This is a genomic window from Streptomyces sp. CNZ287 (assembly GCF_007827615.1).
Genome location: NZ_VISV01000023.1, coordinates 1 through 56,683, shown reverse-complemented (window position 1 = coordinate 56,683; position 56,683 = coordinate 1). Strand labels below are relative to the sequence as shown.

At 74.7% G+C, this 56,683-nt stretch carries 49 protein-coding genes and 1 pseudogene (1 of these 50 cut by a window edge); 14 read left to right on the top strand and 36 right to left on the bottom strand.

From position 1 onward, the window contains the following. From FB457_RS30870 to FB457_RS30845, 6 genes and pseudogenes are all read right to left on the bottom strand, one after another. Positions 1-189, bottom strand: partial view of an AAA family ATPase gene (locus tag FB457_RS30870; protein ID WP_047019242.1) — the start only. 822 nt of this gene lie to the left of the window's left edge; 189 of the gene's 1,011 nt are visible here — the first part of the coding sequence; its start codon is at positions 187-189; its stop codon lies beyond the left edge, outside the window. A 45-nt stretch (positions 190-234) separates the two neighbouring features. After that, positions 235-1,101: an FAD binding domain-containing protein gene (locus FB457_RS30865; protein WP_047019241.1), complete on the bottom strand. Its 867-nt coding sequence runs from the start codon at positions 1,099-1,101 to the stop codon at positions 235-237. Further along, a complete protein-coding gene (locus FB457_RS30860) occupies positions 1,098-3,476 on the bottom strand; it encodes a xanthine dehydrogenase family protein molybdopterin-binding subunit (protein ID WP_145784012.1) in 2,379 nt (792 codons plus the stop codon). The genes FB457_RS30865 and FB457_RS30860 overlap by 4 nt, the downstream gene beginning before the upstream one ends. After that, positions 3,473-3,985, bottom strand: a complete 513-nt coding sequence (locus FB457_RS30855; protein WP_125938335.1) for a (2Fe-2S)-binding protein — start codon at positions 3,983-3,985, stop codon at positions 3,473-3,475. The genes FB457_RS30860 and FB457_RS30855 overlap by 4 nt, the downstream gene beginning before the upstream one ends. Before the next feature lie 75 nt (positions 3,986-4,060). Then, entirely contained in the window at positions 4,061-5,278 is a 1,218-nt protein-coding gene (locus FB457_RS30850; RefSeq protein WP_145784011.1) for a cysteine desulfurase-like protein, read from the bottom strand. Positions 5,279-5,355: 77 nt separating this feature from the next. Further along, positions 5,356-5,565: pseudogene (locus FB457_RS30845) on the bottom strand (sulfite oxidase); the annotation flags it as partial. A gap of 376 nt (positions 5,566-5,941) precedes the next feature. On the opposite strand from FB457_RS30845, the gene FB457_RS30840 reads away from it, so the two are divergent. The 3 genes from FB457_RS30840 to FB457_RS30830 all read left to right on the top strand — a co-directional run bounded on the left by FB457_RS30840 (position 5,942) and on the right by FB457_RS30830 (position 8,368). Then, positions 5,942-6,607 (top strand): hypothetical protein, encoded by a 666-nt coding sequence (locus FB457_RS30840; RefSeq protein ID WP_145784007.1) that lies wholly within the window; start codon positions 5,942-5,944, stop codon positions 6,605-6,607. Between the two features lie 31 nt (positions 6,608-6,638). Then, complete coding sequence (locus FB457_RS30835; RefSeq protein ID WP_047019236.1) at positions 6,639-7,403, top strand: bestrophin-like domain; 765 nt, start codon at positions 6,639-6,641, stop codon at positions 7,401-7,403. 62 nt (positions 7,404-7,465) lie between these two features. Continuing rightward, positions 7,466-8,368 carry an aldo/keto reductase gene (locus FB457_RS30830; protein WP_047019235.1) on the top strand — a complete coding sequence of 301 codons (903 nt, stop codon included), beginning with the start codon at positions 7,466-7,468 and terminating at the stop codon, positions 8,366-8,368. A 22-nt stretch (positions 8,369-8,390) separates the two neighbouring features. Here the strand turns inward: FB457_RS30830 and FB457_RS30825 are convergent, their stop codons facing one another. Then, complete coding sequence (locus FB457_RS30825) at positions 8,391-9,341, bottom strand: beta-ketoacyl-ACP synthase III (protein ID WP_145784004.1); 951 nt, start codon at positions 9,339-9,341, stop codon at positions 8,391-8,393. Positions 9,342-9,492: 151 nt separating this feature from the next. After that, positions 9,493-10,344: a glycerophosphodiester phosphodiesterase gene (locus tag FB457_RS30820; RefSeq protein ID WP_047019233.1), complete on the bottom strand. Its 852-nt coding sequence runs from the start codon at positions 10,342-10,344 to the stop codon at positions 9,493-9,495. A gap of 191 nt (positions 10,345-10,535) precedes the next feature. On the opposite strand from FB457_RS30820, the gene FB457_RS30815 reads away from it, so the two are divergent. Continuing rightward, entirely contained in the window at positions 10,536-11,714 is a 1,179-nt protein-coding gene (locus FB457_RS30815) for an endonuclease/exonuclease/phosphatase family protein (RefSeq protein ID WP_486589199.1), read from the top strand. Between the two features lie 21 nt (positions 11,715-11,735). On the opposite strand, the gene FB457_RS30810 is transcribed toward FB457_RS30815, so the two are convergent. The 8 genes from FB457_RS30810 to FB457_RS30775 all read right to left on the bottom strand — a co-directional run bounded on the left by FB457_RS30810 (position 11,736) and on the right by FB457_RS30775 (position 21,084). After that, positions 11,736-13,259: an acetate and sugar kinases/Hsc70/actin family protein gene (locus tag FB457_RS30810; RefSeq protein WP_486589198.1), complete on the bottom strand. Its 1,524-nt coding sequence runs from the start codon at positions 13,257-13,259 to the stop codon at positions 11,736-11,738. Positions 13,260-13,281: 22 nt separating this feature from the next. After that, positions 13,282-13,884 carry a GTP-binding protein gene (locus FB457_RS30805; protein ID WP_047019232.1) on the bottom strand — a complete coding sequence of 201 codons (603 nt, stop codon included), beginning with the start codon at positions 13,882-13,884 and terminating at the stop codon, positions 13,282-13,284. Then, entirely contained in the window at positions 13,871-14,227 is a 357-nt protein-coding gene (locus tag FB457_RS30800; RefSeq protein WP_047019231.1) for a DUF742 domain-containing protein, read from the bottom strand. Before FB457_RS30800 ends, FB457_RS30805 begins: the two co-directional genes overlap by 14 nt. Next, entirely contained in the window at positions 14,227-14,667 is a 441-nt protein-coding gene (locus tag FB457_RS30795; RefSeq protein ID WP_047019230.1) for a roadblock/LC7 domain-containing protein, read from the bottom strand. The genes FB457_RS30800 and FB457_RS30795 overlap by 1 nt, the downstream gene beginning before the upstream one ends. Further along, positions 14,664-17,255, bottom strand: a complete 2,592-nt coding sequence (locus tag FB457_RS30790) for a sensor histidine kinase (RefSeq protein WP_486589197.1) — start codon at positions 17,253-17,255, stop codon at positions 14,664-14,666. The genes FB457_RS30795 and FB457_RS30790 overlap by 4 nt, the downstream gene beginning before the upstream one ends. Before the next feature lie 85 nt (positions 17,256-17,340). Beyond that, a complete protein-coding gene (locus tag FB457_RS30785) occupies positions 17,341-18,864 on the bottom strand; it encodes an amino acid permease (RefSeq protein WP_047019229.1) in 1,524 nt (507 codons plus the stop codon). Between the two features lie 58 nt (positions 18,865-18,922). Then, a complete protein-coding gene (locus tag FB457_RS30780; RefSeq protein ID WP_047019228.1) occupies positions 18,923-19,924 on the bottom strand; it encodes a hypothetical protein in 1,002 nt (333 codons plus the stop codon). 644 nt (positions 19,925-20,568) lie between these two features. Then, on the bottom strand, positions 20,569-21,084 hold the full coding sequence (locus tag FB457_RS30775) for a GNAT family N-acetyltransferase (RefSeq protein WP_047019227.1): 516 nt from the start codon (positions 21,082-21,084) through the stop codon (positions 20,569-20,571). A 104-nt stretch (positions 21,085-21,188) separates the two neighbouring features. On the opposite strand from FB457_RS30775, the gene FB457_RS30770 reads away from it, so the two are divergent. Further along, positions 21,189-21,800 carry a YdeI/OmpD-associated family protein gene (locus tag FB457_RS30770; RefSeq protein ID WP_047019226.1) on the top strand — a complete coding sequence of 204 codons (612 nt, stop codon included), beginning with the start codon at positions 21,189-21,191 and terminating at the stop codon, positions 21,798-21,800. 81 nt (positions 21,801-21,881) lie between these two features. On the opposite strand, the gene FB457_RS30765 is transcribed toward FB457_RS30770, so the two are convergent. The 3 genes from FB457_RS30765 to FB457_RS30755 all read right to left on the bottom strand — a co-directional run bounded on the left by FB457_RS30765 (position 21,882) and on the right by FB457_RS30755 (position 23,953). Next, entirely contained in the window at positions 21,882-22,691 is an 810-nt protein-coding gene (locus FB457_RS30765) for an SAM-dependent methyltransferase (protein WP_145784001.1), read from the bottom strand. Between the two features lie 189 nt (positions 22,692-22,880). Further along, positions 22,881-23,129, bottom strand: coding sequence for a DUF397 domain-containing protein (locus tag FB457_RS30760; protein WP_047019224.1), 249 nt, complete (start codon positions 23,127-23,129; stop codon positions 22,881-22,883). Positions 23,130-23,131: 2 nt separating this feature from the next. Beyond that, the gene (locus FB457_RS30755) at positions 23,132-23,953 is read right to left on the bottom strand and encodes a helix-turn-helix domain-containing protein (protein ID WP_047020603.1); all 822 of its coding nucleotides are present in this window, start codon (positions 23,951-23,953) and stop codon (positions 23,132-23,134) included. A gap of 322 nt (positions 23,954-24,275) precedes the next feature. Between FB457_RS30755 and FB457_RS30750 the strand changes: the two genes are divergently transcribed. Next, on the top strand, positions 24,276-24,524 hold the full coding sequence (locus FB457_RS30750; RefSeq protein ID WP_047019223.1) for a hypothetical protein: 249 nt from the start codon (positions 24,276-24,278) through the stop codon (positions 24,522-24,524). Positions 24,525-24,608: 84 nt separating this feature from the next. Here FB457_RS30750 and FB457_RS30745 read toward each other — a convergent pair whose 3' ends face one another. The 3 genes from FB457_RS30745 to FB457_RS36575 all read right to left on the bottom strand — a co-directional run bounded on the left by FB457_RS30745 (position 24,609) and on the right by FB457_RS36575 (position 26,188). Beyond that, a complete protein-coding gene (locus tag FB457_RS30745; RefSeq protein ID WP_047019222.1) occupies positions 24,609-24,920 on the bottom strand; it encodes an L-rhamnose mutarotase in 312 nt (103 codons plus the stop codon). Continuing rightward, positions 24,917-25,678 carry an SDR family oxidoreductase gene (locus FB457_RS30740; RefSeq protein WP_145783999.1) on the bottom strand — a complete coding sequence of 254 codons (762 nt, stop codon included), beginning with the start codon at positions 25,676-25,678 and terminating at the stop codon, positions 24,917-24,919. Before FB457_RS30740 ends, FB457_RS30745 begins: the two co-directional genes overlap by 4 nt. A 177-nt stretch (positions 25,679-25,855) precedes the next feature. Then, positions 25,856-26,188, bottom strand: a complete 333-nt coding sequence (locus FB457_RS36575) for a hypothetical protein (protein WP_486589205.1) — start codon at positions 26,186-26,188, stop codon at positions 25,856-25,858. On the opposite strand from FB457_RS36575, the gene FB457_RS30730 reads away from it, so the two are divergent. Beyond that, positions 26,093-26,464, top strand: coding sequence for a hypothetical protein (locus tag FB457_RS30730; protein WP_486589202.1), 372 nt, complete (start codon positions 26,093-26,095; stop codon positions 26,462-26,464). The two genes, FB457_RS36575 and FB457_RS30730, sit on opposite strands and share 96 nt — an antisense overlap. Here FB457_RS30730 and FB457_RS30725 read toward each other — a convergent pair. After that, positions 26,449-29,772: a S8 family serine peptidase gene (locus FB457_RS30725; RefSeq protein WP_145783997.1), complete on the bottom strand. Its 3,324-nt coding sequence runs from the start codon at positions 29,770-29,772 to the stop codon at positions 26,449-26,451. The two genes, FB457_RS30730 and FB457_RS30725, sit on opposite strands and share 16 nt — an antisense overlap. A gap of 240 nt (positions 29,773-30,012) precedes the next feature. Between FB457_RS30725 and FB457_RS30720 the strand changes: the two genes are divergently transcribed. Beyond that, complete coding sequence (locus FB457_RS30720; protein WP_047019218.1) at positions 30,013-31,029, top strand: helix-turn-helix transcriptional regulator; 1,017 nt, start codon at positions 30,013-30,015, stop codon at positions 31,027-31,029. A gap of 197 nt (positions 31,030-31,226) precedes the next feature. Here the strand turns inward: FB457_RS30720 and FB457_RS30715 are convergent, their stop codons facing one another. From FB457_RS30715 to FB457_RS30705, 3 genes are all read right to left on the bottom strand, one after another. Further along, positions 31,227-35,042 (bottom strand): S8 family serine peptidase, encoded by a 3,816-nt coding sequence (locus tag FB457_RS30715; RefSeq protein WP_145783995.1) that lies wholly within the window; start codon positions 35,040-35,042, stop codon positions 31,227-31,229. A 116-nt stretch (positions 35,043-35,158) separates the two neighbouring features. After that, positions 35,159-35,506: a hypothetical protein gene (locus FB457_RS30710; protein WP_047019216.1), complete on the bottom strand. Its 348-nt coding sequence runs from the start codon at positions 35,504-35,506 to the stop codon at positions 35,159-35,161. A gap of 125 nt (positions 35,507-35,631) precedes the next feature. Further along, entirely contained in the window at positions 35,632-36,528 is an 897-nt protein-coding gene (locus FB457_RS30705) for a LysR family transcriptional regulator (protein WP_047019215.1), read from the bottom strand. Positions 36,529-36,585: 57 nt separating this feature from the next. On the opposite strand from FB457_RS30705, the gene FB457_RS30700 reads away from it, so the two are divergent. Together FB457_RS30700 and FB457_RS30695 are read left to right on the top strand one after the other, a co-directional pair. Further along, positions 36,586-37,491 carry an EamA family transporter gene (locus FB457_RS30700; protein ID WP_047019214.1) on the top strand — a complete coding sequence of 302 codons (906 nt, stop codon included), beginning with the start codon at positions 36,586-36,588 and terminating at the stop codon, positions 37,489-37,491. Positions 37,492-37,620: 129 nt separating this feature from the next. Next, positions 37,621-38,736 (top strand): isoaspartyl peptidase/L-asparaginase family protein, encoded by a 1,116-nt coding sequence (locus FB457_RS30695; RefSeq protein ID WP_047019213.1) that lies wholly within the window; start codon positions 37,621-37,623, stop codon positions 38,734-38,736. 103 nt (positions 38,737-38,839) lie between these two features. Here FB457_RS30695 and FB457_RS30690 read toward each other — a convergent pair whose 3' ends face one another. From FB457_RS30690 to FB457_RS30650, 9 genes are all read right to left on the bottom strand, one after another. Next, entirely contained in the window at positions 38,840-39,421 is a 582-nt protein-coding gene (locus tag FB457_RS30690) for a hypothetical protein (protein ID WP_047019212.1), read from the bottom strand. 272 nt (positions 39,422-39,693) lie between these two features. Continuing rightward, the gene (locus FB457_RS30685; RefSeq protein ID WP_047019211.1) at positions 39,694-40,470 is read right to left on the bottom strand and encodes an FHA domain-containing protein; all 777 of its coding nucleotides are present in this window, start codon (positions 40,468-40,470) and stop codon (positions 39,694-39,696) included. A 144-nt stretch (positions 40,471-40,614) separates the two neighbouring features. Beyond that, positions 40,615-42,477, bottom strand: coding sequence for a protein kinase domain-containing protein (locus FB457_RS30680; protein WP_486589196.1), 1,863 nt, complete (start codon positions 42,475-42,477; stop codon positions 40,615-40,617). A gap of 118 nt (positions 42,478-42,595) precedes the next feature. After that, positions 42,596-43,366 carry an FHA domain-containing protein gene (locus FB457_RS30675; protein WP_047019209.1) on the bottom strand — a complete coding sequence of 257 codons (771 nt, stop codon included), beginning with the start codon at positions 43,364-43,366 and terminating at the stop codon, positions 42,596-42,598. Positions 43,367-43,468: 102 nt separating this feature from the next. Next, complete coding sequence (locus FB457_RS30670) at positions 43,469-44,359, bottom strand: Gfo/Idh/MocA family oxidoreductase (protein ID WP_047019208.1); 891 nt, start codon at positions 44,357-44,359, stop codon at positions 43,469-43,471. After that, on the bottom strand, positions 44,356-45,555 hold the full coding sequence (locus FB457_RS30665) for an ROK family transcriptional regulator (protein WP_047019207.1): 1,200 nt from the start codon (positions 45,553-45,555) through the stop codon (positions 44,356-44,358). Before FB457_RS30665 ends, FB457_RS30670 begins: the two co-directional genes overlap by 4 nt. A gap of 14 nt (positions 45,556-45,569) precedes the next feature. Continuing rightward, complete coding sequence (locus FB457_RS30660) at positions 45,570-46,436, bottom strand: carbohydrate ABC transporter permease (protein WP_047019206.1); 867 nt, start codon at positions 46,434-46,436, stop codon at positions 45,570-45,572. Then, entirely contained in the window at positions 46,436-47,452 is a 1,017-nt protein-coding gene (locus FB457_RS30655; protein ID WP_047019205.1) for a carbohydrate ABC transporter permease, read from the bottom strand. Before FB457_RS30655 ends, FB457_RS30660 begins: the two co-directional genes overlap by 1 nt. A gap of 48 nt (positions 47,453-47,500) precedes the next feature. Further along, positions 47,501-48,904 (bottom strand): ABC transporter substrate-binding protein, encoded by a 1,404-nt coding sequence (locus tag FB457_RS30650; protein ID WP_047019204.1) that lies wholly within the window; start codon positions 48,902-48,904, stop codon positions 47,501-47,503. Positions 48,905-49,059: 155 nt separating this feature from the next. Between FB457_RS30650 and FB457_RS30645 the strand changes: the two genes are divergently transcribed. From FB457_RS30645 to FB457_RS30630, 4 genes are all read left to right on the top strand, one after another. Continuing rightward, positions 49,060-50,106, top strand: coding sequence for a zinc-binding dehydrogenase (locus tag FB457_RS30645; protein WP_145783990.1), 1,047 nt, complete (start codon positions 49,060-49,062; stop codon positions 50,104-50,106). Between the two features lie 76 nt (positions 50,107-50,182). Further along, positions 50,183-50,983 carry a sugar phosphate isomerase/epimerase family protein gene (locus FB457_RS30640; protein WP_125938300.1) on the top strand — a complete coding sequence of 267 codons (801 nt, stop codon included), beginning with the start codon at positions 50,183-50,185 and terminating at the stop codon, positions 50,981-50,983. Then, complete coding sequence (locus FB457_RS30635; protein WP_047019201.1) at positions 50,980-52,434, top strand: MGH1-like glycoside hydrolase domain-containing protein; 1,455 nt, start codon at positions 50,980-50,982, stop codon at positions 52,432-52,434. Before FB457_RS30640 ends, FB457_RS30635 begins: the two co-directional genes overlap by 4 nt. Further along, positions 52,431-54,419, top strand: coding sequence for a glycogen debranching N-terminal domain-containing protein (locus tag FB457_RS30630; protein WP_145783988.1), 1,989 nt, complete (start codon positions 52,431-52,433; stop codon positions 54,417-54,419). Before FB457_RS30635 ends, FB457_RS30630 begins: the two co-directional genes overlap by 4 nt. A 113-nt stretch (positions 54,420-54,532) precedes the next feature. On the opposite strand, the gene nhaA is transcribed toward FB457_RS30630, so the two are convergent. After that, complete coding sequence (nhaA, locus tag FB457_RS30625) at positions 54,533-56,437, bottom strand: Na+/H+ antiporter NhaA (RefSeq protein WP_145783986.1); 1,905 nt, start codon at positions 56,435-56,437, stop codon at positions 54,533-54,535. Between the last annotated feature and the right edge of the window lie 246 nt (positions 56,438-56,683).

The following is a 56,683-nucleotide window of genomic DNA, read 5'->3' as shown; positions in this document are numbered from 1 at the left end:
GTCCGCGAGGTAGCCCGTGGCCTCCAGCCGGGCCCGCAGCTCCCCGACGGCCGCGGGCCGCACGCCCGTTGCCGGTACGGGCCGTGCGGCCCCCGACGCGGGCCGCACGGCCTCCGGTGCCCGCGCGTCGCGGGCGCGGTCGTGCGGCCCGCGCCTCTCCGGCTCCCCCGCCGGCTCCTCACGCGCCACCGCGCTCGCCTCCTCCGGCACCGGCCGACCCGTCCCGGCCGCCCGTCACGCCGGCCCGGCCGCCGCGAGCACCGCCCTGCGGGTGAGCACGCGGGCGAGGTGCGCGCGGTATTCGGCGGAACCGGACAGGTCCGCCGCCGGACGCGTGCCCTCCGCCGCGGCCGCCGCCGCCTCCGCGACCGGCTCCTCCGTCGCCTGCGCCCCGGCGAGCGCCGCCTCGGCGGCCGCCGCCCGCACGGGCGTCGGGCCCATACTCGTCAGCCCGATCCGGGCCTCGGCGATCCGCCCGCCCTCGTGCCGCACCGCGGCGGCCACGCCGACGAGGGCCCACGCCTGCGCCGCCCGGCTGAACTTCTCGTAGCGGAAGCCCCAGCCGTCGTACTTGGGCACCCGGATCGCGGCCAGCAGTTCGTCCGGCGCCAGCGCCGTGGTCAGGTAGTCGGTGAAGAACTCCCGCGCCGGCACGGTCCGCGATCCGCCGGGTCCCACCGCGGTCAGCTCGGCGTCCAGCGCGAGCACCACCGCCGGCAGGTCGGCCGCGGGGTCGGCGTGGGCCAGCGAGCCGCCGAGGGTGCCGCGGTGCCGCACCGCCGGGTCGGCGACGGTGGCGGTGGCGGCGGCGAGCAGCCCGGCGTGGCGGCGTACCAGCGGGTCGGCGAGCACCTCGTGGTGGGTCGTCAGGGCGCCGATCACCAGCGCGTCGCCGTCGTCGCGCACGCCGCGCAGCTCCGGGATCCGGCCGGCGTCCACGACCAGGTCGGGGAAGGCGAGCCGCATCCGCAGCAGCGGCAGCAGGCTCTGCCCGCCGGCGAGCACCTTCGCCTCGCGCCCGGCGGCCCCCGCGTCGGCGAGGGCGCTCACGGCGGCGCCGACGGACTCGGGGCGTACGTAGTCGAATGCCGCGGGGATCATGCCGGGCCTCCCTTCCGGGCGTCCTGGATCGCCCGCCACACGCGCTCCGGCGAGCAGGGCATCCGCACGTCGGTGACGCCCAGCGGGCGCAGCGCGTCGACGATCGCGCCGACGACCGCGGGGGTGGAGGCGATCGTGCCGGCTTCGCCGACGCCCTTGACGCCCAGCGGGTTGGACGTGGCGGGGGTCTCGGTGCGGTCGGTGACGAAGTCGGGCAGGTCGGGGGCGGCGGGCACGTGGTAGTCGGCGAGGGTGCCGGAGACGAGGTTGCCGTCGTCGTCGTAGACGGCCTCCTCGTAGAGCGCCTGCGCGATGCCCTGCGCCAGACCGCCGTGCACCTGGCCCTCCACGATCAGCGGGTTGACGACCTTGCCGACGTCGTCCACGGCGACGTACGAGCGGATGCGGACCGCCCCGGTCTCCGTGTCCACCTCGACCGCGCAGAGGTGGGTGCCGTGCGGATACGAGAAGTTGTCCGGCTCCACGACGTGTCCCGCGTTGATCGTCGGCTCCATGCCGTCGGGAAGGTCGTGTCCTGTGAAGGTCGCGAAGGCGACCTCCTGGATCGTCTTCGTCGCCTCCGGCGAGCCGCGGACGGCGAACGTGCCCGCCGTGAACTCCAGGTCCTCCTCGCTCGCCTCCATCAGATGGGCCGCGACCCGGCGCGCCTTTCCGACGACCTTCACCGCCGCCTCGTGCACGGCGACGCCGCCGACGACGAGCGAGCGCGAGCCGTACGTGTCCATGCCCTGCGGCGCGATGCGCGTGTCGCCGTGGAGCACGTCGACGTCCTCGACGGGCACGCCGAGCACGTCGGCGGCGATCTGGCTCCAGGTGGTGGCGTGGCCCTGGCCGTGCGGGCTGGTGCCGGTGATCACCTCGACCTTGCCGGTGGGCAGCATGCGGATGCTCGCCGCCTCCCAGCCGCCGGCCGCGTACCGCAGGTCGCGCAGCACGCGGCTGGGCGCCAGGCCGCACATCTCGGTGTACGTGGAGACGCCGATGCCGAGCCGCACGGTGTCGCCGCGTTCGTGCCGCTCGCGCTGCTCGGCGCGGAGCGCGGCGTAGCCGAAGTGGGCGAGCGCCTTGTCGGTGGCGGCCTCGTAGTTGCCGCTGTCGTAGGTGAGGCCCGCCACCGAGGTGTACGGGAACTCGCCGTGCCCGATCCAGTTGCGGCGGCGCAGTTCGACGGGGTCGAGGCCGAGTTCGGCGGCGAGTTCGTCCATGACGCGCTCGACGGCGTACGTGGCCTCGGGGCGGCCGGCGCCGCGGTAGGCGTCGGTGGGGGTCTTGGTGGTGAAGACGCCGGTGCAGTGGAAGGCGTAGGCGTCCATCTTGTAGATCCCCGGGTACATGAAGGCGCCGAGGATGGGGATGCCCGGGGTGACGAGCATGAGGTACGCGCCCATGTCGGCCAGCAGGTCGACCTTCATGCCCAGCAGCCGGCCGTCGCGGGTCGCGGCGACCTCGACGTCCTGGATCTGGTCGCGGCCGTGGTGGGTGGCGAGGTAGCCCTCGGAGCGGGACTCGGTCCACTTCACGGGGCGGCCGAGCCGCTTGGCGACGACGAGCGCCAGGGCCTCCTCCGCGTACACCTGGAGCTTGGAACCGAACCCGCCGCCGACGTCCGGGGCGATGACGCGGATCTTCTGCTCGGGGATGCCGGTGACGACGGCGAGCATGACGCGCAGGATGTGCGGGATCTGGGTGGCGGAGTACAGGGTGTACTCGTCGGCGCCGGTGGCCGCGGGGGCGGCGACGACGGCGCGGGGCTCCATGGCGTTGGGGATGAGGCGCTGCTGCACGTAGCGGCGGGTGACGACGACGTCGGCGCGGGCCCTGGCGGCGGCGTAGTCCCCGCTCGCCAGGGGCCAGTCGAAGCAGCGGTTGGTGCCCTTGTCCGCGTGCACGAGCGGGGCGCCGCCGGCGAGCGCGGCCTCCATGTCGAGCACGGGCGGCAGCGGCGTGTAGTCGACCTCGACGGCCTCCAGCGCGTCCGCGGCGGTGTAGCGGTCGCGGGCGACGACGACGGCGACGGGGTCCCCGGCGTGGCGCACCTCGCCGACGGCCAGCGGCGGGTGGTCGGGGTGCACGATGTCCTCGGTGACCGGCCAGGCGCAGGGCAGGGAGCCCAGCTCGCCGTCGAGGTCGGCGGCGGAGAACGCGGCGACGACGCCGGGGCGTTCGCGCACCGCGGTGAGGTCGAGGCGGTCGATGCGGGCGTGCGCCATCGGGCTGCGCAGCACCGTCATGTGGAGCATGCCGGGCAGGGTGATGTTGTCGGTCCAGCTCGTCCGGCCGGTGACCAGCCGGGCGTCCTCCTTGCGCGGATGGGAGCGGCCGATGGCGGGTGCCGCCTGCTCTGCGGTGGTCATATCGCAGCCTCCCCGCCGTCGCCGGCTCCGGCGTCCGTCCCCGTCCCCGCTCCGGCTTCGGCGGCGGCGAGGACCGCGCGCACGATGTTCTGGTAGCCGGTGCAGCGGCAGAGGTTGCCCTCCAGGCCGTGTCTGACCTCCTCGGCGGTCGGGTGCGGATTGGCGCGCAGCAGGTCGCGGGCGGCGAGGATCATCCCGGGGGTGCAGTAGCCGCACTGCAGCCCGTGCTCCTCGTGGAAGGCGCGCTGGAGCGGGTGCCACCGGCCGTCCCCGGCCAGCCCCTGGATCGTCGTCACCTCCGTCCCGTCCGCCTGAACGGCCAGCATGGAGCAGGATTTGACGCTGGCGCCCGCCACGTCGACCGTGCAGGCGCCGCAGTTGCCGGTGTCGCAGCCGACTGGTGTGCCGGTCAGGCCCAGGCGGTCGCGCAGGTAGTGCACGAGGAGCAGGCGCGGCTCCACGTCGTCCTCGTAGGTCGTGCCGTCGACTGTGACCGAGATGCGGCTCATGTGCCCTCCCCGGAACGGACGGGTCCGTGGCGCTGTGGTGTGCGCCACTGTAGGACCGCATCCGGGGCGGGGGAACTAGGCAGTCGTACGGAGGAATTCCCCGAGGCCCGCGACCAGCCGGTCGACGTCGCCGGCCGAACTGTACGGCGCGAGGCCCGCCCGCAGCCCGCCGCTGTCGCCGAGGCCGAGGCGGCGGGACGCCTCCAGGGCGTAGAAGGAGCCGGAGGGGGCGTTGACGCCGCGCTCGGCCAGGAAGCGGTACGCGTCCTCGGTGGTGCGGCCTTCGAGGGTGAGCAGCAGCGTCGGGGTGCGGTGGCCGGCGCGGGAGCGCAGGGTGACGCCGGGCAGTGCGGCGAGGCCGTCCTCCGCACGCAACCGCAGCGCGTCCTCGTGGGCTTCGATCGCCGCGTACGCCCGGATCAGCCGCGCCCTGCGGTCGCCGCCCGCGGCGGGCTCGGGGTCGAGGCCGGCGAGGAAGTCGACGGCGGCGCGAGCCCCGGCCAGCAGCTCGTACGGCAGCGTGCCCTGCTCGAAGCGCTGCGGCACCGCGTCGGTGGCGGGCAGCAGCTTGTCGGGCGCGAGGCTGCGCAGCAGTTCGGGACGGGCGCCGAGCACGCCCAGGTGCGGGCCGAGGAACTTGTACGGGGAGCAGACCACGAAGTCCGCGCCGAGCGCCGCGGCGTCGACGGCTGCGTGCGCGGCGTAGTGCACCGCGTCGACGTGGACCAGGGCCCCCGCGTCGTGCGCCATCCTGGCCAGCTCCGGCACCGGCGGCCGGGTGCCGAGGAGATTGGCGGCGGCGGTGACCGCGACCAGCCGGGTCCGCTCGGTGAGCACGGCGGCGAGGTGCCCCGGGGTCAGCTCGCCGGTGTCCGGGTCGAAGTCGCACCAGCGCACCGCCGCGCCCGCGCGCTCGGCGGCCTGCACCCAGGGGCGGATGTTCGCGTCGTGGTCGAGGCGGGTGACGACGACCTCGTCGCCCGGCCCCCACGCGCGGGCCAGGGTGCGGGCGACGTCGTAGGTGAGCTGCGTGGCGCTGCGCCCGAAGACGACGCCGTCGGCCGGCACCCCGAGCAGGTCGGCGAGGGCGGCCCGGGCGCCGGCCACGATCGCCTCGGCGTTGCGCTCGGCGGCGGTGACGTGGCCCTGGTTGGAGAGCGGGGCGGCCAGCGCCGCGGCCATCGCCTCGATGACGGGGGCCGGGGTCTGGGTGCCGCCGGGGCCGTCGAAGTAGGCGGTCCCGTCCTTGAGCGCCGGGATGCGGGCGCGTAGCGCGGCCAGGTCGTACGTCACGGGCGGCCTCCTGCCTGGTGCCGGGGGGATCACCAGTGTGCGCGCTCACCCCCGGCGCGCGGGAGACCGCCCGCGGCTCAGACGACGGTGACCGGGTGCCGGACGACCGCGTCGAAGAGGTAGCCCTGGTCGTTGGGGACGGTCCGCTCGGGCTGGGTCCTGCCGCTCACGTCGGTGGCGCGGGCGCGTACGTCGGCGGGGCCCGGCTTCTCCGGGCGCCAGTCGGCCGACCAGCGCACCCAGCCGTCGGCGCGGGGGGCGCCGGCGAGCTTCGCGCGGCGCCGAGGGCGCCCAGCGCGCCGGCCCCGCCGGCGGCGGCGAAGAGCCGCAGCATGCCGCGCCGGGCGACGCCCGGGGTGCGGGCGTCGCCCGTCGAGCCACTGGCGCAGGCGGCGGCGGTCGTACGAGGTCTCGTCGGACGGCTGCGATGTCGGCATGACGTCGATCATCCGGGCGGCCGTCCGCAGCACGCCATCGCCCGTTTGTGAAGAACTCGTGAAACCACCCGCAGGGCGGACGGGCCGCGGCCCGGGCGTGCGCCGAGGCGAACCGGGGCGCGAGTGACGAGCGTTCGTGCGAGATACGGGCGCGGCGGAACGCGCCTGCGGGTGGATTGCGGGCGCCGGGGGCGTAGCCGGGCGCGGCGCGGAGCAACTTCGGGCCGTGACCCGGGAGAACACACCGCGCGCGGCGCGGCCCGCCGTACGCGCCGCCGTGCTCCTGGCGGCGCTCGCCGCCGGCCCGGCCGCGGCCGCCGGCGCCGTCCTTGCCGCGGGCCCCGCCGCCGCCGACGCCCCGCGGACCGCCGCCGTACGCGGGTGGGCACTGCCCGCCGACGGGTGCGCGCGCGTCGGCGCGGACCTGCCGCTGGAGGAGCTGGGGCGGATCGCGCGCGAGCGGGGCGCCGGGGAGGCGGTGCGGCAGGGGTGCGGCAAGAAGCCCTCGCCGACGCCCACCCCCACGCCGCCGTCGCCGGCTCCCACACCGTCGCCGACCCCCACGCCGAGGCCCACCCCGACGCCCACGCCGTCGCCGGAGCCGCCCGCGCCCGCACCGCCGGAGCCGGCCGCGCCCGAGCCCGCCGCGCAGCCGCCCACCGCGCCCGTACCGGCGACGCCGACGCCCACCTCCACGCCCAGCCGCACGCCGAGCCCCGCCCCCTCCCCCACCCCTTCGCCCTCGCTGCGGCCCCTCTACCACGAGCCGCCGCCCCGGGAAGTCGACGAGGGTACCTCGCCCGTGACCAGAACGCTCCTCTTCGTCGCCCCCGCGATCCTCGCCGCCGCCGCGCTCAGCGGCTCCGGCGCGGCGGCCCGCAACCGCTCCTGACCGCCCGCAGCCCGACCGCCGGAGGCAGCCCGTGTCCGAATGGCTCATGCTCACCCTCGCGATGGCCGCGGCCATCGCGGTCGTCGTGCTCATCACCGTCCTCCGGCACCGCCGCCCCGACGAGGAGTTCGACCCCACCGAGACCCCCGACGTCATCGAGTACATGACGATGATGATCGGCGTGGTGTACGCGATCGTGCTGGGCCTGGCGATCGCCGGCGTCTGGGAGGCGAAGGGCAGCGCGGAGGACTCGGTGCAGCGGGAGGCGTTCGCGCTGCACGAGACGAGCGAGCGGCTCGCCGAGTACCCGGCCCCGGTGCGCGAGGAGATCCGGGCGGACATCGCGGCGTACGTCGGCTACGCGGTGCACGAGGAGTGGCCGGCGATGCAGGACGGCGAAGGGCTGAGCGAGCGCGGTGACGAGCTGCTGGACGAGGTGCGCCGCGGGCTCTTCGCGTACGCGCCGGAGACCGACGCCGAGAACCGCGCCGCCTACGCGCTGGGCGACCAGATCGCCGCGGCCGAGGAGGCCCGCAACGAGCGGGCGCTGAACTCGGGTCCCACGATGCCGTCGCTGGTGTGGTTCGGGCTGATCGCCGGCGGTCTGGTGGCCATGGGCATGGTCTTCGCGCTGCAGATCCAGCGCTCGGTGCGCGAGTTGATCCTCGCAGGGCTGCACAGCGGGCTGCTCGCGTTCCTGCTCTTCCTGGTCTGGGAGTTCGACCAGCCCTACGTCCGTGACTCGGCGGGGATGCTGGAGCCGTTCACCACGCTCTTCCCGAAGGCAGCCGGCTGACACCGCGGCGCTCCCCGCGTCGGTGTGGGCCGGGGCGCCGCCTCGGGTTGTAGCGTCGCCGCATGACGCACTCACCGACCGCACCGGTACCGGGCGCCGCCGGCCCGACGTTCGACATCGGCGGCGACATGCCGGTCGGCCGCATCGGCTACGGCACGATGCGGCTCACCGACCACCCCGGCATCCCCCCGTCGGAGGCGGTCATCTGGGAGCCGCCGCGGGACCGGGCCGGCGCCGTCGCCGTGCTGCGCCGCGCGGTCGAGCTGGGCGTGGGGCTCGTCGACACCGCCGACTCCTACGGCCTCGGCGCCGTCGAGGAGGTCGTCGCCGAGGCGCTGCACCCGTACCCGGCGGGGGTCGTGGTCGCCACGAAGGCCGGTCTCGCCCGGCCGGGCCCGGGGCAGTGGGTGCCGCTGGGGCGGCCGGCGTATCTGCGGCAGCAGGCGGAGCTGAGCCTGCGCCGGCTGCGTACGGACCGGATCGACCTGTTCCAACTGCACCGCGTCGACGCGGACGTGCCGCTCGCCGACCAGGTCGGGACGTTGAAGGAGCTCCAGGACGAGGGCAAGGTGCGGCACATCGGGCTCTCCGAGGTCGACGTCCCCCAACTGCGCGCCGCGCGCGAGATCGCCGCCATCACCTCCGTGCAGAACCTCTACAACCTCGCGATGCGCCAGCACGAGGCCGTCGTCGACTACACCGCCGCCGAGGGCATCGCCTTCGTGCCCTACTTCCCGATGGCCGTCGGCACGCTTGCCGCACCCGGTGGCCCGGTCGCCCAGGTGGCGGCCGAGCTGGGTGCCACACCGGCGCAGACGGCGCTGGCCTGGCTGCTGCGGCGGGCGCCGAACGTGCTGCCGATCCCGGGCACGACGTCGCTCGACCACCTGGCGGAGAACGTGGCGGCGCGTCATCTGGTGCTGTCGGACGAGCAGTTCGCCCGGCTGTCGGCGCTCGGCGGCTGACCGGAGCGCGGCGGGCGGGCGGCTACGGGCAGCGCACGACCTGGCCCGCGTACGACAGGTTGCCGCCGAAGGCGAAGAGAAGCACCGGCGCGCCGGACTCCACCTCGCCGCGCGCCACCAGCTTGGAGAAGGCCAGCGGCACGCTCGCGCCCGAGGTGTTGCCCGACTCGGTGACGTCGGTGGCGACGACCGCCTGCGGGGCGCCGAGGCTGCGCGCGAGCGGCTCGATGATCCGCAGGTTCGCCTGGTGCAGCACGATCGCGGCGAGGTCGGCAGGCGCGACGCCGCCCCGCTCGCAGACCCGGCGGACGATCGGCGGCAGCTCCTTGACGGCCCAGCGGTAGACCGCCTGGCCCTCCTGGGCGAAGAGGGGCGGCGAGCCCTCGATACGTACCGCGGACCCCATGCCGGGCGCGGAGCCCCACACGACGGGGCCGATGGCGCCCGCCTCGCCGGGCCCCGCCGCTGGGGCTACCACCGCGGCGCCGGCGCCGTCGCCGGTGAGGACGGCGGTGGAGCGGTCGTTCCAGTCGGTGACGCCCGTCAGCTTCTCCGCGGCGATGACCAGCGCGCGGCTCGCGGCGCCGGCGCGGAGGGTGTGGTCGGCCTGGGCGAGGGCGTGGGTGAAGCCGGAGCAGGAGACGTTGACGTCGATGGCGGCGGGGGCGGGGATGCCGAGCCGTTCCGCGACCCGCGCGGCCATGCTCGGCACCCGGTGCTCGGCGGTGCAGGTGGCGACCATGACGAGGTCGACGTCCTCGGTCTTGGTGCCGGCCCCGGCGAGCGCCTTGGCGGCGGCGTGCGCGGCCATCATGTCCACGGTCTCGTCGGCTGCCGCGACATGCCGGGCGCGGATGCCGACCCGGCTGCGGATCCACTCGTCGTTCGTGTCGAGGAACTTCGCCAGGTCGTCGTTCGTCAGCACCTTCCCGGGCTGGTAGTGGCCGAGGGCGAGGATCCGCGATCCGGTCATGGGCCGCCTCCGCTGGGGTGACTGGTCGTCCGCTGCCCTTCGAGTCTGCCCGGTGTGTCCCGGGTCGGGCAGTGGAGATCCATCAAAGCGGCGGCGCGGGTCTTTGGCGGGGTGTGCCATTGCCGCGCCGCCGCCTCGTCTCCCGTACGCCCTACGTGAGGGACTGCGGGTAGTCGGTGATGATGCCGTCGACGCCGAGACCGGCCATCCTGCGCATCGCGCCGGGCTCGTCGACGGTCCAGACGTTGATGTCCATGCCCAGCTCGTGGACGCGGTCGACCAGGGCCTGGTCGGTGACGGTGTACTGCGGGTTGACCTGGTCCGCCCACTCGCTCAGGGCGGCCAGCTCGGCCTCGGTGGGGCGGTCGGCGTCGAGGAAGCCGATGGGCACCTCGGGCATGAGGTCCTTGAAGCCCTGCGCGTCGTCCAGCTCGAAGGACTGGACGGCCAGTCGGCCGTTCGCCAGCGCGCGCTCCACGTAGGCCGGCCTGGCCTGGAGCAGCCCGGCCAGGTCGGCGGGCAGGCTCGCGTCGTAGTGCCCGCACGGGCTGATCTCGGCGAGCAGGCCGGACCTCCGGTCGATGAGGTCGATGACGCGGTCGACGGTGATGATCGGCTCGCCGGCGTACCTGGCCGAGAACCAGGAGCCGGCGTCCAGGCGGCTCAGTTCGGCCCACGTGAAGTCGGAGACGCGGTAACTCGGCCGGCCCGGGTAGACCTCCTCGATGTCGGTGGTCCGCTCCATGGTGCAGTCGTGGAAGTTGACGAGCTTGCCGTCCCTGGTGCGCTGCACGTCGATCTCGACGAAGTCGGCGTCCTGGCGGACCGCCAGCCGGGTCGCCGCCGCGGTGTTCTCGGGCGCCACGCCGGAGGAGCCGCGGTGGGCGATGACGTCGGGCCCGGCGGGCGCGGCCTGGGCGGCGGACGCGCCGGCGAGGATGCCCGCGGCCGTCAGGGCCGCGACGACGGGCGCCGCCCGCAGCAGGGATCTCACGAGCTTCACAATTGACCTTCGCTCTCGTGGTGTTGGTGGTGCTGCCGAGGCTGAAGACGTGACGTTAAACAAGACGGACGATCACGTAAAGGGGCCGTGGTCGGGACATGACCATGCTTGCCCGGGGCTGTCACGGATGCTGGGATGCGGTGTGCGCGTACGGTCCCCGGTGGCCGGCGGTGCGAGGGAGAGGCGGAGCGATGCGGTGCGTACGGCGCGGTGGGAAGCCGGCCGGTCTGGTGGTGCTGGCGGCGCTGGTCATGGCGCTGGGGGCCGGGTGCGGTGCGCCGGTCCGGCAGGCGTCCGAGCCGGACGGCGGACGGCGGGAGCACGAGGCGCCGGGGACGGAGCCGCGGGAGGGCGGACAGGCGCGCGAGAACGGCGACAGGCGCGGGGCGCGCGCCGTGGGCGTGGCGACGTACAACGTCTACCTCGGCGCCGGCTTGAAGCCGCTGTTCGACGCGGGAAGCCGGGGGGAGCTGGTCACGCGCGCCGGCGAGTTGTACGCGGCGATGGAGGCGACGGACTTCCGTGAGCGCGCGGCGGCCCTCGCCGACCTGCTGGCGGCGCGCGCACCCGAGGTCGTGGGGCTCCAGGAGGTGGCCCGCTGGGAGAGGGGGCCCGCGGGCGGCGACCTGACGGTCCGCTACGACTTCCTGCGGCTGCTGCTCGACGAGCTGGCCGCCCGCGGCACCCCGTACCGGACCGTCGCCGCGAACGACAACTTCACCGGCCGGATGGCCGTCTCGGCCACCGAGGAGGCGCGCTTCACCGACCGGGACGTGATCGTCGTACGCGACGGGCCGCCCGCCTCCTCCCGGCCGCGTACGTCGCGCGCCACCTCCGCGGCGTACGGTGCGCAGGCCACCCTGCCCTCCCGGATCCCCGGCCTCTCCTTCGAGGTGCCGCGCGGCTGGTCGTCCGTGGACGTCACGGTGCGCGGCGGGACGTTCCGCTTCGCCACCACCCACCTGGAGGCGTTCGGCACCCCCGACGTGCGCGCCGCCCAGGCCCGCGAGCTGGCCGCCGCGCTCGCCGGCTCGCCGCACCCCGTCGTCCTCACCGGCGACTTCAACTCCCGCCCCACCGACGCCTCCGGCGCCTACGGGATCCTCGCCGGGGCCGGCTACACGGACGCCTGGACCGCGGCGGGCGGCGACCCGGACGGCGGCTGGACGGCGGGGCAGAGCGGGTCGCTGCTGGCCGGGAACGAACTCTCCCACCGCATCGACCACGTGCTGTACCGGCCGGACGGCGTGCGGGCGGTCACGGCGGAGGTGGTCGGCGACCGGGAGGCGGACCGCTCGGCGCCGACGGGGTTCTGGCCGTCGGACCACGCGGGAGTGCTCGCCGGACTGCGGTTCGGCGGCGGGCGGTAGACGCCGCCGGCGGCGGGCGGCTCAGCCGCGGCCTTCCTCCGGCGGCGCGCCGTCCCCCGGCCCCGCGTCCGTCGGTGCGGGGTACGTCCGTGCGGAGTCCGGCGCGTCCTGCCGCGGCAGCGCCGCGCCCGCGGCCGTACGCCAGCGGTCGAGGAACTCCTCCGCGCGCGCCCGCGGCCAGCGCGGCTCGTACGTCCTGCCCGGCGTCCACCGCGGCACCGCGTCCGCGGCCGGCAGCTCCGGCTCCAGCGCCATCCGGGCCAGCGCCGCCGCGCCGAGCGCGGTGGCGTGCGGCGAGGGGTAGACGTCGACGGGCACCTGCGCCAGGTCGGCCTGCGCCTGCATCAGCGTGCGGCTGCGGGTCAGCCCGCCGTCCACCCGCAGCCGGGTGAGCGGGCCGCCGAGGTCGGCGGCGACCAGCCCGGTGACCTCCGCGACCTGGGCGGCGACGCCCTGGAGCACGGCGAGCACCAGGTGCTCCCGGCGGCTGGCCAGCGTCAGCCCGGCGAACGACGCGGTGGCCTCCGAGCGCCACCAGGGCGCGGCGAGCCCCGCGAACGACGGCACGCACACCACCCCCTCGGCGTCCTCGGCCGCGACCTCGTCCAGCTCCGCCGCCGAGCCGACCAGGCCCAGCTCGGTGAGCCAGCGCACCGCCGAGGCCGCCGTGTACACCTGGCCGTCCACGCAGTACGGGGTGACGCCGCGGGCCCGCCAGGCGACCGAGGTGGTCAGCCCCGAGCCGGAGCGCACCGCGGCCCCGCCGGTGTTGGCGAGCAGGAACGCCCCGGTCCCGTACGTGCACTTGGCGGTGCCCGCGGTGAGACAGCCTTCGCCGAAGAGCGCCGCCTGCTGGTCCACCACGAGCCCGGCGACCGGCACCTCGGCGCCGAAGGCGGCGGTGGTGCCAGCCACCTCGTCGCAGGCCGTGATCCGCGGCAGTCCGGCGGGGTCGAGACCGAAGAGGGCGACCAGTTCGGGGTCCCAGTCGACCGTGTCGAGGTCGAGCAGCAGCGAGCGGCTGGCGGTGGCCGCGTCGGTGACGTACGCGCCGGTGAGGTGGTGCAGCAGCCAGGTGTCGGTCGTGGTGACGACGCCGCCGCGGACGCCGTTCTCCCGCAGCCAGGCCATCTTCGGGGCGGAGAAGTACGGGTTGAGCACCAGCCCGGTGCGCCGGGCGACCCACTCGGCGGCGTCCGCGCGCGCGTCGCACTGCCGCTGCGACCTGGAGTCCTGCCAGCTTACCGCCGGCGACAGCGGCTTGCCCGTGGCCCGGTCCCAGGCCAGCACGGTCTCGCCCTGGTTGGCGAGCGCCACCGCGTCCACCGGCCGGCCCGCCGCCGCCACGGCCTGCCGCCCGGCGGCCAGCACCGAGGCCAGCAACTGCGCCGGGTCCTGCTCCACCCCGCCGCCCGGCAGGTAGTCGGGCGTCACCGGCACCTCGGCGACGGCGACCACGCCGCTGCCGCCGTCCGGCGCCTCCGGGTCGACGACGAGGGCCTTGGTGCCGGAGGTGCCCTGGTCGATGGCGAGCACGGTCGTCATGGCGGGGCGGGCCTCCTTGTGGTCACCGGGCGCGGGCGGGTTCCGCGGCCGCGATCAGATGGTCCATCAGAGCAAGCAGCACGCCGCGGACCGACTCGCGCTCGCGGGCATCGAACAGGACGATCGGGGTGGTGGGCTCCTTCAGGGTGAGCGCGTCGCGGATCTCCTCCGGATCGTAGTCCTGCTCGCCGTGGAAGCAGTTGGCGGCCACGACGAACGGCAGGTCGCGGCTCTCGAAGAAGTCCACGGCGGCGAACGAGCGGTCCAGCCGCCGGGTGTCGACGAGCACCACCGCGCCGAGCGCGCCACGCAGCAGGTCGTCCCACATGAACCAGAACCGCTCCTGGCCCGGGGTGCCGAACAGCATCAGCACCGCCACGTCCAGGGTGATCCGGCCGAAGTCCATGGCCACGGTGGTGGCCGACTTCTGCTCGATGCCGGACAGGTCGTCCACGCCCACACCGGCCGCGCTCAGCCGCTCCTCCGTGCGCAGCGGCGTGATCTCGCTGACGGCGCCGACCGCCGTGGTCTTGCCCACCCCGAAGCCGCCGGCCACGAGGATCTTCACGGGCGGGAGGTAGGCGTCCCAGACGGCGTCCGGGGCCTCGGTGTCAGGCTCGCTCAAGGCCGCTCCTGATTCGTCGGAGGAAGTCGATGTTCATGGCGTCCGGATCGCTCATCGGCGGTCTGTGCTCGATGAGCCCCTGTTCCAGCAGTTGGGCCAGGAGGACGGCGGCGGGCGTCAGCCGCATCTCGATCCGGGCCGCCAGCTCGGCCACGGCGATGCCGGGCCCCGCGCACAGCCGCAGGATCGTCTGCCACTCCTCCGGGATGCTGCGCGCGTCGTCGGGCGGCACGGCGGCGCGGACCGTGGAGTGCATGGTGAACTGCTCACCGGGCGCCCGGTCGGTGCGCGATCCGGTGAGCGCGAACGTCCGTGTCCTGCGCGTTCCCCGTGGCGCGCTCATTACCGGATGCGAGTCCTGCGGGACCCGACGCCGAGCTGGTGCTTGAACGCCCGGGCGACGCGGACGGTCTCGCGCATGGCGAGGCCGATGGACTCGGGACCCGAGGTGTAGACGACCAGGGTGCTGCCGTTGCCGCAGGCGGTGAGGATGAGGTGGCTGTGCTCCATGGTGATGTTCAGATGCAGGACGGACCCGCCGTCGACCGGCATCGACAGCCCGTCGGCGAGGCTGGCGAGGCCGGAACAGGCGGCGGCGATGGTCTGGACGTCCTCGCGGGTCCAGTCCAGGCCGTAACCGCAGAGGGCGAGGCCGTCGTCGGCGAGCAGCACGAAGCCGGTGAGGTCCGGCACGAGTTGCAGGTTGTCGCGGAGGTTGTCGAAGACGGCCGCGTCCTCCGGGCTCGCGGGGATGACGTTCTTCACGTGCCTGAGGCTGCTCATCGGTCGCTGTCTTCCTCCGGGTCGGTCAGGGCTTCCTGAAGCTGGGTGAACGCCGACTCGATGCTGTCGAGCGGGCGCCGGTCCATGGCGGTGGCGGGCCGGCGCCTGCCGTCGCGCAGTTGGCCGGCCATGCTGGTGCCGGGCACGCGCTGGGGCAGCCCGCCGGCGCGGGCGGCGGGGCGCGCGGGCGCCGGTGCCGGCTCGGCCTCGGGGGTCGGCTCGGTGGCGATCTGGGGGGTGGCGGTGACAGGCAGCTCCTCGGTCGGATCGGGCAGGGATCGCGGTGCAAGCCGGGGGGCCGGCCCGGCGGCCGGTTCCGGGTGGGGCTTCTTGACGCGCACGGGCAGGGGTTCCTCGGGGCGTACGTGCTCGGGGGCGGCGGGCGCCGCCGGGACGGCCGCGGTCGCGGGCTGGGGCTCGGCCGCGGGCCCGGCGGGCGTCGCCGGGGCCGGCGGGCGGCGCCGCTCCGGGTCCGGGACGCCGTCGTCCGCCGGACGGGCGGGTGCCAGCCCGGGCGCCGGGTCGATGGGGCGTACCGGACCGGTGGGCCCGCCGCCGCGCGCCGGCTCGCGGCGTACCAGACCGGCCGCCGTCGGCTCGCGCCGCTTCGCGGGCCGCGGCCCGGAGCGCCCCGGCAGCGGCTTGCGTACCGGGGTGCGGTCCGCCAACTGCTCCGGTGCGCCGGTCAGCAGCGCGGACGGCACCAGCACGACCGCCAGCACGCCGCCGAAGCGGCCCTGCTGGAGCGTGACCCGTACCCCGTGGCGCTGCGCCAGTTGCCCGACCACGAAGAGGCCGAGCTGGTCGGAGGACTTGGCGAGCACCGCGTACGGCGGCACGTCCAGCAGCCGCCCGTTGAGCGCCTCGAAGTACCAGTTCTCCGGCGCCCGCCCCTTGTCCTCGACCTCGATGGCGACGCCGGTGGCGGTGTGGGTGGCGCGGACGAAGACCTCGTAGCCGCTGGGCGAGTAGGTGGTGGCGTTCTCGATCAGCTCGGCGATCAGGTGGGTCAGCTCCCCCGCCACCTCCGGCACCACCCACGCCTCGGCCTGGAACTCCTTGGTGACCTGGGCGAAGCCGCGGGACTCGCCGGCGGCGTCGACGATCAGGTTGGCGATGTGCACGGGCTCGGTGTGCGGGTTGGTGACCGCGCCGCCGGAGAGCACCAGCAGGTTCTCCAACTGGCGGCGCACCCGCACGGTGAGGTGGTCGAGCTCGTACAGCTCGGACAGCAGCGCGGGGTCGGTGTCGGCGTAGCGGTGCTGCAGTTCGTCCAGCGTGCGCAGCACGGCGAAGATGAGGGTGACGGAGCGCATGGTGACGCCCTCGGCGAACTTCTCGAAGCCGTACCGCTCCTCGTGCACCACCCGCGCCGCCTCGACCACCTCCTCCGCCAGCCGGGCGACGACGTTGGAGATCTCGCCGAACTCGTCGGCGGCGGCGACCTGCGCGGGCAGCGCCGACAGGTCGACGTCCTCGCCGCGCTGCAGTCTGACGATCATCTGCGGCAACTGCCGCCGGGCGACGGCCAGGGCGCTGGAGCGCACCTCCTCGGCCCGGCGCACGATGGCGCGGCTGATCCACAGCACGGTGCCGAGCACGATCGCGACCAGCAGGACGCCGCCGGCGGCGATGGCGTACGCCGTCATGCGCAACTCGCCTGCCCGGTCCTCCGCGTCGTCGGCCAGCGCCTGGATCCGGGCGGTGGCCAGCCCGGTGAGGCCCGGGCCGAGGTGCTCGTACGTCTCCTGCCACCCGGCGGTCGCCGCGGGCAGCGTGACGGGGCTGCCGGATGCGCGGCTCACGCCGAGCACCGCGTCCTCGATCCGGGTCTTCTCCGCCCACTCCTTCGAGTCGGTGACGGCGTCGTAGCGGTCCTTCTCGCCGTCCGGCAGCAGCGGGCCGGCCAGCGTCCCGTACGCGAACCGCTGCACGCCGACGGCCTGGACGAAGCGGGCGTGGTCCGCCGCGGTCAGCCGGCCGTCCTTCGCACCCGCCAGCAGGGTGTCCTGGAGCGCCAGTGACTCGCCGGCCTGGAGCAGCGCGGTGAGCGGGCGGGAGCCCTGGGCGAGGCTGCCGTTGTGGGCGCGCACCCGGATGTGCACGGCGATGGTCTGCTCGATGGCGCGGGTGTACGCCTCCAGCGCCTCGTCCCGGTCCCCGGAGCGCTCGGCGGCGCGTTCGCGTACCCCGGTGAGGCCGGAGACGCCCCGCAGGGCGGCTTCGAGCGGCGGGCGGACGGCGCTGTCGGGGGCCTCGTCGGCCAGCTCGCGCAGCGCGAAGGCGGCCTCGTCGGTGAGGGCCTGCTGGTTGCCGAGCTGGGCGGCGTTGACCGGGCCGCGGGCCCAGTGCAGCGCGGTCATCCGGCGCTCGGCCTGCAACTCGGTGACGAGCGCGAACGACGGCTGCTGGAGCCGTTCGAGGGTGTCGGCGTAGTCCTGCACGGCTCCGGCCCGGTTCAGCTCCCGAACGGCGCCGACCGCGGCGAGGGCCGCGAGCGCCGCCGTGACGACCGCGGCCAGGATGCGAAGGTGCGTACGCAGGCGCATGGGGCGCCCGGCGTGGGCGGTGTGAGTGGTTGCGGACATCGGACCTCACGGAGCGCTGGTCGTTTGCGGTCGGGACGGTGCGCCGGGCCGCCGCCGGTCGCTCGCGCGGCGGCCCGGCGCGGCGTCACACCAGGTCCTTGCCGAGCTCTGCCATCTCGGGGTCGGCGGCGTAGACGGGTGTCTTGTACGAGCGCCGGCCGGCCGCCCACCACGAGACGGTGGCCAGCAGCAGGACGGCGGCCAGGGCCACCGAGGCGTAGTTGAACGTGTCCACGGTGACGGGCGACGCCTGCGGCAGACAGAAGATCACCGTGATCACGGCCACCCAGCACACCGCGATCCAGCCGATCAGCGAACTCCACTTGCCCAGGTTCCACGGTCCCGGCACGAAGCGGTTCTTCGCGCGCAGCCGCAGATAGATGGGGATGGCGTAGGCGGGGGTGATGCCGATGACGTTGATGGCGGTGACCGCGCCGTACGCGGTCGCCGAGTACAGCGACGGCAGCGCCAGGCAGAACGCGACGGCCACCGACAGCATGACCGCCCGGGTGGGCACGCCGGTGCGCGGCGAGACGCGGCGCCACATCTTCGAACCGGGCAGCGCGCCGTCGCGGGAGAAGGCGAAGACCATCCGCGCGGTGGCGGCGGTCTCGGCGTTGCCGCAGAAGAGCTGGGCGCAGATGACGATGAGCAGCAGGGCTTTGGCGCCGCCTTCGCCGATGGCGTCGATGAAGATCTGCGCGGGCGGCACGCCGGTGCTCGACTCCTGGGTGCCGACGTAGTCCTGGATGGCGAAGGTCAGCCCGGCCAGCAGCACGAAGCCGGCGACCCAGGAGACCCAGATCGCCCTCACGATGCCCTTGGCGGAGCTGACCTGCGCCTGGGTGGTCTCCTCCGAGAGGTGTGCGGAGGCGTCGTAGCCGGAGAAGGTGTACTGGGCGAGCAGCAGGCCGATGGCGGTGACGTAGAACGGGTTGTTCCAGCCGGTGTCGTTGTTGAACTCGCCGAAGACGAAGCCGGCCGACTGGTGGTGGTCGGGGACGACGACCAGGACGCCGACGATGACGGCGACGCCGGCCAGGTGCCACCAGACGCTGATGGAGTTGAGGATGCTGACGACGCGCACCCGCAGCAGGTTCAGCGTCATGTGCAGCACCAGGATGACCGCGAAGATCAGCAGGGTCTTCTCGGCGGTGGGCTCGAAGCCCCACTGGAGGTTGAGGAACGCGCCGATGAAGAGGGCGCAGCCGTAGTCGATGCCGGCGATGGCGCCGAGCAGGCCGAGCAGGTTGAGCCAGCCGGTGTACCAGCCCCAGCGGGGGCCGCCGAGCTGGTGGGCCATGTAGTAGAGCGCGCCGGAGGTGGGGTACGCGCTGGTCACCTCCGCCAGGCCCATGCCGACGCAGAGCACGAAGAGGCCGACGGCCACCCAGCCCCACATCATGACGGCCGGGCCGCCGGCGTTCAGCCCGAAGCCGTACAGCGTCATACAGCCGGAGAGGATCGAGATGACCGAGAAGGAGATGGCGAAGTTGCCGAACGGGCCCATCCGCCGCGCGAGTTCCGGCTCGTAGCCGAGGTCGCGGAGATGGGCGTCGTCGTCCTTGCGCCGGGACGTGCCGGCGGCGCTGACCGGCGCTCGTGACATGGAGGGACCTCCGATGGCGAATGGCAGGGGCATGACATGACAAAGGGGACGAGCGGGGTCACCCGCTGCCGAGGGCCGTCGAGCGGGCGCGTAAGAACTCGGCCTCCGCCAGGTCCTGCCGCTCGGGGTCCTCGGTCACGTACGCCCAGGGCAGGAGGGTGGCGTACGGGCCGAGGGCGGTGAAGACCCGGGCCGCCTCGGTGAACTCGCGGGCGGCGGTGAGCGCGTGGGCCAGGTGGTTGAGGTCCAGCACCGAGCGCACGTCGGCGTTGGTCACGTCGAACCAGCCGTCGAGGGCGCGCCGCGTGTCGCGCAGGATGTCCTCACGGGACCACTGCCGGTGGACGAGCGCGTCACCGCGGCCGCGGCGGCGCTCGAAGTGGTAGTGCTCGGCGTGGGCGAAGAGCGGCAGCACGAGGAGGGGGGAGGCGAGCGGGGCCCAGGAGCCGACCCAGCGGGCGAAGTCCATCGCGTACGCCTGGGAGCCGCCGGCGGCCGAACAGAGCTGCAGCACGCGGTGGTACGCCTCGCGGTTGTACCGGTCCCGCTTGACCACCTCGTCGAGCAGCCCCCACGGCCCGTACGGCAGCAGGTTCTCCGGCGGCGCCACCCGGTGCTCGGGCCGCTGCTGCCGCACGTCGACCGCGGCCAGCGCCAGCAGGCACACCCACGGCACGGGATCCCCGGGATGCAGCAGCGCCGCCTCCCGGCACGCCTGCCGCGCGTCCTCCTCCAACTGCCCGGCGCTGGGATGCCGCTGCCGGTGCGCCTGCACGGCCCGCCCGACGGCGACCCGGGCCAGCATCATCCGCGCGTCGGCGCTCTCCGGCTCCTCGTCCAGCCAGATCTGCACCACCGCCGACTTGGCGGCCACCACACCGAGCACCTGCGACCGCGCGGTCCGCGCCGCCCAGTCGGCACCGGTCCTGCCGAGGAGCGCGCGCATGGACATCCACCGGCCGACGCGCAGGTCGTCGACGACGGCCCGCAAGTCGTCGTCGAGCCCGGCGAGATGGTAGACGGGCCGGAACTCCCCGCCCCGCCCGGAACCGCGGGCCATCACCACCCCCCGCGCTGGACGCGGCGGGGGACGCTACGGCCGGGGCCGGGCGACAGGGAGCGGGACGGACCGGCTAAGCGGACGCACCGCGGCGGCTGCCATGCGATGTTCATCGAAACCTCGGGCACGCGCACGCGAGAGGTTGCGTGGTACTGGTGCGCGGCTTTCCTGCTGACGTTCGTGATGGGGTCGAAGGGATCGTAGCGACAGGAGGGCCGTCTATGTAATCAACCGACGAATGTTGCCGACTAGCAACGCAAGGTCTGGACCACCTGCCACCGGCCGGCCCGGCCGCCGAATGCCGCGTTCCTCTACGAAGGGCACCTGCGCCGCAGTAGGGTGCAATTGCACATGGGGAGTCCCGCCATCCCCGCGGACGTCGAACACATCGTGGTGGCGGCGAGCCGCTACGGCGGCGCGCACTTCGGGGAGCTCGACGACATCCGGATGCCCCCTGGGCGACGGCTCCGGCGCGGAGTTGCCCGGGTTCAGCGTCCACGACGCGGGCGCGGTCGGCGCGTTCCTCTTCGGGGAGTTGTACCGGCGCGACGGGGGGACTGGAAGTTCCGGGCGATCAGGCAGGGATACGCCCCGCCGCGAGCAGCGCGGCACGGACGGCCCACGGCCCGTGCGCTCCCCGGCCGTTACGGCCCGCCTGTGCCCCCGGCCATCACCGGCTTCACGTACCGGTGGCAGGGCACCGTCACCGGGCCGTCCTCGCCCTCCGCCTGGTAGTCGAACGGGCCCTCGTCCGTCCAGCCCTGCCGGGCGTAGAACCGGCGCGCCCGCGCGTTGCCCGTCACGACCGCCAGCCATGCCCGGTCGTATCCCCGCGCGGCCACCCGCCGCTCCCCCTCGGCGAGGAGCAGCGCGGCGACGCCCGAGCCGCGGTGCTCCGCCGCGACGAAGAGCTGCTCCACCTCGTCCCCCGCGGCGGTGACGAATCCGGCGATCTCGCCGCCGACTTCCGCGACCGCCGTCTCCGGCACCCGCGCCGCCGCCCGGGCGGCGAACGACTCCGGCGTGCGCATGGCCACCAGTGCCTCCGAGACATGCCCCAGGTGGGCGTCGCGCCACGCGCTCTCCCAGAGGCGCGCCACCGCCGCCGCGTCCCCGGGGCGGGCGGGCCGCAGCGCCGGCTTCTCGTCGTGCGTCGTCATGCCCCCACGCTAACCGCGGCCTGTGACATCCGCCTCCGCGGCCCGCCCGGAGATCACCGGCGCGACGTACGGTGGCCCTACCGGCGGCGAAAGGACGAAACGACATGGCATCCCCCGGCAGCGAGACCCCCGCGTCCGGCGCGGACTCCCCCGACGGCGCCCCCGTCCGCGCCTTCGACGGCCCCGCCGGGCTGGAGTCCTGGCTCGACGAGCACCACGGTCTGCAGTCCGGGATGTGGCTGAAGGTCGCCAAGAAGGGGTCGGGAATCGCGTCCGTCACCATGGCCGAGGTCGACGACGTCGTGCTCTGCTACGGCTGGATCACCGGCCTGCGCCGACGGTACGACGACCATTATTTCCTGCAGAAGATCACGCCGCGCCGGCCCCGCAGCCAGTGGTCGCAGGTGAACGTGGACCGGGTCGAGGCCCTGACCGCGGCCGGGCGGATGCGCGAGCCGGGGCTCGCGGCGGTGCGTGCCGCGCAGGCGGACGGGCGGTGGGAGGCCGCGTACGAGTCGCAGAAGAACGCCGAGGTGCCGCCCGACCTCGCGGAGGCGCTGGCGGCCAGCCCGCGGGCGGCCGCGTTCTTCGACGGTCTCGGCAAGACGGACCGCTACCTGGTGATCCTGCGGCTGCTGCGGGCGCGGACGGAGGAGAACCGGGCGGTCCAACTGGCGCGGGCCGTCGAGATGCTGGCCGCCGGGCAGCGCCCGTAGCGCGGCGGCCGGCGGCGCGACGGGCACGGCACGGCGGACGGCACAGCGGGGGTGGGCCCGGCACGGACGGCCGGGCCCGGGTCAGGGCTTGTGTGCGACGCCGCCGTAGACGTCGGTCGGCTCCGGGTCGGTGCCGGGCTCGGGGCGCCACAGCGGACAGGAGACTATCCCCGGCTCGATCAGCTCCAGGCCGTCGTAGTACGCGCTGATCTCGTCCGGGGTGCGCAGCACGTACGGGATGGCGCCGGTGTCGTCGTACCCCTGCTGGGCTTCCTGGAGCGCCTTGTCGGTCGCCGTGCTGTCGTAGTGCACGAAGTAGCTGCCGGAGGGCAGCGCGGCCTGCAGCCGGCGGACGATGGACTTGGCCTCTTCGTAGTCCTGGACGTGGCCGAGGACCCCCATGAGCATCAGGGCCATCGGCTGGGAGAAGTCGAGGGTCTTCCCCGCCTCTTCCAGTATCGCCTCGGGCTTGTGCAGGTCGGCGTCGACGTACGTGGTCACACCCTCGCGGGTGCTGGTCAGCAGGGCCTGGGCGTGCCGCAGCACTAACGGGTCGTTGTCGACGTAGACGATGCGCGACCCGGGCGCCAGCCGCTGGGCGACCTGGTGGGTGTTGTCGTAGGTCGGCAGGCCGGTGCCGATGTCGAGGAACTGGCGGATGCCGGCCTCGCCCGCCACATGGGTCACGGTACGGATCAGGTAGTCGCGCGACGCCCGGGCCATCGTCTCGATGTTCGGGGCGATCTGGCGGTACTCGTCGCCCGCCTGGCGGTCGACCGCGTAGTTGTCTTTGCCGCCCATCCAGTAGTTCCAGATCCGTGCCGAATGCGGCACGGTGGTGTCGATCTTGGCGAGCGCCCCCTCGGCGGGGGTGGACTGGCCTTCTGCCATCGGGTATCTCCTGCCCTGCGGCGCGCTTCGCTGCCGGCTGACGTGCTGTCACTTCGCGGTCGTGCGGGGGGGGTCCGCCGGTTTCCGCGGGGCGGATCGGGGCGGATCAGGCCGGTGGGACGGTGCCCACCGCGTTCGCCCGTGATCCGCGCCCGCGGGCGGCGAGTTGGCCGGGTGACGGCCGGTCCTTCAGTCGACGAGGTAGTCGGCCTGGCCGTCCTTGGCGCCCTGGAGGAAGGCGACCATCTCTTCCCTGGTGTAGACGAGGGCCGGCCCCGTCGGGTCGGTGGACTGGCGGAGCGCGACGCTGCCGTCGGGCAGGCGCTTGGCCTCGACGCAGCTCCCGCCGTTGGTGCCGCTCCAGGGCTTCTGCCAGCCCTCGGTGCCGAGTTCGGTAGCCGGGATGCCGCTCTGGAAGGTGGGGGGGTCGGCTCGCATGGTCAGTACTCCTTACGCATCTCCACCAGGCGTGACCTGGTCCGGTCCACCGGATCGGCCTGGACGGCCATCCGGTCGAGTGTTTCCAGATACCCGACGACGTCCTCGGGCTGGTCGACGTAGACCGCGCCGGTCAGGTTCTCCGTGTAGACGATGTCGGGCAGTTCGGTGAAGCCGAAGCGGAAGTAGTGGAACGGTCCGAACGCGCCCGGGTGCGGCCCGGCCGAGAACGGCATGATCTGCATCTTCACGTTCGGCAGCTCGATGGCTTCGATCAGCCGGTCTATCTGGGCCCGCATCACCTCGGGACCGCCGACGGGCCGGCGCAGCACCGACTCCTCCAGCACGGCCCACATCGCGGGCGCCCTGGGGGCGGTCAGCAGGTGGGCGCGGGTCGTCCGCAGGGTCACCCGCCGTTCGACGTCCGCGTCCGGGGAGTTGGGAAAGCCGACGCGGAAGAGGGTCCTGGCGTAGTCCGCCGTCTGCAGCAGCCCGGGGACGTAGTGCGGCTCGTAGATGCGGATGACGGTGGCGTCGGTCTCCAGGCTCACGTACGCCCGGAACCAGTCGGGAAGGACGTTGCGGTACTTGTACCACCACCCTGGCTGGTTGGCCTCCTTGGCCATCCGGAGGAAGTCGTCCGTCTCGGCGCCGCTGACGCCGTAGAGGCGCAGCAGCTCGCGCACGTACGGGATGCGCAGGCCGACTTCCGCCTTCTCCATCCGCCGCACGGTCAGCGGCGTGACGTCGATGGCCTCCGCGGCCCGGTCGAAGCTGACCTTCGCCTGCTCCCGCAGGTGCCGCAGCCGTTTGCCCAGGACCATGCGGAGCACGGTCGGGGCGCTGCCGCCACCCGAGCGTGTTTCGCTCACGTCCTGACCTCCCGGCACGGCTACCCCGGGAGTGTGTCACGGACGGCATGACGGTGACAGGGGTTCCGCATACATTCTGAAATTATCAGGGCGATGCTTGCGGACTGCCGTTGTCGACGGCCATAGTGAGGAGACCTGCCGGCCACGCCGACCGCGCTCACGCCCCCACCGCGGTCCGGCCGCACGGCAGTTGGCGACTCCAGGGACCCGGTGGCCGACCACCGCCGGGAGGGGGCACATCCTCGACCACGTACGAACCTCCGAGGAGCGCATCGTGAGCAGCAGACTGGGCCTCGGCCTGGGGCACGAACGCCATCCGTTGCTGGGCAAGCTGGTGCTGGACCGTGCCTCCGGCCGTACCGGCGTGCTCCGCGCCATCTGCCCCGAACCCGAGACCCACACGGTGTGGTCGGCGCCCGTCCTGCGTCAGGTCGCCGGCCCCCGGATGGCCTGGCTGGTCCCGGTGGGGGGCGGCGTGGAGTGGACGACGACGCCGGACGCCATCGAGGAGGCGACGGCCTGAGTGCGAGCCCGGGGGAGGAGCGCCGGACGGACCCGGCCGCGTGGTGCGGCGCGGCCGGGTCCGCCGTGCGTCGGTGCGAGGGGCTCAGAGCTCCCAGACGACGGGCAGGCCCGCGCCGGTGCCCTCGTCGGTGTAGTCGTGGACCACGTCCAGGAGTTCGGCCATGCGGGCCTGCCAGGCGACGTTCACCGGAAGGTGTTCCAGCTCGGCGAGGAGGCGGGCGTAGTCCTCGCACTCGATGACGTGGAAGAGGTCGGTGCCGCTGCGCCAGATGGTCCAGGAGGTGGCGCCGGCGCCGCGGATGGCCGCAGTCAGCTCCCCGGGGACCTCGCGGTGTGCGGCCTCGTACTCCTCGATGCGGTCGGCGCGGACCTGCGTGCGCAGCGCGATCCTCATGTGCCGGACTCCGGGGCGCGCAACCGCAGGCCCTGCATGCCGCCGTCGACGGCCAGGGCGGTGCCGGTGACGGAGGCCGCGGCGGGGCTCGCCAGGTAGGCGATGGCGGCGGCGACTTCGCCGGCGGTGACCAGGCGGCCCATGGGCTGGCGGGCCTGGAGCGCGGCGCGTTCGGCGGCGGGGTCGGGGGCCTGGTCCAGGAGCCGGCTCACCCACGGGGTGTCCGCCGTGCCGGGGTTCACGCAGTTGACCCGGATGCCCTCGCGTACGTGGTCGGCGGCCATCGCCAGCGTCAGGGACTGCACGGCGCCCTTGGTGGCGGAGTACAGCGCGCGCTGCGGGAGGCCGGCGGTCGCGGCGACGGAGCAGGTGTTGACGATCGCGGGGTGCGCGGAGCGGCGCAGGTGGCGCAGGGCGGCGCGGGTGGTGCGTACGACGCCCAGCAGGTTGACGTCCAGCACGCGGTGCCACTCGGCGTCGTCGTTGTCCTCGACGGTGCCGACGGCTCCGATGCCGGCGTTGTTCACCAGGACGTCGATGCCGCGCAGCGCGCCGGCCGCGTCGCCGATCGCGGCGGCGACGGAGGCGTCGTCGGAGACGTCCGCGCGGTAGCCGCGCAGGGGCTGGGGTACGCCGTCGGGGTGGAGGTCGAGGACGGCGACCTGGGCGCCGCGCTCGGCGAACAGCCGCGCGGTGGCCAGCCCGATCCCCGAAGCCCCGCCGGTCACCACGGCCTTGAGCCCGTCGAAGTCCTTCATCCTGGAATGGCCTCCTGTCATCCGACGACTGCCCCGGCGGGCGCCGACCCGTCCGGCGCGGCGCACCTGTGCACGCAGCACGATCTGCATATTTACCAGATCGATCGTCGCCTGCGACACCCCCGCGGAGCGAAGATCCACCCACCTGGCGTGAATTGATCGGATCTCTGGCGGGGGCTAGGACGGCACGCCGACGGACTTCCGCAGCGTGTGGAGGCACAGGCTGAGCGCGTTGTGCTTGGTGTCGCCGCCGCGCTTGCGCTGCCACGCGACGTAGAGCAGCGACCAGAGGAGCTGGACGATCCAGTCGGTGTCCAGCCGGCCGTCCAGCGTGCCTTCCTCCCGGCCGCGGTCGACGAGCCTGGCCAGCGCCCGGTCCGCCTCGGTGCCGTCTCCGGCGGCGAGCGCCAGCGCATCGCGCTGGCCCGCGCGCTGCTGCGCGACCCCGACGTGCTGCTGCTGGACGAGGCCACCGCCCAGCTCGACGCGCTCACCGAGGCCGCGGTCCACGCGTGCATACGCACCCGGGCGCGGGCCGGCGCCGTCGTCACGATCGCCCACCGGCTGTCGACCGTGTTCGACGCGGCCACCATCGTGGTGATGGAGTCCGGCCGGATCCGCGCCCGCGGCACGCACGACGAACTGCTCGCCGCCGACGCGCTCTACCGCGACCTGGTGGAGGCGCTGCGGATCGCCTCGGCGGGGTCGGGGGCCGCTGCGCCCGCCGGTCACGCAGCGGCCCCCGTCACCGTCGTCGCCCCGGGTGCGCCTCAGCGCACCGGGTAGGCGTCGACGATGGTCTGGTCGACGGTCCGGCCTTCCGCGGCCGAGCCCTCGACGCGTACGGAGACAAAGTCACCCGCGCGCGGCCGCACCCCGGGCGCCGTGGCCAGCACGGAGCCGTCCGGCGTGGGCGCGACCAGCATGCGGTGCCAGCGGCCGCCGGAGTCCGTGGACACCCACATCCGCAGCGTGCCCTTCTCCTCGCGCAAGTCGCTCCGGCTCTCGGAGGAGACCAGCCGGGCCCCCATCATCAGCGGGACACCGGCGCGCAGCGTGCCGTCGTCGCGGGTCGGCGGCCGGTGGTCGACGGTGAGCAGCCGCGGCTTGACGGCCGAGCCGCCGGGCGCGGGCCCGCGGGACGGGAAGGTCCACCTGGTCTCCGTCCGGCTGCCGAGCGGCAGCCGCACGGTGTCCGGCCGCGACGTGTGCTCCAGACGGTACGTCGCGGGCCCGGACGGCACGTCGAAGTACGCGCTGCCCGGCTGACGCGGCCGGACCTCGGTGCCGTCGCGGTAGAGCCGCAGGCTCTGCTCGCCGAACACGCCGGTCGGCTCCTGCCCGTTGTGCTCGCCGTCGCTGAGGTCGACGGACACGTTGAGGCTGCCGTCGTAGTGGTTGCCGGCGACCACGGCCGGTGCCAGCCCGCGGAACCACACGGGTGCGCCCTGCTCCCCGCGCTCGTACGGCGCCGTCGGCCCGCACATCGAGAGGCCGCCCGCGGACGGCGCGCGCAGGCAGTGCTGCCAGCGCACTTCCGGTCCCGCGGTGACCAGTTCCGTCCGGCGCCGCGGCACGTCCAGCGGCTCGCTCAGGCCGTACGCGGCGTGGATCCGGTCGGTGTAGGCGAAGCGCGTCTCGGCGTATGTGTCGGCACCGCCGCGCAGCGAGCGGTAGTCGGACGTCATCCTGGCGAGGTCGCGGGCTTCGGCGCGGGAGACGTCGTAGACCGGCGGGTCGGCGATCTTCTCGCCGCCGAGCACCAGCTCGTACGCGTCCGCCTGCCGGCCGTGCGCCGGGCCCGTCGCCTTCAGCCGCCAGCGGGTCTCGAACGCCACGGTGCCGCTCTCGACCCCGCCGGTGGGCTGGAGGAACACCCGGCCCTCGGCGACCTCTTCGCCGCCGGCGTAGATGCCGTCGCCGATGCCGCTGCCCCGCTTGGCGTCACCGCGCTGGTAGTGGATGGAGACGTGCTCGACCTCGGTCTGCGCCCCCGCGACCCGCGCGGGCCGCAGTTGCTTCGCCTTGCGGGCGTCGATGGTGTACTCCATGTCCCGGTCGAGCATGACCTCGGGCGAGCCGGCGAAGGCGACCGTGGCCGGGGAGCCGTCGCGCGCCGGGGTCTCGACCTTCGCCATCACGCTGAGCGACCCGGGCAGCAGCCGGGCGGTGCCCTGGCCGTTCTCGTCCAGGTGCACGGACTGGGAGCCGCCGCCGCTGACGGGACGGTAGTCGTCCATGTTGGCGAGCCACACGGTGCCGCCCGCCCAGGGGTCGCCGTTGCGGTCGAGCACGGTCAGCCGGATGTCGTGCCGGGGCGCTTCGAGGTAGGCGTTGAACGGCAGGGTGACGGTGTCGCGGCCGTCGCGCTCCACCACGACCCCGCCGGCGTAGACGCGCGGCGGCGCCGCGCCGGGGTCGAGCCTGGCCGTGATCGTCTCCGTCTCCCCCGGCGCCACGGTGACCCGGGCGGGGCTGACGGTCAGCAGGTCGTCGGGGGCGTCGTCGCCGTAGACGTCGCGGGAGTTGTCGGAGAGGTCCAGGCGCTCGGGCTCGGTGCCGTTGTTGGTGACGGAGAACTCGACGGTGCGCGGCTCGCTGCCGCCGGGGTAGCGGAGGTAGCCGAAGTCGACGTTGCCGCGGTCGAATGCGAGGGTGTCGGAGACGGCGCCGGGCACGTCGAGCATGCCCGCGCCCGCGTACTGCGACTGCGTTCTCTCCGCCTCCCCGTCCGCGGTGGTCATGAGGGCGGTCTTCACCCGCTCCCGGCTCCAGTCGGGGTGCTTCTCCAGCAGCAGCGCGGCGGCGCCCGCGACATGCGGCGCGGCCTGGGAGGTGCCGTTCATCATCGTGTACGGATCCGCCGTGCCGCCGCCGGAGCGGGCGGCGGTGATGCCGGAGCCGGGTGCGATCAGGTCGGGCTTGGCGCGGAACGTGGCGCGCGTCGGCCCGACGCTGGAGTAGAACGCCGTCCTGCCGCTCTCCACCGCGGCGCCGACCGTCAGCGCGCTGCGCGCGATGCCCGGGGACTGGATGGAGCCGCCGAACGGCCCCAGGTTGCCCGCCGCCGCGACGAAGAGGGTGCCGGTGTCGGCGGTGAGCGCCTCCAGCGCGAGCGCGACCGGGTCGTCGCCCTCCCCCGGCTGCGCGCCGAGGCTGAGGTTCGCCACCTCGGCGCCCTGCTCGGTGGCCCACTCCATACCCGCGATGACCCAGGACGACTGCCCCCGGCCCTCGTCGTCCAGCACCCGGGCGTTGAGCAGCCGGGCGCCGTGGGCGACGCCTCGCCGGGCGCCGTCCGCCGCCGCACCGGTGCCGGCGACGATCGAGGCCACGTGGGTGCCGTGGCCGTCCGGGTCGCCGGTGGAGCCGCTGCCGGTGAAGTCCCGGGCGGCGGCGATCTGTCCGCGCAGGTCGGGGTGGTCGGCGTCGATGCCGGTGTCGAGCACGGCGACGTCCACGCCGGCGCCGCTCAGGCCGCTCTCCCACGCTCCGGGGGCGCCGATCATGCCGAGGTTCCAGTCGAGTTCCGCGGCCCGGACCTCGCGGTCGAGCCACACCTTCGTGACCCCGGCCGCGGCCCGCGGCCCGGCGGGAGCGGTGAGCCGGCCGGCGAAGCCGGCGGCGGCGTCCTTGGGCACGTCGACGGCGGTGGCGTCGATGCTCGGCAGCCTGCGGCTGTCCGCCGCCTCGTCGAGCGCGGCCAGCGGGCGCGGGCCGCGGACGATCAGCGGGAGGGTGTCGGTGACGGCGTCGTCGTAGTCCATCGCGGCCAGCGCGGTGACGTTGAACAGTTCGATGTCGAGGACGCCGGGCACCAGCCGGGCCACGGCGTCGGGGATGACGTACACGTCGGCGCCCTCGTGCAGGGTCGTGAACGACGTGCTCCCCCCGGCGCCTTCCGCGGGGGTCACGGAGACGGTGGGCCGGCCGTCGGCGACGGGGCCGAGGGTGACGGTGTCGCCCGTCACGAGGGTGATTTCGGTGCCCGGTCCGGCCGCCGCCGCGCCCCGCGCGTCCGGACCGGACGGCGTGGCGGTGGAGGTCCCCGGGGCGGCGGTGGTTGCGGTGGCGAATGCCGCGGGGTGTGACACTGACGATTCCGGCAGCGCTGTGGCTAGAGAAGGCACGGAGGCCAGCAACGAGGCGAGGCAGCCGAGCACGGCGGCGCGGACAGGCAGGTAACGCCGGGGCGAACGATGCATGACTTGGGTTGTAACCCGCTCGTCCGGCGCCAAGGAAGCGGTTTCCGTTGGCGACTTGTCGCCATGTCGGCCATTGGTCAGACAGGGCGTACGGCGGCGGGGGCCCGTGCGGAAGGAGCGTGAGAGACGATGCTGGAGCCGGCAGGCGTCGAACCGACGGAGGAACGGGTGTACCGGCTGCTGGTCGGGCTGCACGGCGCGGACGCGGAGTCCGTGGCCGCGGAGCTGGGCCTCGACCGGCGGCGCGCCGAGTCGCTGCTGACCTCGCTGCAGGAGAAGGGACTGGTCAGCGGCCCGGAGCAACGCCCGGGCGGCGGGGGGCACTTCGTGGCCGTGGCGCCGGACGTGGCGCTCGGGCCGCGGCTGCTGCGCGGGCAGGAGGCGCTGGAGCGGGCCAGGCGCGGGGTGACCGAGCTGGCCGAGGAGTTCCGGGCCGGCGGGCGGCGCCGCGATGCGCGGCAGCTCGTCGAGGTCGTCACGGGCGTGGCGGCGATCCGGCAGCAGATACGGGACCTCGCGTACGGCGCGCGCACGGAGGTGCTGGCGCTGTGCAAGGCGGGGCACGTGGCGATGCCGTCGGAGGAGAACGACGAGGAGTTCGAGATGCTCGCCAAGGGGGTGCGCTACCGCGTCATCTACGAGCGTGCCCTGCTGGAGGAGCCCGGGATGCTGGGCAACGTCGCCCTGGGCGTCCGGGCGGGCGAGGCGGCGCGGGCGGCGAGCGCGCTGCCGGTGCGGCTGATGATCGCGGACGGGGCGCTGGCGCTCTGCCCGCTGGTGCCGAACGCGGACAGCAGGTTCGGCGAGCCGACGGTGGCGGTGGTACGCAGCAGCGCGCTGCTGGACGCGCTGATCGCGCTCTTCGAGAGCCAGTGGGCGGCGGCGTCGCCGCTGCACGTCACCGGGGCGGGCGAGTTGGCCGGACTCGGCGAGGGCACGGGGGCGGCCGGGCCCGCGCTCGCGGAGGACGAGCGCTATCTGCTGTCGCTGGTGGTGGCCGGGCTGGCGGACAAGGCGATCGCGACCCAGCTCGGCATCAGCCAGCGGACGGTGCAGCGCCGGCTGCGGGACATGATGGGCCGCGTGGGCGCCGACACCCGGGCGCAGCTGGTGTGGCAGGCGGCCCGCCGCGACTGGCTGCCGTGACGGCGGGGGCGAGGACGGCCGTGCCCGGCTGAGCACGGGCCCGGGACCCGTATCCGTGCGGGGGACGCACGACGGGGTGCGCCCGCGGAGCACGTGTGCCCGGACGCGGCGGACGCCCCGGCGGGGGACGTCCCGGCACGGCGCGCACCCGCACCGGTGCGGCCGGATCGCTCCGGCCGCACCGGTGACGGAGGGTGTCACTTCAGCGCGTAGGCCCGCTTCACCGTCTGCTCGACGCTGTTGCCCGCGTCGTCCCACGCCTTCACGCGCAGCGAGACGAAGCCGCCGTCGTCACCCACCGCGGGGTGCCGCAGCAAGACCTGGTAGCTGCCGTCCCACCAGGGAATCGCCACGGCGTCCTTCCAGGTGGCGCCGTCGTCGAAGGAGGTGGAGACCTCCATCCCCTTGATGCGCCGCCCGTCGAGCCCGTCCTGGTGCCGCGCCGTGATGCCGAGCGGCACCAGCCGCCCGCCGGGCGCCGCGCCCCGCGCGTCGGTCGCCACGTCGTAGTCCAGCTGCAGCAGCGGCAGCAGGTCCTGCTCACCCGCCGCGGGGCGGTCGGCCGCGAACGACCAGCTGGTGCGCGTGCTCACGCCCGTGCGCCACTCCGGGGTGGTCCTGTCCACCGCGAGGTCGAGGCGGTACGTGCCCTTCCCGCCGGTGCCGCCCGCGGGGAACGCGCCCCAGGCCGTGCGGCCCTCGGCCAGCTTCTCGCCGTCGCGGTAGAGCGCCGCCGACGACTTGTCCGCCGGGGTACCGTCCCAGTCGCCGCCGTCCAGGCGGCTGTAGTGGCCCTTCTGCGAGTCGGCGAACTCCGGGATGCGGATGGTGAGCTGGTCGCCCTCGCGGTACGAGGTCAGCCCCTCCACGCCGCGCGGGATCGCGGGCCGTACCACCGGCGCGAACCAGCTCTCCTCGACCCGCTCGCCCGCCCGGTAGCTGCGGGCCTCCTGGATCATGCCGCCGGCCAGCGGGTTGAAGGTGTCGAAGGTGTAGCGGTGGTGGACGTTGTGGCGCCAGAGGGTGTCGCCGGCGCTCACGTACTCGGTGCGCTCGTGCGGGGTGGGCACGTGCCGCTGGTACTGGTTGATGGCCGTCCCCATCCACGGCCGCCAGCCGAAGCGCTGCTCCTTGGTCCACGGGTTGCCGCCGGAGTCGCCGTAACTGGTCTCAACGGTGGCGGTGTTCGAGCTGTTCACCCGGTGCACCACCTGCTCGGGCACCTGCTGCTTCGCCACCTGCATCACGTCGTACATGTACGGGCTGGCGGGCGTGCCGCGCAGCTCGACGGTCGCCGGGCCACCGGCCGACGCCGCGCGCAGCCGCTCGCCGACGTCGTACCTGACCATCGCACCGACCGCGGGCAGCCGTTCGCCGCCGGGCCGCCACACGCTCCAGCCGGGCGAGTCCTCCGGGCAGACGACGATGACGTACTTCGCCCCGGCGGCCGCGGCGCGGCGGACCGCGTTCTCGTCCTGCGGGCTCTCGCCGTCGACCAGGACGGCCGAGCGGGCGAGGTCGGCGCCGTCGTCGGCGAGGGCGGCGAAGTCCGCCTCCGTGCCCGCGCCGGCGTCGACCAGGGGAAGCCGCCGGGTGCCGTCCAGGGCCGGGGAGCGGCCCATCAGGCGTACGGCCTCGATGCCGGCGCGGCCCTGCGTCCCGGGCCCGCGGACGGTGCCCGTGAGCATCGGGGCCTCCAACTGCCAGCGGGAGGAGACCTCGAAGACCCCTTCGCGGGCCCTGGCGGTCGGCGTCACGTACAGCTTGCGGCCGTCGACGCTGAACTCCATGTGCCCGTGGGAGATGCTGCGGTTGCCGAACTCGCGGTGGCTGTAGAAGCTCATGACGGCTTCCTGCACCGCCGGCTTCGGCGTCTCGATCTTCACCTCGTTGGCCTTGCGGGCGTCGAGCACGACGTCCAGGTCGCCGTCGACCTTGAGCTGCGGGTCGACGATGAGGCTGTCGACGCCGCCACCCGGGATCTTGTCGGAGACCACCGCGTGCAGGAAGTACTCACCCTCCGGCACCTCGACGGTGAGCGTCCTGCCGTTCGCGATATACGTGACGACGTCGTAGCGGTCGTCCTCGCCGAAGAGCGTGACGGGGTTGACGAAGGCGGGCTGCCCGGAGCGGTCGATGCCGCGCAGCGTGACGGTGCGCGTGGGTGCCTCGCGGACGGCGCCGATCGTGGTGTGCACGACGGTGTCGCCGGCGATGGCGGTGACGTACCCGCCGTAGCGGCCGGGGCGCAGCCCCGCCGGGTCGAGGGTGACCGGGACGGTCGCGGTGCCGCCCGCGGCGATCTCGACGGTGTCGCCGTCCGGCAGCCCCACGGCGTCGGCCGGGACCGGCTCGCCGTTCGCGGCCCGCAGCGAAGCGGCGAGTCCGAGCGTCACGGGCGCGTCGGAGGCGTTGGTGTACGTGACCTCGCGCCGCACCGGCTCGCCGCCCTCGTCGACACCGCCGAAGCCGAGGGTGCCGGTGGCGTACACCTGCTGCGCGTCGGCGCGGGCGGCGTCCACGCGCCCGCCGCCCTGTTCGTAGACCGTCAGGTCGTCGTGCCGCTGCGCGGTGCTGACCAGCGCGTCCTTGAGCTGCTGCGCGGTCCAGTCGGGGTGGCGCTGCGCGATCAGCGCCGCGGCGCCGGCGACGTGCGGCGCGGCCATGGAGGTGCCGGAGGCGGCCGTGTAGAGGTCGTCCACGGGCGTGCCCATGGCGGTGCCGGCCGCGCGGGCGGCGACGATGTCCACGCCGGGCGCGGTGATGTCGGGCTTCACGGCGAGGTCGCCGACGCGCGGGCCGCGGCTGGAGAAGCCGGCCAGCGACTCGTCGCGGTCGACGGCGCCCACGGTGAGCGCGGCGTCGGCGGCGCCGGGCGAGCCGACGGTGGCCGAGCTCGGGCCGTTGTTGCCGGCCGAGGCGACGAAGAGGGTGCCGGTCTGGGCGGTCAGCCGGTTGAGGCCGAGGCTCAGCGCGTCGGTGCCGTCGGTGGCCCCGTCGGTGCCGAGGCTCATGTTGACCACGTCGGCCCCGGCGCCCGCGGCCCACTCCATGCCGGCGAGCACCTGGGACTCGGAGCCGAAGCCGTCGTCGCCGAGCACCTTGCCGACCAGCAGCCGGGCGCCGGGCGCGACGCCCTTGCGGGAGCCGCCGGAGCCGGCGCCGCTGCCGGCGACGGTGGCCGCGACGTGCGTGCCGTGGCCGAAGGCGTCGCCGGTGGTGGGGCTGTCGGAGAAGTTGCGGGCTTCGTCGATCTTGCCGGCCAGGTCCGGGTGTTCCGCGTCGACGCCGGTGTCCAGCACGGCGACCTTGACGCCCTTGCCGTCGTGGCCGCCCTGCCACACCCCGGGCGCGCCGATCTGCGCCACGCTGCGGTCGAGCGAGGCGCTGACCTTGCGGTCCAGCCAGATGCGCTCGATGCCGCCGGCGAGCTTCGGCCCGGCTGCCGTCCGGGCGTTCCCGCGGTCGTCGTCGACGGCCTCCCAGAGGCGGTCGGCCCTGTCCTTCCCGGCCTCGACGGCGCGGGCGTTCAGGCTGGGCAGCGCGGGGCCGGTCCTCACCCCCGGCAGCTCCGCGGCGTCGGCGCTGCGGGCGCCCTTCGCGTACGACACGATGAGCGGGATCCGCTTGCTGCGCCCGTCGCCGTAGCCCTGCTCGACCAGTTCCGTGATGTTGAACAGGTCGCGGTCCACGGCCCCCGAGCCGACGTAGGGGACCGCGTCGGTGGGGATGACGTGCAGGTCGCCGTCGATTTCGAGCTGCTCGAAGCCGCCGCCTCCTTCGGCGCCGTCGCGTGGCGTCACGGTGGCGGCCTGCCGGCCGTCGGGGAAGCGCTCGAGCCGCACGCGGTCGCCGGTGACGAGCGTGACGGAGCTGAGCGAGGGGCCGGCCGCCCGGTCCGCGACCGTCACGCCGCCGGGTGAGGCGGCTGCGTGGGTCGCGGATGGCGCCAGCGTGACCAGGAGCGCGCCCGCGGTGGCGAGCGCCGGCAGCTTTACTCGTCGTAGATGCACGGGGAAAGCTTTCGGTCATGACGGGCCGGCTGTCACGATCTCTGCCGTGCCGGGCTTGCGACATGTCGCCTGTACGACAGCGGTCGCGGCCGGGGACGGGTGGCCCGGCGCCGGGTTCAGCCGGGGCCGTACCAGTTGCCCTGGTCGTACGCGGCGGGCGCGAAGTGGGCGAGCAGGGCGGCCAGTACGGGCTCGGGACGCTCGACGGGCGCGAGGCGGCCGGTGCGGGGCAGCTCGCCGAGGGCGTCCACCAGGTCGGGGACGAGGCGGGCGAGGTGCGCCACGGTGCCGCCGGCCGCGAGCAGCCCGGCCGGGGACCGGCCGTGCCCCGGCAGGTCCCAGCGCACCACGCGGAACACCTGGGCGAGCGCGGGCACCTGGGCGTCCCGGACGGCGGTGGCGCGCTGGGCGGCGGAGATCTCGCCGGATGTCCGGCGCTGCGCCAGGGGTGGTCCGGCGGCCACGGCTGCTGCACCTCCCGGGGGCGGGCGGCTCCGGCGTGGTTCCCGGCACGAGGTGCCGCGTGCGCCTGGCGCACGAGTGTTCACATCGGCCCACCCGCCGCGTCTCCGCGCTCACCCCACCGGTGTCAACGCCCCCGCGCCCGGCGGGCCTTGCTGCCCCGGCGCGCCTCGTGCTCGCGGTAGAGGTCCTGAAGGAGCGCGACCGCGGCGTGCGTGGCCGGGTGCGGGTCGTGGCGGCGCCAGACGAACCGGACGGCGACCGGCGGCGCGTCGCGTACGGGCCGGTAGACGATGCCGTCGCGGCGGTACTGCGCCACGGTGCTCTCCGGGGTGAGGCCGACGCGGCGGCCGGTGGCGATGTCCGCGAGCCAGTCGTCGACGTCCCGGGTGTGCTCCACCGCCGGCCGGTCCGCCTCCGGCCACATCTCGGCGGTGGTGGTGCCGGTGCGGCGGTCCACCAGGACGGTGCGGTCGCGGATGTCGGCGAGCAGCAGGCTGCGGCGGCGGGCGAAGGGGTCGTCGGCGGCCATCGCGCAGTAGCGGCGCTCGTGGCCGACGACGGCGTGGGCGTAGCGCCGCTCGTCGACACCGGTCCGCACGATGGCCAGGTCGCAGAGCCCTTCCGCGAGACCGCCGGTGGCCGAGTTGGTACGGATCAGGTGCAGCTCCACGTCCGGGTGCCGGCCGGCCCAGCGGCGCTGGAACTCCGCGGTGTGCCGCCCCGCCGCCGACCAGGCGTGCCCGATGCGCAGCCGGGTGTGGCCGGTGGTGGCCTCGCCGACGAGGTCGTCCGCCTCGGCGAGCAGGTGTCGCGCGCGGGCGAGCACCTGGACGCCCGCGGTGGTCGGGGTGACGCTCCGGCTGGTGCGGTGGAGCAGCCGGACGCCGAGGATCCGCTCCAGCGCCAGCAGGGTGCGGGAGACCGCGGCCTGGGAAACACCGAGATCGATGGCGGCGTCGGTGAAGCTGCCGGTGTCCACGATGGCGACAAGGCAGCGCAGGTGGCGTAGCTCCAGATCCATGACTTCAGCGTATAGAACGCGCCGCGCATGCATTTTGCGCATACGAACCGGGCGCGCATGCTCCGTGCCATGACCACCGCAGAACCGCAGCCCGCCGCCGTCCTCCCGCACACCGGCCCGCGGGAGGACGCCAGGACCGCGGGACGTGCGGCGGGCGTCGCGATGATGCTCGGCAGCGGGCTGTCGAACCAGACCGGCGCCGCCGTCGCCGCGCTGGCGTTCCCCGTCGTCGGCCCGGCCGGGGTGGTCGCCGTCCGGCAGTGGGTGGCCGGTGCCGTGCTCCTGGCGGTGGGCCGGCCCCGGATGCGTACGTTCACGCGCGCGCAGTGGTGGCCGGTGCTGGGTCTCGCCGCCGTGTTCGCGGTCATGAACCTCTCGCTGTACACCGCGATCGGCCGGATCGGGCTCGGCCTCGCGGTGACGCTGGAGTTCCTCGGCCCGCTGGCCGTGGCGCTCGCCGCCACCCGCCGCCGCACCGACCTGGCGTGCGCGCTGGCCGCGGGCGCGGCCGTCGCCGTCCTCACCCGCCCGCGCCCCGCCGCCGACTACGCGGGCATCGCGCTCGCCCTGCTCGCCGCCGTCTGCTGGGCCTGCTACATCCTGCTGGGCCGCACCGTCGGCCGCCGGCTGCCCGGCGTCCAGGGGCCGGCGGCGGCAGCGGCCGTCTCCGGCCTCGCGTACGTCCCCGTGGGCGCGATCGTCCTGGCCCACCGCCCGCCGACCCCCGCGGCCCTCGGCTACGCCGTCACCGCAGGCGTGCTCTCCTCCGCCGTCCCGTTCCTCTCGGACCTGCTCACGCTGCGCCGCGTCCCGGCCCGGCTGTTCGGCACGTTCATGAGTGTCAACCCGGTGCTGGCGGCGCTCGTCGGCACGGCCGTGCTCGGGCAGCGGCTGGGCCCGTACGAGTGGGCGGCCATCGCCGTGATCGTCACCGCGAACGCCGTCGTCGTCACCCGCCGCTGACAGGTCCGCCCCGCCCGATCGGTGGTGTACGACGCCTTGGCAGCCGGCCCGTACGGCGCCATGATCGCCCCCGGCGGCCGGGCGGTGTGCCCGGCCGCCAGGAGTGTGCACCAGCGAGAGGAGCGGCTCATGTTTCGCAGGACATCGACGCTCGCGCGCACCGCGCTGCTTGCCGCGGCGGTCGTGATCACCCCGGTCACCGCCCTCGGGGCGGCCGCCGCGCCACAGCAGGGCGCGGCGGCCGACCGGGCACCGGCCGCCGCGGCCGGTACCCGCACCGCCCAGGACCAGAAGGAGCCGGGCGACCCCAACACCAGCGAGACGGCGCGCGACGTCGTCTTCGCCATCCACGGCGGCGCCGGCACGCTCAGGCGCGAGGACATGACCCCCGAGCTGGAGCGGGAGTACCGCGCCAAGCTCTCCGAGGCCGTCCGCACCGGGCAACGGGCGCTGGCGGACGGCGAGTCCAGCGTCGCGGCCGTCGAGGCTGCGATCAACGTGCTGGAGGACTCGCCGCTGTTCAACGCCGGAAAGGGCGCGGTGTTCACCACCGACGCGGAGAACGAGCTGGACGCCGCGATCATGGACGGCGCCACCCTCGACACCGGCGCGGTCACCGGGGTGACCCACATCAAGAACCCGATCTCGCTGGCGCGGGAGATGATGGAGAACTCCCGGCACGTGCTGATGAGCGGCGAGGGCGCGGAACGCTTCGCGCAGCACCGCGGCATGGACCTGGTGACCCAGGACTACTTCTTCACCGAGCGGCGCTGGGAGTCCCTGATGGCCGCCAAGAAGGGCGAGTCGGACTTCGACTTCGGCGAGACCGGCACGGTCGGCGCCGTCGGCATCGACGGCAATGGCGACCTGGCCGCCGGCACGTCGACGGGCGGGCTCACGAACAAGCCCGTCGGCCGCGTCGGCGACTCGCCGATCGTCGGCGCGGGCACGTACGCGAAGAACGGCAACATCGCGGCGTCCGCGACCGGCACCGGCGAGCTGTTCATCCGCGAGGCCGTGACGCACACCATCTCGGCGCAGGTCGAGTACCTGGGCCGGTCGGTGTCCAGGGCGGCCGGGGCGGCGATCGACAGGACGGAGGCGCTGGGCGGCGACGACACCGGCGGGGTGATCGCGCTGGACTCCCGCAAGAACCTCGCGTTCACCTTCAACACCTCGGGCATGTACCGGGGTTACGCCACCGCGGACGGCGAGATCGTGGTCAGGATCTTCGCCGACGAGTGACGGGCCGGGCGGCGGGGGCCGGTCTCCCGCCGCCCGCTGCCACGGACCGGCGGACCGGAGGGGGCGGCGCGTCGCGCCGGGCGGCCCGTACGGTCCCGGGGCGTCAGCGGCCCGTGCAGCACGGCGTCGGCGCCGGTGCCTCGAACGGGATCAGCGTCTCCGCCGCCGCCGGGATCACCGCGAGCACCAGCCGCCCGTCGAGCCACTGCGGGCGCACGTGCCCGCGGGTGACCATCCGGGCCTCCCACGGCGGCCCGTGCGGCGCGCCGAGGAGCACGACCTGCTCGATCGCCGAGGCGCCCAGCAGTTCCCCGACCGTCATGGTCCCGGTCAGCGCGTCCGCCCCCGGGTACAGCACCGCGCGCCCGACGCTGCGCGAGGCGTGCTCGGCGGCGGCGCGGGCCGCCGCCGCGGCGGCCTCGCCGGGGCCGTGGCGGGTGCCGCCGGGCAGCCCTGCGACGGCGTGGCCGCGCGCGGTGAGCCAGCGCCAGGCGGCGGCCGCGTCGGTGGCGCCGGCGAGGGCCAGGGAGACGGCGATACGGGGCCGCTCGCCCGCGACGAGGTGGGTGCAGCCGTACGCGGTGCGCGGCAGCCGCAGTTCGCCGGCGAGCGCGTGCAGCAGGTGATCCGCGTGGCGCAGCTCGGTCAGTCCGGGGTCGGCGCCGAGGACGTAGGCGCCGCTCATGCGCGCGGGCGGGTCGCGGTTCGGGCGGCGGGCTGTGCGCCCGGCCGGTGGCGGTCGCGGTGGCGGAGTCCGTGGCCCATGACGCCCTCCCAGTCGTGCCGGGTGCCGTGTCCTGACGCGGCGGCTCTGCCGAGGGTCGGGCCGCAAGATGAACGCCGCGCGACCCCGCGGTGATCCCCGAAGGGCCGTACGGCGGCGGCTTCGAGGGCAGCCGGGTTACGCCTCGGGACCCGGCGGACAAGCCGCGGGGAGGCCCGCGGCGGCGGATCGCCTCAGCCCCCCGCGGCGTCGAGCAGCCCCAGGTCCGGCGGTACCAGCGCCGTCGCCGCCACCAGATCCGTCAGCAGCCGGTGGTCCGGCGTGCAGCCCCGCGGCTCCGGCGGCTCCTCGTCCGGTACCGCCGACCGCCCCGCCGCGGGCGGCATCCGGCGGCGTACGTCCTCCACCCGGCGGGCGACCTCCGCCGCGTCCCACCGCTCCCCCGGCCGCAGGAACGCCATCACCTCCGCCGTCTGCCGGTACGGCAGCGGGTGCGGGTCCGGCTCGTGGCGCAGATACCGCTGCCCCAGCACCACCAGCACCAGCCGCTCGTCCTCCGACAGCGCCCACGCCGCCGGCGGCGGCGCGCCTGCGAGATCCCCCGGACGCACCGGTTCCGGGCGGACCACGTACAGCTCCACGAGGTGTTCCCGGAAGCCGGAGCCCTTGACGAACACCGGCGTGTACCCCGCGGTCAGCGGCAACCGGTCCGAGCCCGGCGGCAGCAGCCGGCCGCGCGGCAGCCGCAGCGCCTGCTGCCCGGTGTTGCGCAGCGTCCAGCCGCCCTCCAGACATGTCAGCTCGCCGTGCCGCCGGCTCACGCCCTGGTCGCGCCCCCCGACGTGCAACTCGACGTCCCCGCCGGCGCCCTCGTCCCCGGGACCGCGCCCGAACCGGACGGTCAGCCCGGGCAGGGGCGCCACCTCTATGCCGTCGGTGGCCGAACGCGCGTGCAGCGTGCCCGGCTGACCGGGCGTCACGCCGCGGGCCAGGCTGTCGCGCCCGCTCATCCCCGGCGTCCTCGGATACGGTCCATCGCAGGTCCCCTCGGCCGCGGCCGGCTGCTGCCGACCGCCCCACGGTGCTCCCTGCCCCCGGGGACCCCTCCCCGCCGCCGGTCACGGGCCTGCGCGTACCGCCCGGGCCGTGCCGGCTCAGATCCTCGGCAGCTCTCCCGCGGCCGTCTCGGCGAGCCGGGTGGCCATCGCGCACAGCTCGTCCGGCGACTCGTCGTCGCCGTCGAGGGTGAGGTAGAGCAGTTCGACGGCCTTCTGGCCGTTCTCGTCGGGGTACTCGCGGTACTCGACCCGTACGGTGCAGGTGTCCTCGCCGTCGTACCCCGGGGAGACGACCGTGTCGCGGCCCGCCAGCCGGGTCACCCTGCCGTCCTCGCCGCTGAGGGGCTGGTCGCGGTCGTAGCGCAACTGGACCTCTATGTCGCGCGTGGTGCTGTACCAGTCGCAGTCCCAGTTGCCGAAGCCCACGTCGGGGTCGCCGGCGTCGACGCCGGGGACGATCTCCAGCGCGCGGGCGTCGAGGAGCCGGCAGGCGTCGAGCCAGAGCAGCGACACGTCCGGCGCCGGCGGGTCGCGGCGCGGCACGGCGCGCTTCTCGGCGCGGGCCTTGCCCAGCGTCTCGCTGGCGGTCCTGGCGGCGATGTCGGCCATGTCGCAGAGGGTCTCGACGCCGCCGTAGTCCCGGGCGGCCCCGCCGTCGACGTAGATCCAGATGCTGACGTCGCGGTCCGCCTCGTCCGGCAGGACGAGCGCCCGCGCGCACTCGTCGCCCTGCTGCGGCTCCTCGATGATGCCGATGCCGCCGAAGGTACGCACCGGGGCCGGCGACTCGGGCGCGGGCCCGGAGTCGAACTCGACCTGGACGTCGATGTGTTCGCCGTCCTCGCCCTGCGGGTAGACCAGCACGTCGCAGCGGTCGAAGTTGCCGTAGTCGCGGTCGCGCTCCACGTACGTGCCGAACCGGTCGAACTCGCCGGGATCGGTCAGCGCGCACGGGTCCATGGTGCGCTGGTCGCCGATGACCGATCCGGCGCGCGGCTTCTCGCCCCCCGGCGTGCCGCCCGGCTCGTCGTCGCCGTCGGCGGAGAGCCACCAGAACCAGGCGCCGGCCACCGCCGCCGCCGTCACTAGCGCGGTGCCGGCCGCCGCGGTCGCCCGCGGGTGCCGAGGCGGGGCGCCGGGGAAGCCGAACCGGCGCGCCCAGCTGCGCTGCCCGGCCGCCTCCTGCAGCAGCCGGCGGGCCCCGGTCGCGTCGGGCCGCCGGTCGGCCCGGCGGCGGAGCATCGCTTCGAGCGCACCGGCGAGCGGACCGGTGTCGCGCTCGCGGCGCAGCACGCCCTGGCTGACCTTCCACTCGCGCAGGGTGGACTCGTCCTCCTCGCCGTCGTCCTCGTCGTGGGGGACGCCGGTGACCACCTTGTAGAGCATCGCGGCGAGGGAGTACACGTCCGAGCGGGGTACGGGCGAGCCGTTGACGACCTCGGGGGCGGCGTAGTCGGGGGTGTAACTGAGCGGGCGGTCCGGCGAGATGGTCTCGTTGCTGCCGGTGCGCTGGGCGGAGTCGAAGTCCGTGAGCTTGGGCGTGCCGTCGTCGGTGATGACGACGTTGGCGGGCTTGACGTCGCAGTGCACGACGCCGTTGGCGTGCAGGGCCGCGAGCGCCGACGCGATCTGCGCCCCTATCCGCGCCGCCTTCTCGGGTGCCATCCTGGGCTGCTTCTCCAGGCTGCCGCCGGTGACGTGCTCCATCACCAGCCAGCAGCCGGCGTCCGGGCCCGACTCGATGAACTCCACGCCGTAGAGCGTGACCACGTGCGGGTGGGTGGCCTTCGCCTGGGCCCGGGCCACGCCGAGCAGCCGGGGGCGCTCGCCGATGGCGCCGCCGCGTTTGAGCACGACCCGGCGGCCCAGTTGCTCGTCCGCGGCGAACCACACCTCGCCGCGCCCCTCGTCACCGATCAGCTCTTCGAGCCGGTAGCGGTCGCCGACAAGCTGACCCACGCGCACCGCGACTCCTTTCGCCCGTCTGCAGGGCGAAACTTATCGGCTGCGCGCGGCGCGGGCACGAGGTCTTCACGACTTCCCCGCGTCGGCGGCGCGGATGCGGCGAAAAGGGCGCTCAGCTCGAGAGATAGTCGTCCAGGAGTTCGAGATCGGGCGGCACCAGGGTCGTCGATTCCACCAGTCCGCGCAGCAGGTTGTGCTTCAGGACGCTGTCGCTCGGGCCGCCGCCGTCGTCGCCCCGGGTCACCTGGTACGGGAAGCCGCCGCGCGCCAGCCGGCGGCGGACGTCCTCGACGCGGTGCTCGATGACGCGCTTGGTGATCCCCTCCGCGCCGGGCAGGAAGGCCAGCAGCTCAGCAGCCTGCCGGTACGACAGCGGGCGCGGATCCGACTCGTACTGCAGGTACTGCTGCCCGAGCACGACGAGCACCAGCCGCTCCTCCCGGGAGAGCGTCCAGCGCTTGGGCGGCAGCGTCTCGGCCCGGTGCCGCGGCACCCGGCCGTCCTCGCCGGCGTCGGTGACGTACAGCTCGACGAGGTGCTCGCGGTGCCCCGAGCCCTTGACGAACAGCGGTGTGTAGCCGGGAGCGAGGGGTATCGGCTCGGTGCTCAGGTGCATGAGCCGGCCGCGGGGCAGCCGGACGAGCTGCTGCCCGGTGTTCCTCAGCCACCAGGTGCTGCGCTGGTACGACAGCTCGCCGTGCCGGCGGCTGACGCGCAGATCGTCCTCGCCGACGCACAGGTCGACCTCGTCCTTGTCGCGCCCGAAGCGCACGACCCGCTCGGCGCCGGGCGGCACCCGGATGCCGCCGGCGACGCTGCGGGCGTGCAGGGTGCCGGGAGGCGACGGCGCGGCGCCGCGCGCCAGGCTCTCTCGCAGGGTCATCGCCGGCCTCCGGAGCTCGTGACGGTACGTGCCCCACCAGTGTCCCGCGCGGCCCGGGGACCGGTCCCCAAAGCGAGCCGGCCGCCGCGGGACCGCCCGGTTTCAGCCGGGCAGGGCCTGGTGCAGCAGCTCCTGGAGGAGCAGCCCGCGGCGGGCGTCGAGGCCGCCGGGGCGGCCGGCCCGGACGGCGGCGGCGAACTCGCGGCGCAGCACGGGCCAGCACTCCTCGTGGTCGAGCCCCGCCGTGTCGTAGACGAGTTCGTCCCCCGGGCCGAGCAGCTCGACGCGGGTGCGGGCGGCGGGCAGCCGGACGCTGCCGGACAGCGACGCCTGGCTGACGGCGCCGTTCTCGTGCTCGCAGGTCAGCTCGATCCAGCGGCGCGGGTCGCCGGTGCCGCGGACGGCGGCGACGGGGCCGACGGCGGCGTCGAGGAGGTCCAGCAGGTGCGGGCCGAGGTCGAGCAGGGCGCCGTGCTCAAGGCGCCAGGCGGTGGCGAACTCGCCGCCGAGGAAGGCGCCGTGGAGGTAGCAGGAGCGGGCGCCGGTGACGTCCGCGGCGGCGGCGCGGCGCAGGAAGTCGCGGGTGGCGGGGTGGTACCGCTTGGTGAGGACGAGCTGCGAGACGACGCCGTGCTCGGCGACCGCGGCGGCGACGGCGCGGGCGGCGCCGAGGTCGGGGCCGAGCGGCTTCTCCAGCAGCAGCGCCCTGCCCGCCGCCGCGGCGCGTACGGCCAGTTCGGCCTGGACGGCCGGCGGTACGGCGAAGGCGACGGCCTCGCAGCCGTCGAGCAGTTCGGCGAAGGATCCTGCGACCGCCGCGCCGTACGGCGCGGCGGCCTCGGCGGCGGCCTCGGGGCGGCGGGCCCAGACGGCGGTCAGCTCGGTCTCGGGCCCGGCGGCGAGCATCCGGGCGTGCATGGCGCGGGCCCAGGGCCCGGCGCCGGCGAGCCCGACCCGTACCGGCGGCGCCGGAGCCGTGGCACCGGCCGTCACCGCGCCCCGCTTCCGCCGCGGGCCGCCAGCCGTTCGTCCGCGCGTCCCGGCGCGTACAGGTGCTCCACCACCAGCGCCCCCGCGCCCGCGAGCCCCGCGGCGTCGCCCAGCCCCGGCGTGACGACCTGGAGGTGCGCGGTGGTGCGCGGCATCGCGCGCTGGTACAGCAACTCCCGTACGCCGGTGAGGAAGGGCGTGCCGGCGAGGTCGCCGACGATCATGAGCACGCCGGGGTTGAGCAGCGTGACGACCGTGGCCAGCACCTCGCCCGCCCGCATCCCGGCCTCGCGCGCGAGCCGCACCGCGTCCGGCTGCCCGGCGGCCAGCAGGTCGCGCACGTCGGAGCCGGAGGTGGCGGGCACGCCCAGCTCGGTGAGCCGGCCGGCCAGGGCCCGCCCGCTGGCGACGGCGGCGAGGCAGCCGTACGAGCCGCAGGCGCAGAGGGCGTCCATCCCGTCGTGCAGCCGTACGTGCCCGATGTCGCCCGCGCCGCCGTCGATGCCCCGGTAGATGCGGCCGTCGACGACGACGCCCGCGCCGATGCCGGTGGAGACCTTGACGAGCACGAAGGCCGCGCAGTCGGCGTACCCGGCGCGCTGCTCCGCGTACGCCAGGAGGTTGGCGTCGTTGTCCACGAGCACCGGCACGTCCTCGGGGCCCTCCGCGTGCTTGGCGAAGGACCGGCGCATGTGGTCCTGGATCGGGTAGCCGTCCCAGCCGGGCATGATCGGCGGCTGCACGACGACCCCGGTGTCGAAGTCCACCGGGCCCGGCACCGAGATGCCGATGCCGCACACCTCGTCCGCGCCCCGCCCGGCCTCGGCGAGCAGCGGGCCGAACCAGCGCCCCAGTTCGTCCAGGACCGGCTCGGGCCCGTCGCCGACGCGCAGTTCGCCGGTGCGCTCGGCGAGCGGCCGGCCGGCGAGGTCGAGGACGGCGGCGCGGCCGTGCCGGGTCTGCAGGTCGGCGGCGAGCACGACGGCGTGCCCGGTGTCGAACTCCAGTTGCACGGAGGGCCGGCCGCCGGTCGAGACGCCGGCGGCACCGCGCAGCCAGCCGGCGGCCTGGAGCGCGTCGAGCCGGCCGGCGACGGTGGAGCGGGACAGTCCTGTGGCCTCCTGCAGCGCGGCCCGGGTGGTGGCCTCGCCGGTGCGGATGAGCTGGAGCAACTGCCCCGCGCTCGCCTGGTTGCGCATGCCTCGTCCCTCGCTCAGCTCTTGTCCGCGCCGCTGGTCAGGCCCTCGGTGAGGAGCCGTTCCGCGGCGAAGAACAGCAATACCACGGGGATGGTGAGGACCACGGAACCGGCCATGAGCACGGTCTTGGAGACCTCGATGCCGTTGGAGAGCTGCGCCAGGCCGAGCGAGACGGTCCAGCTCTCCGGCTCGGCGGCGAGGAAGAGGAGGGCGAAGAGGAACTCGTTCCAGGCGATCATGAAGACGTACAGCCCGGTGGCCATCAGCGAGGGCGCGGCCAGCGGCAGCACCACCTTGCGCAGCGTCTGCAGCCTGCCGCAGCCGTCGAGCGAGGCCGCCTCCTCGATGGAGGGCGGGATGGTGACGAGGTAGTTCTTCAGCATGTAGATGGAGACCGGCACGGTCTGCGCCACGTACACGATCGCCAGGCCCACGAGGCTGCCGGAGAGGCCCATCCGCGCGAACATCACGAAGAGCGGGACGGCGAGCAGCGTAGCCGGGAAGAGGTAGACGGCCAGGAACATCGCGCTGACCTGCCGGCTGCCGAAGAACCTCAGCCTGCTGACGGCGTACGAACCGGGCACGGCGGCGGCGAGCGTGAGCACCACGGTGCCGAGCGACACCAGCGCCGAGTTGAGCATCAGCTTCAGGAAGCCCTGGCCGCCGTCCTCGGTGGGCTTGAGCACGTCACGGTACGTCGTGGTCGTCAGCTCCTTCGCCGACACCCACATCGACCCGGGGTCGGCCAGCAGGGAGTCGACGGGCTTCAGCGACAGCACGACCATGTAGTAGAAGGGGACCACCGTGATCAGCGCCAGGAACGCGATCACCACCCAGCGGAGGGTGCCGAAGAGGCGGTCCTCGAACTGCGCGCGCGTCATCACGCCTCCTCCTGGACCCGCTTGGCGAAGAACGTGAAGTAGATGCCCAGCAGCACCGTCAGCACGGCCGCCAGGACGAGCGCCTGGGCCGCGGCGGCGCCTACGTCGAAGCGCGAGGTGAGGAAGTCGTAGACGCGCACGGCGGCGACGTCGGTGCCGGCGCCGCCGCCGGTGAGCAGGTAGACGTCGTCGAACTTGTTGAACGTCATGATGAAGCGCAGCACGCACAGCAGCGCGATCACGGGCATGAGCTGCGGCAGCAGGACGTGCCGGAAGCGCTGCGAGACCGTGGCGCCGTCCACGGTGGCGGCCTCCTCCAGGGTGTCGGGCACGGCCTGCAGCCGGGCGAGGAGGAAGAGGAACGCGAAGGGGAAGTACCGCCATATCTCGAAGGCGATGACGGTGAGCAGGGCCAGGGGTATGTCGACGTGCCAGCCCAGCAGGTTCACCTCGTACTGCCGGGTGGAGAGGAAGGCGATCGGGTCGTCCCAGCCGAACGCGTCCCTGCCCCACTCGTTGACCACGCCGTACTGGGGGCTCAGCGCCACCTCCCAGACGAAGGCGACGGCGACGACGGGCGCGACGTACGGCAGCAGCATCGAGCCGCGCAGCAGGCCGCGGCCGCGGAACGGGCGGCGCAGCGCGAGGGCGGCGACGAGGCCGAGCAGCACGGATCCCGCGGTGGCGCCGACGGTGTAGACGAGGGTGGTGCCGAGGCTGGACCAGAAGCCGGCCGAGGCGAAGACGTCGGAGAAGTTCTCCAGCGACCAGTTGCCGAAGAGCCCCATGCCCTGGATGTCGACGAGCTTGGCGTCCTGGAAGGCCAGCAGGACCGTCCAGAGGATCGGGACGATCACGACGACCAGCACCACCAGGAAGGTGGGGCTGACGAAGGCCAGTCCCGCGCGGTTCTCGCGGCGGCTCGCGGTCATGGGGCGGCGGGCGCGCGGCCGGCCGCCGGCGGGCGGGCGGGGATCCGCGGAGTTCGCCGCGGGGCGGCTGTCGATCGTCGTCATGTGCGGTTTCCTCGGTGAGGGTTCCTCGGGGGAAGAGGGGCGGGACGGTCAGTCAAGGGAGGTCTTCAGCGCGTCGACCTCTTCGTACGCCTCGCGCGCGGCCTCCCCGGGACTCGTCTGTCCCGAGGTCATCGCGCCGACGGCCTTGGCGACGGGCAGTTCGCCGTTGGTGGCGCCGACGAGCGCGCCCTCGCCCTGGTCGATGCCCCACCGCTTCATGTCGCCGACGCCGGCGACGAGCTGGTCGAGCAGTTCCGGGGAGAAGACCTCCTCCATGGACTTCCTGGTGTCGACGCCCATGTCGCTGGCGCGCCAGGCGTCGAGGTAGCGCTCGGGCTGCCCGGGGGTGCCGGTACGGACCGGGATCTTGCCCTCGGGCGCCATGCCGAACCAGTCCTCATAGCCGGCGCCCATCATGTACTCGATGAACCGGGTGGACGCCTCGGTCTCGGCGGTCTTGGTGGCGAGCCACGAGGTGATCTCGCCGAACTGGGCGGGCTCCGTGCCGCCGGGGCCCTGGAGCGAGGTGACGATGCCGCTGTTCGCGGCGAGGAACCCGGGGTCGTCCTTGCACTCGGCGCAGCTCGGCATGGCGTCGTTGCGCAGCCCTGCCAGCTCGTCCAGGAGGAACGAGGACCAGATGATCATGCTGGACTGGCCGGCGAAGTAGGTGGCCCGGGTGGTGTCGACGGTCTGCAGCCCGGGCGGGCCGTACCGGCGGGCGAGGGAGTCGTACGCCTCGAAGGCGGTGCGGCACCGTTCGGAGTCCAGGCCGATGCCGCCGTCGCCGTCGACGAGGTCGCAGCCGTTGGCCAGGGCGAGGTCCTCGAAGCTCTGCTGGGTGAAGACATCGGCGGGGTCGGTGGCGACGGATATCCCGTCGCGGCCCTTGACGTCCAGCGTCTCGGCGGCCTTCAGCAGGCTCGCGTAGTCGTCGGGGACGTCGAGACCGGCCTCGCGGAAGAGGTCCTGGCGGTACGCGACGATCTGCACCCAGGCGTCGGAGGGCACCCCGAGCCGGGTGCCGCCGTCGGCGGTCAGGCGCAGCCCGTTGGCGTCGAAGGTGTCCTCGCCGAGCCGGTCGACGACCTCGGCGGGGATGCGGGTGTTCAGCAGCTCGTTGCTGTACATCTGCCAGGCCTGGCCGAGCGGCACGGCGCCGATCACGTCGGGCAGGTCGCCGGCGGCGGCGGCCGACATGATGAGCTGCGGGAGCTGGTTCTCGTCCACGCCGACCAACTCGACCTCGACGCCGGTCTCGTCCTCGAAGCGGTCGATGACCTTCTGGGTGCTGGCGATGCGGTCGGTGAGACTCTCCTCCGACCACACGGTGATCTTCCGGTCGGGCGTGCCCGGACCGGAGGTGCCGGTGGCGCAGCCGGCGAGCACACCCATGGCGAGGGTGCTTGCGAGCAGGGCCGAGATCCGCGACCGCCGGGTCCACGTGCGCATGTTCTGATCCTTTGACTCTTCCCTGGATCGACTTAAGCGTTGGCGGACTGCATCACACCACTACTTTTTCATGTTGACAAGACATAAGTCTGAGATATCTTCGACGCAAGTCGTTAACAGCCGTGCCCCCGATCAGCCCTCCCGGAGCACCCACCGTGGAACGCGTCGTCCAGTTCACCGCCCCCCGCCAGGTCGAGGTCGCCGAGCACGAGAGCGCCCCGCTGCCGCCGGGCCACCTGCGGGTCCGTACCCGGTACTCCGGCATATCCGCCGGTACCGAACTCACCGCCTACCGGGGTACGAACCCGTATCTGACCCGCTCCTGGGACCCGGAGGCCCGGCTCTTCCGCGAGGACGCGGCGGGGCTTTCGTATCCGGTCGCCGGCTGGGGCTACTCCGAGGTCGGCGAGGTCACCGAGGTCTCCCCCGAACTGGCCGGCACCCCCGGCCTGCCCGCGGTGGGCGACCTGGTCTGGGGCATCTGGGGCCACCGCAGCGAGGGCGTCGTCCCCGCCGAGCGGATGGCCGGGCACACGCTGCCCGCCGGGCTCGACCCGCTCGCCGGGTCCTTCGCCAGGGTCGGAGCGATTGCATACAACGCGGTCCTCGCCGCCGGCATCCATGTGGGCGAGGACGTCGCGGTCTTCGGGCAGGGCGTCATCGGGCTGCTCGCCACCCGGCTCGCCGCGCTCAACGGCGGAACCGTGACCGCCGTGGACGCCCTCGGCGCCCGGCTGGAGCGGGCCGCCGGGCACGGCGCGGCCCGCACGCTCAACGCCCGCACCGACGCCGTCGCCGAGGAGATCCGGGCGGCGACAGGGGGGCGGGGCGCCGACGTCGCCATCGAGATCAGCGGCGCGTACGCGGCGCTGCACGAGGCGGTCCGCTCCGTCGTCGCCGACGGCCGGGTGGTGGCCGCCGGCTTCTACCAGGGCGACGCGGTCGGGCTGCGGCTCGGCGACGAGTTCCACCACAACCGGGTCCGGCTCGTCTGCTCCCAGATCGGCGGCGTCCCGCCGGAGCTGGCCGGGCGCTGGGACCAGCAGCGGCTGCAGCAGACGTTCCTGCGGCTCGTCGCCGACGGCCGCGTCGAAGTGCTGCCGCTGGTCAGCCACGTGGTGCCGGCGGCGGAGGCGGCGGAGGCGTACACCCTGCTCGACGAGCGGCCCGAAGCCGCCCTCCAGGTCGTGCTGGAGTTCTGAGACCGCCGTGCCCGACCCCGCGCCCCGCTCCGCGCACCCGCGTACACCCCCCGGCAGAAAGGCCGACCGCCCCGCCATGTTCTCCCTCGCGGCCCAGGAACAACTGCTGCCCGGCGACACCCTCCAGCAGAAGTGGGAGTTCGCGCAGGCCGCCGGCTACGACGGCATCGAGCTGCGCGCCCAGGGCGACCTGCGCTTCGCCGCCCGGCTGCCCGAGCTGAAGCGCGCGCTCGCCGACGGCGTCGTCATGCCCACCGTCTGCGTCGAGATGCTGCACTTCTTCGGTGACTTCGACGCCGGGCGGCGCCGCGACGCGGTGGCGCAGATGAAGTCGCAGCTCTCGGTGATCGCCGAGATCGGCGGCGTCGGCGCACAGACCCCCGCGTCGTACGGGATGTTCTCCCGCCGGCTGCCGCCCTTCACCCCGCCGCGCGACGAGGCGGGCGACCGCGCCGTGCTCCTCGACGGGCTGGCCGAACTGGGCGAGCACGCGCGCCGCGAGGGCGTCACGCTCTTCCTGGAGCCGCTGAACCGCTACGAGGACCACATGGTCAACCGGCTGGCACAGGCCACGGAACTCATCCGCGCCGCCGGCCTGGACAGCGTGCGGATCGGCATCGACAGCTATCACATGAACATCGAGGAGGCCGACCCCGCCGCCGCGATCCTCGACAACGCGCCGTGGATCGGGCACGCGCAGGTCTCCGACTCCAACCGCTTCCAGCCGGGCGCCGGCCATCTCGACTGGCCCGCCTGGCTCGGCGCGCTCCGGGCCGCCGGCTACACCGGCTGGCTCGCCGCCGAGTGCCGGCTGACCGGCGACCCGGCGGCGGCCGTCGCCGCCGTGCCCGGGTTCCTCCGCAGGGCCGGCGCATGACGGCGGCGCCCGCGGAGGAGCGGGGCGCGACGGCGCTGACGGCGGCGCCCGGCGACGGGACGGACGCCGGGGCGTCCGGGCCCGTACGCGCGGACGACCCGTGGCGGGCCGCGGCGGCGGTGCTGCTGGGCAACTGGACGGGAACCTCCACCGTGCCGTCGCGCACGCTCTATCCGCACCAGTGGAGCTGGGACTCGGCGTTCGTCGCGATCGGGCTGCGGCACCTGTCGCCGCGGCGGGCGCAGCGGGAGCTGGAGATGCTGCTGGGCGCCCAGTGGGGCGACGGCCGCATCCCGCACATCGTCTTCAACCCGGCCGTGCCGCACGCCGCGTACTTCCCCGGCCCGGAATTCTGGCGCTCGGCGGGCTCCCCCGCCGGCGGCGGGGGCGGGGTCGCCGGCCCGGGCGCGGGGGCCCGGGCCGGGGCCCCGGCGCGCACCCAGACCTCCGGCATCGTGCAGCCCCCGGTGCACGCGCTCGCCGCCCTGCTGGTGCACCGGGCGGACCCGGCGGCCTCGGCGCGCCGCGGCTTCCTGGCGCGCGTGTATCCGCGGCTGCTCGCCTGGCACCGCTACCTCACCGAGGACCGCGACCTGGGCGGCGCCGGGCTGGCCGCGATCGTCCACCCCTGGGAGTCCGGGATGGACAACAGCCCATGCTGGGACGGTCCGCTGGCCCGGATCGAGCCGGCCCCGGCGGCGTCGTTCCGCCGCGCGGACCTCGACCACGGCGATCCGGCGGACCGGCCGACCGACCTCGACTACGGGCGGTACGTGCGGCTCGCCGCCGACTACCGCGACGCGGGCTACGCGGACGCGGGGGTGCGGCACGGCTTCGCCGTCGAGGACCCGTGCGTGAACGCGCTGCTGATCGCCTCCGAAGAGGCGATGGCGGAGATCGCGGCGGAACTGGGCGCCGACCCGGGCGGCCACCGGGAGCGGGCCGCACGGCTGACGGAGGCGCTGGTCGCCCGGCTGTGGAACCCGGACGCGGGCATCTTCCGCAGCCGCGACCTGCGGGCCGGCCGGGCCATCGGGGAGTACAGCGTCGCCGGGCTCACCCCGCTGCTCGCCCCGGGACTGCCGCCCGCGGTGGCGCGGACGCTGCGGGAGACCCTGGCGGGCCCGCACTTCCGCCTCGGGGAACTGCCGCTGGTCGCGTCGTACGACCTGGAGGGCCGGGCGTTCGACCGCACCCGGTACTGGCGCGGCCCGGCATGGTTCAACACCGCCTGGCTGCTGGAGCGCGGCCTGCGCGGGCACGGCGCCGCCGCAACGGCGGACGCGCTGCGGCGCGCGGTGCTCTCCGGGGCGGCGGCGTCGGGGTTCGCGGAGTACGTGGACCCGCTGACGGGCGCGGGCCGGGGCGCGCGGGGCTTCAGCTGGACGGCGGCGCTGGCGCTCGACCTGGCGTCGTCCGGCCGGGAGTGGCCCGGGGCGGGCGCGCGATGAGCGACGGACGGGTCCTGCTCGCGCGCGACGGTACGTTCGCGGCACTCACCCGGGGCGGCGGCGTCACGGGCCGCCGCGGCACGTCACCGGACGGTCTCTTCCGCCACGACGCCCGGCACCTGAGCCGCTGGCTGCTGACGGTCGACGGCGCGGAACCGGCGGTCCTCACCCCCGCCCGCGACGGCTCCCTCCCGGCCGCGAGCGTCCTCACCCCGCCGGCCGTCCGCGACGCCCCGGCCCCGTACACGGTCTTCCGCGAACAGGCCGTCGCCTCGGGTCTCCTGCTGGAACGCCTCCGCCTGGTCAGCAACAGCCCGGACCGGGTGACCGCCCGGCTGGAGCTGCTGGTGGACGCGGACTTCGCGGACCAGTTCGAGCTGCGGTCGGACGGCCGTGCGTACGCCCGCCCGCCGGAGGCGGCCCGGGAGGCCGGGGAGCGGCCGGACGGCGTGGAGTTCACGTACCGCCGCGGCGAAGGGTGGCTGTCCCGTACGACGGTGACGTGCGACCCGCCGCCGGACGAGGTGACGCCGGAGGACCGTCCCGGGCGCCGCGCCGGCACCGCCCGGCGGCTCGGGTGGACGCTGACCCTCCCGCCGCACGGCGCCGCGGAACTGGCGCTGCGCGTCGAAGCCCGCCCGCACGGCGCGCCCCCTGTCGCGGACGTCGCGACCCCGGCACGGGCCGCCGCCGAACACCGCGCCGGGATCGAGGCGTTCACCCACCCGCCGGCGGCAGCGGACGCCGCCCTCCTCTCCCCCGCCGAGCGCGCCGCGCTCAGGACCGCCTGCGCGCACGGGCTCTCCGACCTCGCGCTGCTGCGCGTGCCCGCCGCCGGGCCCCGCGGCGAACCGCTCCGGGTGCCGGGCGCGGGGATTCCGTGGTTCCTCACGCTCTTCGGCCGCGACTCGGTGCTGACCTCCCTCTTCGCACTCCCCTACCGCCCCGCCCTCGCCCGCGACACCCTCCTCGCGCTCGCCGCCACCCAGGGCACCCGGCATGACGCCTTCTCCGCGGAACAGCCGGGCCGCATCGCGCACGAGGTGCGCCACGGGGAGCTGGCCGCCTTCCGGCAGGTGCCGTACGGGCGTTACTACGGCTCCGTGGACGTCACCCCCCTCTTCCTCGTCCTGCTCCAGGCGCACGCCGAGGCCACGCAGGACACCGCGCTCGCCGCGCGGCTGGAGCCGCAGGCGCGGGCCGCCGTGGAGTGGATGCTGGGCGACGGCGGGCTGGCCGAGCGGGGCTGGCTGGTCTACACGCCCGATCCCGGCGGTCTGGTGAACCAGAACTGGAAGGACTCCGCGGGCGCGATCTGCTTCGCGGACGGCACCCAGGCCGAGGGGCCCGTCGCCGTCGCGGAGGCGCAGGGCTACGCGTACGACGCCCTCGTCCGCACCGCGCGGCTCGCCCGCGGCGTCTGGGGCGACGCCCCCTACGCCGACCGCCTCGACGCCCTCGCCGCCGGGCTGCGCGACCGCTTCCACCGCGACTTCTGGCTGCCCGCGCAGGACTTCCCGGCGCTGGCGCTCGACGGCCGCGGGCGGCAGGTGGACGCGCTCGCCTCGGACGCCGGCCACCTGCTGTGGTCCGGGATCCTGGACCGGGAGCGCGGGGAGCGGACCGGGCGGCGGCTGCTCGCCGGCGACTTCTTCTCCGGCTGGGCCGTGCGCACGCTGGCGGCCTGTCAACGGCCGTACCACCCGCTGTCGTACCATCGCGGGAGCTGCTGGCCGCATGACAACGCCGTCATCGCCCTCGGCCTCGCCCGCTACGGACTCGGCGCCGAGGTCCGCACGCTGGCCCGGGGACTGCTGGCCACCGCGGAGGCGCACGGCTGGCGGCTGCCGGAGGTGCTGGCCGGTTACGCACGCAGCGACCACCCGGCACCCGTACCGTATCCCCACGCCTGCTCCCCGCAGGCGTGGGCGGCTGCCACGCCGCTGGCGCTGCTCACCGCAGTCTCCGGGGGCGGCGGAACCTGACGCCCGCCGCCTCCGGTCCCCCACTTCCGTGCCCCGCCCGCGCCGTGCCCCGCGCACCGGCGGGGCGCGGCGCCGCGCTGCCCCCGGTCCCCCGCGCGCTCAGCGCCCGGCGGTCACTCCTCGTCCTCCGCGTCCTCCTCGTCCAGCATCGCCCGCGCCCGCGCCGCCCGTACCGCGGCCGAAAGGCCGGCGATGTCGTACGCGCCCCGGTGGCGGCGCCCGTTGACGAAGAACGTCGGCGTGCCCGCGACCCCGCTGAGGTCCGCGGACTCCGTGTCCTCGTCGACCCGCGCCGCGCCGTCGCGTGCCCGCATCGCCTCGCTGAACCGGTCGGCGTCGAGCCCCAGCTCCGTCGCGTGCGCCACCAGGTCGAGCGGCGTCAGCCGGTCCTGGTGGTCGAGCAGCCGGTCGTGCATGGGCCAGAACGCGCCCTGTTCCGCCGCCGCCTCCGCGGCCTCGGCGGCGAGCTGGGCACGCGGGTGCACGTCGGTGAGCGGCAGGTGGCGCCAGACGTAGCGGATGTCGCCGAAATCGGCGAGGAGGTCGCGTACGACGGGCTCGGCCCTGCCGCAGTACGGGCACTCGAAGTCGCCGTACTCGACGACCGTGACGGGCGCCTCCCGCGGGCCGCGGATGTGGTCGCGATCGGCGTCCACGGGGACGGCGAGGTCGACGATGACGGGCGCGGTGCCCAGGAGCGCCCGGATGCGCCGCTGCTTGGGCAGCCGGGTGGCCACCAGGGCGACGAGCGCGGTGACGAGGACGGAGCCGAGCACCGCGGCGAGGATGCCGATCTTCGCCTCTTCCAGCTCCTTGCCGCTGAACGCCATCGTGGCGATCAGCACCGCGATGGTGAAGCCGATGCCGGTGATGGCGCCGCCGCCCGCGACCGACGCCCAGCCGACGGGCGGGCGCAGCCGGCCCTTGCTCCACCACGTCGTCAGCGCCGTCGCCCCGACGACGCCGAGCGGCTTGCCGACGACGAAGGCGAGGAACACCCCGAGCGTCAGCGGCGAGGTGACCGCACTCGACAGGACGGACCCGTTCAGCTCGATACCGGTGTTGGCCAGCGCGAACAGCGGCACGACCAGGTAGCTGCTCCACGGGTGGTACATCCGCAGCAGCCGCTCGTTCGGGGAGATCGCCGAGGCGATGCCCATCCGCGCCTCCCGCTCCAGCTCGGGGGTCGGCTGCTCGCGGAACGAGCGGAACAGCCCGGTGGCCCGCTCCAGCTCGCTGCGCGGCGCCGGATAGGCGAAGGTCATGAGCCCGATCAGCAGCCCGACGACGACGGGATCGACGCCGGATTCCTCGAACGCCAGCCACATCGCGACGGCGAGCGCCGCGTAGACCGGGCCGCGGCGGCTGCCCGCCGACCGCAGCCCGATGATCGCCGCGAAGAAGACGGCGCCGACCAGCAGCGGGGGCCAGTGCACGTTGCCGCTGTAGACGAGGGCGATGACGGCGAGGACCACGAAGTCGTCGACGACCGCGATGGTGAGGACGAAGGTGTAGAGGCGGCGCGGGAACCGCTTCCCCAGCAGGGCCAGCATGCCCAGCGCGAACGCGGTGTCCGTGGACATCGCCACGCCCCAGCCGGAGGCCGCCGAGTCACCGGCGTTGAAGGCCAGGAAGATGAGCACCGGCACCACCATGCCGGCGAGCCCGGCCATGAACGGCAGCGTCACCCGGTTCAGCTCGCGCAGCTCCCCCATGTCGAACTCGCGCCGCACCTCCAGGCCGATGACCAGGAAGAAGACGGTCATCAGCCCGCTGTTGACCCACTCCCGCAGATCGAGGGAGAGAGCGTGGTCGCCCAGCGCGAAGGTGAGGTGGGTGTGCCAGAAGCCGGTGTACGTGCCGGGGGCGACGTTGGCCCAGACGAGGGCGGCGACCGCGGCGGCGACGAGGAAGGCGGCGCTGCCGCTCTCGGTGCGGATGAACGTCCACCGGGCCGAGGCGGTCGGACGGACACCGACCGTGCGGTCGGCGTCCGTCGCGGCGTCCGGCTGCGCCATGCTCGGTCTCCCTCGTCTCGCGAACTACGGCCGGCGGGAGGAAGGGGGGTGCCGCCGTGGCCGATAGTACGCGCCGCGCACCAGTGCCGGGAGCACGCACATTCGGCACGGCGCCGAGGTCACCGCAGGCCCGGACCCCGGGTGTCCTCCGTCCAGCCCATGGTGCGCTGGACTGCTTTGAGCCAGTCCTTGTATTCGCGTTCGCGGGTGGTTTCGTCCATGCGGGGGGTCCATTCGGCGGCGCGG

Excerpts from the sequence above, each read along its gene's own strand:
- FB457_RS30865 (WP_047019241.1), bottom strand. The coding sequence starts at position 1,101 with ATGATCCCCGCGGCATTCGACTACGTACGCCCCGAGTCCGTCGGCGCC.
- FB457_RS30860 (WP_145784012.1), bottom strand. The coding sequence starts at position 3,476 with ATGACCACCGCAGAGCAGGCGGCACCCGCCATCGGCCGCTCCCATCCG.
- FB457_RS30855 (WP_125938335.1), bottom strand. The coding sequence starts at position 3,985 with ATGAGCCGCATCTCGGTCACAGTCGACGGCACGACCTACGAGGACGAC.
- FB457_RS30830 (WP_047019235.1), top strand. The coding sequence starts at position 7,466 with ATGACGCACTCACCGACCGCACCGGTACCGGGCGCCGCCGGCCCGACG.
- FB457_RS30825 (WP_145784004.1), bottom strand. The coding sequence starts at position 9,341 with ATGACCGGATCGCGGATCCTCGCCCTCGGCCACTACCAGCCCGGGAAG.
- FB457_RS30815 (WP_486589199.1), top strand. The coding sequence starts at position 10,536 with ATGCGGTGCGTACGGCGCGGTGGGAAGCCGGCCGGTCTGGTGGTGCTG.
- FB457_RS30810 (WP_486589198.1), bottom strand. The coding sequence starts at position 13,259 with ATGACGACCGTGCTCGCCATCGACCAGGGCACCTCCGGCACCAAGGCC.
- FB457_RS30800 (WP_047019231.1), bottom strand. The coding sequence starts at position 14,227 with ATGAGCGCGCCACGGGGAACGCGCAGGACACGGACGTTCGCGCTCACC.
- FB457_RS30795 (WP_047019230.1), bottom strand. The coding sequence starts at position 14,667 with ATGAGCAGCCTCAGGCACGTGAAGAACGTCATCCCCGCGAGCCCGGAG.
- FB457_RS30790 (WP_486589197.1), bottom strand. The coding sequence starts at position 17,255 with ATGTCCGCAACCACTCACACCGCCCACGCCGGGCGCCCCATGCGCCTG.
- FB457_RS30785 (WP_047019229.1), bottom strand. The coding sequence starts at position 18,864 with ATGTCACGAGCGCCGGTCAGCGCCGCCGGCACGTCCCGGCGCAAGGAC.
- FB457_RS30780 (WP_047019228.1), bottom strand. The coding sequence starts at position 19,924 with ATGGCCCGCGGTTCCGGGCGGGGCGGGGAGTTCCGGCCCGTCTACCAT.
- FB457_RS30775 (WP_047019227.1), bottom strand. The coding sequence starts at position 21,084 with ATGACGACGCACGACGAGAAGCCGGCGCTGCGGCCCGCCCGCCCCGGG.
- FB457_RS30770 (WP_047019226.1), top strand. The coding sequence starts at position 21,189 with ATGGCATCCCCCGGCAGCGAGACCCCCGCGTCCGGCGCGGACTCCCCC.
- FB457_RS30765 (WP_145784001.1), bottom strand. The coding sequence starts at position 22,691 with ATGGCAGAAGGCCAGTCCACCCCCGCCGAGGGGGCGCTCGCCAAGATC.
- FB457_RS30760 (WP_047019224.1), bottom strand. The coding sequence starts at position 23,129 with ATGCGAGCCGACCCCCCCACCTTCCAGAGCGGCATCCCGGCTACCGAA.
- FB457_RS30755 (WP_047020603.1), bottom strand. The coding sequence starts at position 23,953 with ATGGTCCTGGGCAAACGGCTGCGGCACCTGCGGGAGCAGGCGAAGGTC.
- FB457_RS30745 (WP_047019222.1), bottom strand. The coding sequence starts at position 24,920 with ATGAGGATCGCGCTGCGCACGCAGGTCCGCGCCGACCGCATCGAGGAG.
- FB457_RS30740 (WP_145783999.1), bottom strand. The coding sequence starts at position 25,678 with ATGAAGGACTTCGACGGGCTCAAGGCCGTGGTGACCGGCGGGGCTTCG.
- FB457_RS30720 (WP_047019218.1), top strand. The coding sequence starts at position 30,013 with ATGCTGGAGCCGGCAGGCGTCGAACCGACGGAGGAACGGGTGTACCGG.
- FB457_RS30705 (WP_047019215.1), bottom strand. The coding sequence starts at position 36,528 with ATGGATCTGGAGCTACGCCACCTGCGCTGCCTTGTCGCCATCGTGGAC.
- FB457_RS30700 (WP_047019214.1), top strand. The coding sequence starts at position 36,586 with ATGCTCCGTGCCATGACCACCGCAGAACCGCAGCCCGCCGCCGTCCTC.
- FB457_RS30695 (WP_047019213.1), top strand. The coding sequence starts at position 37,621 with ATGTTTCGCAGGACATCGACGCTCGCGCGCACCGCGCTGCTTGCCGCG.
- FB457_RS30690 (WP_047019212.1), bottom strand. The coding sequence starts at position 39,421 with ATGAGCGGCGCCTACGTCCTCGGCGCCGACCCCGGACTGACCGAGCTG.
- FB457_RS30685 (WP_047019211.1), bottom strand. The coding sequence starts at position 40,470 with ATGAGCGGGCGCGACAGCCTGGCCCGCGGCGTGACGCCCGGTCAGCCG.
- FB457_RS30675 (WP_047019209.1), bottom strand. The coding sequence starts at position 43,366 with ATGACCCTGCGAGAGAGCCTGGCGCGCGGCGCCGCGCCGTCGCCTCCC.
- FB457_RS30665 (WP_047019207.1), bottom strand. The coding sequence starts at position 45,555 with ATGCGCAACCAGGCGAGCGCGGGGCAGTTGCTCCAGCTCATCCGCACC.
- FB457_RS30660 (WP_047019206.1), bottom strand. The coding sequence starts at position 46,436 with ATGACGCGCGCGCAGTTCGAGGACCGCCTCTTCGGCACCCTCCGCTGG.
- FB457_RS30655 (WP_047019205.1), bottom strand. The coding sequence starts at position 47,452 with ATGACGACGATCGACAGCCGCCCCGCGGCGAACTCCGCGGATCCCCGC.
- FB457_RS30650 (WP_047019204.1), bottom strand. The coding sequence starts at position 48,904 with ATGCGCACGTGGACCCGGCGGTCGCGGATCTCGGCCCTGCTCGCAAGC.
- FB457_RS30640 (WP_125938300.1), top strand. The coding sequence starts at position 50,183 with ATGTTCTCCCTCGCGGCCCAGGAACAACTGCTGCCCGGCGACACCCTC.
- FB457_RS30635 (WP_047019201.1), top strand. The coding sequence starts at position 50,980 with ATGACGGCGGCGCCCGCGGAGGAGCGGGGCGCGACGGCGCTGACGGCG.
- FB457_RS30630 (WP_145783988.1), top strand. The coding sequence starts at position 52,431 with ATGAGCGACGGACGGGTCCTGCTCGCGCGCGACGGTACGTTCGCGGCA.
- nhaA (WP_145783986.1), bottom strand. The coding sequence starts at position 56,437 with ATGGCGCAGCCGGACGCCGCGACGGACGCCGACCGCACGGTCGGTGTC.